Source organism: Spirillospora sp. CA-108201, from assembly GCF_050936235.1.
Taxonomy (GTDB): domain Bacteria; phylum Actinomycetota; class Actinomycetes; order Streptosporangiales; family Streptosporangiaceae; genus Spirillospora.
Window position 1 is genome coordinate 2,742,856 of record NZ_JBNJNE010000001.1, and the last position, 54,886, is coordinate 2,797,741.

The window sequence follows — 54,886 nt, forward strand, 5'->3', positions numbered from 1 at the left end:
GAACTCGCTGAGCACGAGCGCGCCCCGAAGGTCCTTGCGGCAGGCCACGTACTCCTTGGCGACCAGGTTCATGCCGTCGCGCAGCGGGGTCACCACCATCACGTCCGCCGCGAGGTACAGCGCGGCCAGCTCGGCGCGGTCGTAGGAGCTGTGCAGGTAGTGGATGACCGGAAACCCGATCTCGCCGTGCTCCCCGTTGATCCGCCCGACGAGCTGCTCGATCTCCTCCCGGAGCAGCTGGTACTGCTCGACGCGCTCGCGGCTCGGCGTCGCGATCTGCACGAACACCGCCTGCCCCGGCTTGATGTGGCCCTCGTGGACCAGCTCACCGAAGGCCTGGAGCCGCTGCGTGATGCCCTTGGTGTAGTCGAGCCGGTCGACGCCGAGGAGCACGGTGGCGTCGCCGAGGTCGGTGCGGATCTCCTGCGCCCGCTCCAGGACGTCCTCGCGCCCGATCAGGTCGTTGAGCTCTCCCACGTCCACCGAGATGGGGAAGGCGCGGGCCCGCACGACGCGGTCGTCCCAGAAGACGTCCTGCTTGGAGAAGCGGGCGTCCAGTAGCCGCCGGCAGAGCCGCACGAAGTTCGCCGCCGCCCCGGGCAGCTGGAAGCCGACCAGGTCGGCGCCGAGGAGGCCCTCCAGGATCCGGCGCCGCCACGGCAGCTGCCAGAACAGCTCCACCGGCGGGAAGGGGATGTGGAGGAAGAAGCCGATCCGCAGGTCGGGGCGCAGCTCGCGGAGCATCTGCGGGACGAGCTGGAGCTGGTAGTCCTGCACCCAGACGATGGCGTTCTTCGAGGCGACCTTCGCCGCCGCCTCGGCGAAGCGCCGGTTGACGCCGACGTAGGCGTCCCACATCGCCCGGTCGTAGACGGGCGTGGCGACGACGTCGTGGTAGAGCGGCCACAGCGTGGCGTTCGAGAAGCCCTCGTAGTAGAGCTCGACCTCCCGCGCGGACTGCTCGATGGGGTGCAGCGACATGCCGTCCTCCTCGAACGGCTCCAGCTGCTCGTCGGGCGCGCCCGTCCAGCCGATCCACGTGCCCTTCCTGCGCCTCATCACCGGGGCGATCGCGCTGACCAGTCCGCCCGGACTGCGCCGCCAGCGCGGCACGCCGTCGGCTCCGACGTTCCGGTCCACCGGCAACCGGTTGGCCACCACAACGAACTCACTACCGCGCGACACTCTGCGACCCGCCTCTCCAGGAACTCTCAGCGCTCACTCATGCCCACAAACGGCCAATAGGAACATCTTGTCATTTCGACGCAAAGTACCCGAGACCCGAAAAGGGGATGTCAGGCGCGCGGGGCGGTCCGGAGGCGGGATTGGATCGGGCCATATTCCTTTCCCGGCAGGTGACCCCTGTCGAACCGCGAGTCACGCGGCGCGAAGCGGCCGGAGAAAAAGTTACCCAGATCACACTCCGGGGCCCCGCGACCCGCGCGACGGCGGCGGGGTGCGGGGCGCCGTGCGCCCCTTCCGGTCGAAACTACAATCACCCGCATGGACGGAGCGGGAGGCCCTGACGGAGCGGAAGGCCCTCTCGGGCCGCGGGAGTTGCGCGCGTGGGCGGCGTTCCTGACGGCCGGCCACCTGATCGACCACGAGATCGAGCGCCGGCTCAAGCGGGACGGCGGGCCGGCGCACGGCGGGTTCGAGGTGCTGGTGCGGCTCCGGTCCGCCGACGGCAACCGGTTGCGGATGTCCGACCTCGCCCGCGAGGTGATGGTGTCGAAGAGCCGGCTCACCTACCAGGTCACGCAGCTGGAGCGGGCCGGGTTCGTGAAGCGTACGGCCTGCGAGTCCGACCGCCGGTCGGTGTGGGCGGAGCTGACCGGCGAGGGCGCCGCGGCGCTCGGCCGGGTCCGCCCGGGGCACCGCCGCGTCGTCCGCGAGGCCTTCGTCGAGGTGCTCACGCCGGAGGAGATCGAGCTGATCGGCGACGCCCTCGGCCGCGTCGCCGACCGCCTGCGCCACCGGTAGGCCCGCCGGGTTAACGTGACCGGAGGCGGAGACCACCGGCGGGGGGAGCATCGCGTTGCGCGACTTCGGGGGGATCATCGAACGCTCGCCCGCGCTGGTCGTCCGGCCGGCGTCGGCGCGGGAGGCCGCGGCGGCGGTCCGCGAGGCCGCCGCGCAGGGCCTGGAGGCGGTGCCGCGCGGCCTCGGGCACTCCACCTACGGGCAGTCGCTGACCTCGGGCGTCTCGCTCGACCTCGGCGGGCTGGCGGGCGTGCGCGAGGTCGGCCCGGACCGCGCGGTCGTCGGCGCGGGGACGAGCTGGCGCGCGGTCCTGGCCGCGACGCTGCCGCTCGGGCTGACGCCGCCCGTCCTGACCGACCACCTCGACGTCACGGTCGGCGGGACGATCTCCGCGGGCGGCGTCGGCGGGACGTCCCACCGGCACGGGACGCAGGCCGACAACGTGCTCGCGCTGGAGGTCGTCGCGGACGGGGAGCCGCTGACCTGCTCCCCCGACGTCCGCCCGGACGTGTTCGACGCGGTCCGCGGCGGGCTCGGCCGGCACGGCGTCATCACCGCGGCGACGCTGCGGCTCGTCCCGGCGCCGAGGCGGGTGCTGAGCTGCACGGTCCCGTGCCGGGACGCCGCGGACCTCCTGCGCGTCCAGCGCGAGACGCCGGCCGAGCACATCTCGGGCCAGGCCAAGCCCTCCGAGGCCGGCTGGGCGTACGAGGCCAAGGCCGTGCTGTACGGAGCGGGCGAGCCCCCTCCCGGCACGGCGGAGACCGAGGAGCTCCCCTTCGCCGACTTCGCCGACCGGCTGGGACCCGACGTGCGGGAGCTGATCGCGCTCGGCGAGTGGGCGCGCCCGCACCCGTGGGGCATCGTCCTGCTCCCCGGCCACGCCGCCGCCGCGGTGATCGGAGCGACGGTCGCCGGGATGACCCCGGCGGATCTCGGCCTCGGGGGCGCCATCGTGATCAAGGCGTTGCGGGTCGGCCGCGTCCCGATGCTCGCGGCGCCGGACGACCCCGTCCTGTTCGGCCTCCTGCGCACCGCCTCACCCGGGTGCGCGTCCGTCGCGGACATGCTGGCCGCCAACCGGGCCCTGCTCGACCGCGCCGAGGCGGTCGGCGGCGTCCGCTACGCGGTCGACTCGGTCCCGCCGGCCACGGGGTAGGCCGACTGGAAGGCGAGCCGCCCGTCGGCCCCCGCGGCGATCCGGTCGCAGACGTCGTCGAGGTCCATGAACTCCTCCCATTCCGCCCGGCCGGACGCGGCGGCGAGCACCTCCACGATCCGCTGTTCGAGGCCGGGGACGCGCTTGGCCTTCCAGATCTCGTCGGCGAGGCTGACGAGCAGGTCGTCGATGCCGATGCCGGGATCGTCCCAGGACGAGTGGGTGCGGGCGAAGCGCGCGAGCCGCTCCTCGACGCCCCGCTCCCGGAGCAGGGCGTGCCCGGCGCGCTCGTGCTCGGCGCCGGGGCCGGACAGCTCGGCCGGGTGGAGCGCCTTGCCGATGTCGTGGGTGGCCGCGCCGAAGAGCACGGCCTCCGCGTCCACGGCGAGGCCGGGGCGGCGCTCGCGCGCCCAGTCGACCAGCTCGGCGGCGACGTCGTGGACGGCGCGCAGGTGGGCGGCCAGGCGGGGCGGGGCGTCGAGGTCCTCCAGGAGGCGGGCGGCCCGCTCCGGCAGCGGCCGGAGCCCGGGTTCGGTCAGCGCGCGGCGCAGGATCGGGGAGGGCATCCGGGCACGGTAGCGCCTTCCGGCCCCGCCCTCACTGCGCCAGGGCGACGACCTCCGCCCCGGGGAGCCCCGCGAGGGCCTCGCCCGGAAGGAGGATCTTCGACCTGCGCAGGCCGCTGCCGATGACGACGTGCGGGGCGGCGGCGACGGCCTCGTCGACGAGGAGCGGCCAGCCCGCGGGGAGGCCGACCGGGGTGATGCCCCCGTACTCCATGCCGGTCAGGGACGTGGCGTCGGCCATCGGCGCGAAGGAGACCTTCCGGGCCCCCAGGTGCTTGCGGACCACGCCGTTGACGTCGGCGCGGCCGGTCGCGAGGACCATGCAGGCGGCGTGGGCGACCGCGCCGCCGCGCTTGGCGGCGACCACCACGCAGTTGGCGCTGACGTCGAGGGGGACGCCGTAGCGCTCGCAGAAGGCGGCCGTGTCGGCGAGGTCCGGGTCGATCTCGGCCGCCCGCGCGCCGGGAAGGCCCCCGATCGCCGCGGCCACCGGATCCGCCAGCAGGTCGGGCCGTTCGTTCGCCGGTCCCCAGTCGAGCGTGCCGACCATGTCTCGTCCCCCTCTCGTGATGCCCCCACCCTCCCACGGTCTTGACGCCGGGAACGCGGCTGTGGTCCAGTGGCTCATCCACTCATCCTCTGGAGGCCGCCGGTGCCGTCCACCCCGATCCCCCGCGACACGGTCGTCGACGCGCTCGTCGACCGGCTGCGCGACGACGTGCTCAGCGGGCGCCACCCGCCCGGCTCCTACCTGCCGCCGGAGCGGGACCTCGCCGCCGGCTACGCGGTCACCCGGACGTCGCTGAAGCACGCGATCGTCCGGCTGGCGCAGGCCGGGCTGCTGGAGACGCGGCACGGCGTGGGGACGCGGGTCCGCGACTACGAGCGGCTGGGCGGGCCCGAGCTGCTCCCGATGCTGGTCAGCACCGTCGGGACGGCCTGGATGGCGGAGATCTTCGAGGTGCGGCGCGAGGTCGGCGCGCAGGTCGCGGCCAAGGCGGCGGTCCACGCCACCGGCGAGCAGCGGGCCCGGCTGCGGGAGCTGGCCGCGCGGGTCGGGGACGCCGCCGAAGGCGACGAGGCGCAACTCGCCGAGTGCGAGGTCCACCGCGTCATCGCGGCGGCCACCGGCAACCGCGTCTACGGGTTCATGGTCAACGCCCTGCTGAACGCCTACCTCGCCGTCCGGGAGGGCTTCACGCACGCCTTCGCCGACCCCGCGGCGGCCGCGGACCGGCTCGCTCCGCTGGTCGAGGCCCTGTGCGACGGCGACGCCGCGCGGGCGCGCGAGGCGGCGGGCGCGTACTTCACCGAGACCGAGGCGATCATGCGGGGCTCGCGGTGAGCACGCGGCGCACGGTCTTCCGCGAGGTGATGAGGGGGTCGCTGCGGCTCGCCGGGGAGGACCGGGACCGCCCGATGCGGCTGGAGCTGACCGCCGACCTGCCGGGCGTGCCGCGCCCCTGGGGCGATGCGGAGGGGACGCTGACCGGCCGCGTCCGCGTACCGGACTGGGCGGACGACCCGGCGGCGTCGGGGCGGCTGCGGGTCGCGCCCGTCGCGGCGCGCCGGATCCGCTACACGCTGGGCTTCACCGCCGGCGACGGGCGGCGGCTGCGCCTGGACGGCTGGAAGACCGTCAGCCCGCGGCGCCCCGTCCGGTCGATGACGTTCCTCCCGCTCACGGTGACCGGCGAGGACGGGGCGGTGGTGGGCGAGGCGCGGCTGCGCTTCGACCTGCGCCGCGACCTCGCCCGCTTCCTCGGCGGCTTCCGCTTCCCCGGGCCCGATCCCCTGCGGTCGCGCTGGCGCGGGCAGGCGGGACGGCTGGAGGTCTGGTACACGACGCTCACCGATCCGGCGACCGGCACGGGCGTCTGGATCCACCACGAACTGGTCGCGCCGGGCAAGGCCGCGGCGGGCACCGGCGCGGCGCTGGCCCATGGCTGGGCCGCGGTCTTCCCGCCCGGCGAGGCGCCGGTGCTCGGGCGGTTCGGCCCGGAGGAGTGGAGCCCCCGGGAGGACGCCGCGTTCACCGCCGGGCCCGTCGAGCAGGCCGGCGGGCGGCTCACCGGGACGGCCGGGGCCGTCGCCTGGGACCTGCGCGAGTCGGGAGGCGGGCCGCCCCTCTACACGTTCCCGCGCTGGGCGTGGGAGTCGGAACTGCTGCCCGCCGCGCAGATCGTCCCGAGGCCCGCCGCGGTGTACGGCGGCGCGGTGCGGTTCGGCGACCGCGTCCTCGACCTGGACGCCGCGCCCGGCGCGTCCGCCCGCGTCTACGGGCACGGGAACGCGCGGCGCTGGGCGTGGCTGCACGCCGACCTCGGCGGCGGCGACGTGTGCGAGATCGTGGCGGCGGTCTCGACGCGTCCGGGCCTGAACCGGCTCCCCCCGCTCCCCCTCGTCCGGCTCCGGGTGGACGGCGCCGACCTGGCCTCCGGCGACCCGCTGCTCGCGTCCCTGCGGCTGCGCGCCCGCATCGGCCTTCCGGTGTGGACGGTCCACGGACGCATCGGCGACCGGCGCGTCCACGTGCGGGTGGCGCTGCCGCCCGGGGAGACCGTCGCGGTCGACTACGCCGACCCGGACGGCGCCCCGGCCGTCTGCCACAACTCCGAGCGCGCCGACGTCCGGATCGCGCTGGCCCGGCGGTCGGGGCGGGGCTGGGAGACCGAGCGCGAATGGCGGCTGGACGGCACCGGGCACGCGGAGGTGGGGCTGCGGTGAACGCGATGACCGGAGCCGCCGCGGCGCTGCTCGGCATCGAGGACGCCGACGACCTGGCGCGGGTGTCCGCCCGCGCGGAGGCCATCGGGCGGGCCCTCCCGGCGCCCGCGCGGCTCGGCCTGCGCGCCGGCGCGGGCACGCTGGACGCGCTGGCCCGGCTCGCCACCGGACGGCCGCTGGACGACCTGGACGCCGACCGGCGCGACGCGTTCTGCGCCCTGCTGACCTCCCGCGAGCCGGTGGCGCGGCTCGTGGAGACGCTGAAGATCCCCCTCCTGCTCGCCGCCGGAACCGAGCTGCTGCCGCTCCCCCGGGCCTCCGGCGACCCGCGCCCCGACGCGCCCCTGGACTGCACGCCGTCGAGCGGCTGGCCCGCGTGCTCGACGGCCGACGCCGTCGTGATCGGGTCGGGCGCGGGCGGCGCGACGGCGGCGCGGACCCTCGCCCGGCGGGGCATGTCGGTGGTGGTCCTGGAGGAGGGGCGCCGGTTCACCGTCGCCGAGTTCCGCGACCGCCCGCCGCTCGACCGGTTCCTGGACCTGTACCGGGACGGCGGCTCCACCGTCGCGCTCGGCCGCCCGCCCGTGCTGCTGCCCCAGGGCCGCGCGGTCGGCGGGACGACCGTCGTCAACAGCGGCACCTGCTACCGGACGCCGGACCGCGTCCTGCGGCGGTGGGCGGGGCTCGGCGTCCCGGTCGGAGACTTCGGCGACCGACTCGACGAGATCGAGGACATGCTGAGGGTCGCGCGCCAGCCGATCGAGCCCCTCGGCCGCAACGGGCTGCTCGCGCTGGAGGGCGCCGGGCGCCTCGGCTGGCGCGCGGGACCGCTGCGCCGCAACGCGCCCGGCTGCGTGGGCAGCGGGCAGTGCGCCGCCGGCTGCCCCCACAACGCCAAGTACGGCGTCCATCTGAACGCGCTCCCCCAGGCCTGCGAGGCGGGGGCGCAGATCGTCTCCCGGGCCCGGGTCGAACGCGTCCTCGTCGAGCGCGGAACCGCCACCGGCGTGCGCGCGCGCCGCCCGGACGGCACGGCCTTCGAGATCCTCTCGCCCCGCGTCGTCGTCGCGGCCGGCGCCCTGGAGACGCCACTGCTGCTGAGGCGGTCAGGGATCGGCGCGCACCCCGGTGTGGGACGCGGTATGGCCGTCCACCCGGCGACGAACATCGCCGGGCGGTTCGCCGAGCCGGTCGTGTCCTGGTCGGGGGTGATGCAGAGCGTCGGCGTCGAGGAGCTGCACGGCGACGGGATCCTCATCGAGGCGACGGCGAGCCCGCCCGGCATGAGCTCGTTCCCGCTGCCGGGCGCGGGACGGGCGCTGCGCCGCGAACTGGAGGGCGCCGACCGCCTCGCCGTGCTCGGCGCGATGATCGCCGACGCCCCGTCCGGCCGCGTGCACGGCGCCCGGCACCGCGCGCTCGTCCGCTACGACCTGGCCCGCGAGGACGCGGCCCGGCTGCGGCGGGCGCTCGTCGCGATGGGGCGGATCCTGTTCGCCGCCGGGGCCGAGGAGGTCCTCACCGGCCTGCCCCGCCACCCGGTCGCCCGCGACGAGGCCGAGCTCACGCACGCCGCGGCGCTGGCGTCCGCCGGCGACCTGCACCTGGCCGGGTTCCACCCGACCGGGACCGTGCGGCTGGGCGCCGACGCGGCGAGGGCTCCGGCGGACCCGTCCGGGCGGCTGCGCGGCGTGCGGGGCGTGCACGTGGCCGACGCGTCGGTCCTGCCGACCTGCCCCGAGGTGAACCCGCAGATCACGATCATGGCGATGGCGCTGCGGATCGCCGAGGGGATCGGGTAGGCGCCGTCAGGAGCCGAGGTAGCGCAGCACGGCCAGGACGCGGCGGCTGTACCCCGTCGCGTGCGACAGGTCGAGCTTGTCGAAGATCGCGTTGACGTGCTTCTCGACGGCGCTCTGCGAGATGTGGAGGTGGGCGGCGATCGAGGCGTTGGTGTGCCCCTGCGCCATCGTGTCGAGGACGTCGCGCTCGCGCGGGGTGAGGCGCGCCAGCGGGTCGCCCTGCGCGCCGTGCGCGGCCAGCAGCCGGCGCACCACCTCCGGGTCGAACGCGGCGCCGCCCGCGCCGACGCGCTCCAGCGCGTCGAGGAACTCGTCGACCTGGGCGACCCGGTCCTTCAGCAGGTAGCCGACGCCCGCGGTGTCCGCGGTGATCAGCTCGGCGGCGTAGCGCTTCTCCACGTACTGCGACAGGACGAGCACCCCGACGCCCGGCCAGCGCCGCCGGATCTCCAGGGCGGCGCGCAGGCCCTCGTCGGTGTGGCTGGGCGGCATCCGGACGTCGACGACCACGACGTCGGGCGGGCCGGCGGCCACGGCCGCGATCAGCGCGTCGCCGTCGCCGACCGCCGCCTCCACCCGGTGGCCCTCCTCGGCGAGCAGCCGCACCAGGCCCTCGCGCAGCAGCGTGGAGTCCTCGGCCAGCATCACCCGCACGGCAGCTCCGCGGTGATCACGGTCGGGCCGCCGCGCGGGCTGTCCACGGCGAACGCCCCGTCCAGCGCGGCGACCCGGCGGGCCAGCCCGGCCAGCCCGCCGCCGCCCGGGTCGGCTCCCCCGCCCCCGTCGTCCTCGATGCGCACGCCGATCATTGTCGCCGATCCCGCCACGGCCACCCGCACCGAGGCGGCGCCCGAGTGCTTCGCGGCGTTCGTGACGGCCTCGCAGACGACGAAGTACGCCGCGGTCTCGACCGCGTGCGGGGGCCGGCCGGGGACGTCGTACTCGATCGCCACCGGCAGCGCGGACCGCTCCGCCACGGTCTCCAGCGCCGCCCGCAGCCCCTCGCCGTCCAGCGCGGCCGGGTAGACCCGCCAGGTGACCTCCCGCAGGTCCGCCAGCGCCCGCTGGGACTCCTCGTGCGCCTGCCGCAGCAGCTCGGCCGCCCGCTCCCCGTCGCCCGCGCGGCGGGCCCGCCCGATCAGCATGCCGAGCGCCACGAGCCGCTGCTGGACGCCGTCGTGCAGGTCGCGCTCGATGCGGCGGCGCTCGTCGTCCACCGCGTCCACCACCTGCGCCCGCGTCACCGACAGCTGCGCGATGCGGCGCTCGTACTCCTCCAGCGGGCTCGGCCCGAGGCAGCGCCTGGCCACGCTCCGCTCCATCGCGGCGACCCCGACCAGGCCCTGCACGGCGAGGAAGAGCAGCACCACGCCCGCGACGGCCGTGTAGACGACGATCCACCAGGCCGGCGGGATGCCGTCCATGTAGTCGCCGGTGATCCACCAGCCCACCGCCAGCCGGACCGACGCCGCCGCCCCGTAGGCGAGCAGCAGCAGGATCACGCCGCCGAGCAGCCCCACCGGCACCCGCAGCACCAGGTAGGCGAGCGCCTTCAACGGGCCGTACCGGACGGCCCGGTCCTCGCCGAAGAACGCCCGGAGCCTCCACAGCTCCAGCTCGGCCAGGAGCTCGGCGCCTTCCGCGACCGCCCCGGGGACCTTCCGGCGCCCGCGCGAGAACGCCATCGAGTACGCCATCAGCAGCGCCGCCACCGCCAGCAGCACCAGTTCCGCTCCGGCGGTCACCGCGCCCAGCAGCAGGCCCGCGGCGGCCCGCGCCACCGCCCGCGGGCCGCCGCGCGGCACCTCAAAAGTTGCGATCACGTTCGAGCTCTCTCGCCTCCGCCCGACAACCCTCACCCGCCTCCGCTCGGCGCCCCTCACCCGCCTCCGCTCGGTGCGCCCCCGGCCGCCGACCCGACCGGCGCGACTTCACGATACGTACGGCGACGAACGCCAGCGCCGCCAGCGCGACCAGCGCGACCACGGCCCTGGAGTAGACGCCGACGAGCTCCTCCACCGTCCGCCAGTTGTCCCCGAGCCCGTACCCGGCCAGCACGAACACCGTGTTCCACAGCAGGCTGCCGAGGGCGGTGTAGAGCAGGAACGTCGTCATCCGCATCCGCTCCACCCCGGCCGGGACGGAGATCAGGCTGCGGAAGACGGGGATCATCCGGCCGAAGAACACGGCCTTGGCGCCGTGCCGGGCGAACCACGCCTCCGTCCGGTCCAGGTCGTCGAGCCTGACCAGCGGCAGCCGGGCCGCCATCGCGCGGATCCGGTCCCGCCCGATCAGGGCCCCGATCCCGTACAGGGCCAGCGCGCCGGCCACGCTGCCGGCCGTCGTCCACGCGAGCGCCGCCACGAGGCTCATCCGGCCCTGCGCGGAGGCGAACCCCGCCAGGGGGAGGATCACCTCGCTCGGCAGCGGCGGGAACAGGTTCTCCAGCGCGATCGCCAGCCCCGCCCCGGGGGCGCCCAGCTTGTCCATCAGGTCGGTCGCCCACCCCGCGACGCCTCCGGCGGGCGCGCTCCCCGACGCCGCGTACATCGTCTCGATCATGTCCACGACGCTAGGAACCGGGACGCCGGGCCACCATGGAGCGCGCCGCCGTTCCGTCCGGCCGCATCCCGCACCCGTCCCCTGCGGAAAACCACACCCGACCGGCAGAAAACGGGGACGGAGAAGGGGATCCGGCCTAATGTTGGATCATCGCCGCCACCCGCCCAGGGACCTGGGCGCACGAAAGAAGGAGCCGCGCGCGTGGCCGAAGACCACCCCGAGAACGCACCTCCGGGCATCGACCCCTCCACGCCCACCTTCGCGCGCGTGTACGACTACTTCCTCGGCGGCAAGGACAACTTCGCCGCCGACCGCGAGGTGGCCGACATGGTGATGCAGCTCGTGCCGGAGGCCCCCGTCGTGGCGCAGGGCAACCGGGTCGCGATCGAGCGGGCGGTGACCTACATGGCCCGCGATCTCGGGATCGACCAGTTCGTCGACATCGGGTCGGGGCTCCCCACGTCCTCCAACGTGCACCAGTTCGCCCGGGCGGCCAACCCGGAGGCGCGGGTGGTGTACGTCGACAACGACCCGATCGTGCTGGCGCACGGGCGGGCGCTGCTGACCGAGACCGGCGTCGCGACGTTCATCCAGGGCGACCTGTACGAGCCCGAGAAGATCTTCACCGACCCGGCGCTGACCGGGCTGCTCGACCTGTCGCGCCCGGTGGGCGTCGTGCTGGCCGCGATCATCCACCACGTGCCGGAGGAGCGCGATCCGGCCGGGGTCGTCCGGGCGCTGGTCCCCTTCCTGGCGTCCGGCAGCCACGTCGTGCTCACCCACCTCCACGACTCCGGGGACGACCCGCGCGTCGAGGAGGCCAAGCGCATCCTGCAGTCGGGGCTCGGCGGGTCCTACTTCCGGCACTCCTCCGAGGTCGAGCAGTTCATGGACGGCCTCACGATCCTGGAACCAGGGGTGGCCCACGTGACCGAATGGCGGCCCGCCGGGCCCGCCGGGCCGCTGGAGCACCCGCTGCACACCCAGATGGTCGCCGTGCTCGGCCGCAAGGACTGATCGACCGATTCAGCGGAGAGTGAAACCGGTTCCCCGGGCGACCGCCGGCGGTGGAGCCTCGGGGGCCCGATCCCCGCAGGCCGTGCGGTTACGGACGGCCTCGCCCCCCGGTTTCGGACCCCAGACCGACCATGATCCAGGTAAAAGATCTTTTTGATCGACTTTTCCGTTGTTGTGCATTTCTTGTAGCGTTCGCAGCGTTTTGTGAAGTGCATTCATGATCGGACTTTCCCGCCACAAGATCATCTGAGGACGCCGCGATGCCCCTGGCGACAGGCCTGGCCGCGGCCGCGCTCGTGGGCCTGCTGACGCTCCTGGCCACCGCGCGGCACGGCAGGCGCCCCGACCGTTCGGACGATCGGCACCCCGAGTCGCTGACGGCCGTCCTCGGCCCGGGGGACGAGGAGTACCTCGCATGGCTGGCCGACCACCACTGGCCGGCGGACGAGTACCTCGACCTTGAGCACGAGTGGCGGATCGAGCTGGAGTTCGGCGAGCCGGCGGGCCACTACGAGTCGCCGCTGTGCCCCCGGTGCGACCTGCGCCGCGAGGACGTCTGGCCGTGCCCCGCCTGCGGCAGGCTCCTGCACTCCTCCTGCGGCCACGGAATGCGGCGCCGCACCGTCGAGCGCCCCTACCGGACGCGCGGCACCAACTCCGAGGCGGTCGTCGCCGAGTGGATCTGCACGGGCTGCACGGCCGTCGTCGGCCTGGACGTGGACCACGGCGGCGAGCCGGACGAGGGCATCTTGCGGTGAATCGCCCCTGATTGCCCCAGCTGCGGCGGGTTCACACGTGGTCGACGGTAAAAAATTCGCCATCCACTTGCATATTTCGGACGCAGCGCGGCAGGCTGCAATATGTCCTTAATCACGTGGGACACCCGTGGAGGAACCCTGTGACCGCCGAACACGACATCTGCCAGCACCAGCCGCACTGCCCGCAGCCGGACGATCTCGACCGCGAGGCCGCGCGCATCATCGCCGCGCATCCCGAGCAGGGGTGGAACCTGCTCTGCAACGGGGTCGTCGTCTTCGACGACACCGGCGAGCTCCTTCCCGACGGCCGCGTCATCGCCCCGCACCGCCCCACCACGGCCGCCTGAGGCCGACGCCCCGTCCCGGCACGATCGTCCGATCGCGTGCCGGTCCTCACCGAAGCCGGACGAGCTCCCCGAAGGCCGCCCGGTCCATCGGGGGCACGCGCCTCCGCTCCTCCTCCAGCCCCGCTCCTCCTCCAGCCCCGCGGAGACGGCCGTCCGCCGCGGGTCCCCCATGTGAGCTCGATGAACCGGCGCTCGTCCCCGAACGCGCCGCCCCCGGTCCAGGGGCCGAGATCCTCCACTCGCCCCGGACCGACGCCGCCTCCTGACCGCGCGCCGTCCGCGGCTGCGCCGCGAGGCCCCCGCCGCGTCCGCATAGCCGCGACACTCCGGCGGCGGCCCGGAACGCCGCGGCCTTCTCCCGGGCCCGCCGATGCCGGGCCCGCGTCTCCGGGCCGTCATCAGGCGACCACCACCGGACTCCAAGCCGCATGCCAAACCCTGGCAGCGTGCGACGAAAGCCCGCGTGTCGTGGCGACCCCGCGCGAGGATCGCGCCCAGCCTTGGAGAGGAGACCGGGCAGGGGCGAGGGGATCCCGGGTGAATCTCGCCCGCTCGCGCACGTCCGCATGAGACGCCGCGTGCTGTCCGTCTCCAGAGATCCGCCTGTCGGGCTCCCATCCGGCGGGCGATCCCGGTAGCGTTCAACTGTTTTGCTACTTACGCAACAATCATGCGGAACTCGACCGCGAAAGGACGGTGTGGTGTGGTCACAGTCCTGGTCCTCGCGTCCCTGGTCGCCCTGTTCGGGCTCTTCCTGCCGAACCTCCTCCACTCCATGCCGCCGCGATCCGACCGGGAGCCGCCGCGGATCGCCCCGGAGCCGCGGCACCCCGTCCCGGAGGCGGCGCGCGCCGACCCCCCGGGCCACCCGGAGTCCATGACCGCCGAGCTGGACCCGGGCGACGAGGAGTACCTCGCCTTCGTGGCCGACGAACTCTGGCCCGACGACGAGTACCTGGAGCTGGAGCACACCACCGACGGCGAAGAGGAGACCGGCGGCAGCAGCATGCGCATGTGAGCGGGCGACCGGCGGTGGACCGTTCCGAGCGCGCGGCCGGCTACAGGGTGGGAAGAGGCGAGCCGGTCTCCAGAAGGGTCTTGAGGCCGGACAGGACGCGCGGCCAGCCGTGCCGGGACATGCCGAGCAGCACCTCGCCGCCTTCGTGGACGACGGTCAGCCTCACGGCCTCCCCGACGGGTTCGAGGTCGAAGGTCACTCGGGAGCGGGGTTCCCGCAGGAGCCGGGCGCGGGTCCCCTCGTCCACGCCGGTGGACCGCGCCCACTCCGGCGTGAAGGTGTGCCAGGTGTAGGAGAGGCGCCGGCCCGGCTCGGCTTCGAGGACGAGCTGCTCGGGGTCGGACGTCGTCGCGCCCTCCTCGTGCCAGGTCACGGCGGACCCGGGCCGCCAGTCGCTCTCGAAGGCCACGCCCCAGTAGCGGCGGGTGCAGGCAGGGTCGGTGAGCGCCGCCCAGAGCCGCTCCGGCGTGGCCCTGATGTAGGTCGTGTAGACGAACTCGTTTCCGGTCATCGCGTCCTGCTCCGGCGGTCTGGGGGACTCTCAGGGCTTGCGGCCGACGGCGCCGTAGGCGTCCACGGCCTCCGGCTCGCCCGCCGCCGTGTCCGGCCGCCAGTGCGTCACCGGGACGATGCCGGGCTCCACGAGTTCCAGCCCGTCGAAGAAGCGCTCGATCTCCTCCGGCGTCCGCAGGACGAGCCGCGCGTTGCCTGAGGCGTTCCAGACGTCCACGATGCGGTCGGACGCCTCGCCGTGCACGACGTTCGTCCCGTCGTACATGGCGAGGTAGCTGCCGGAGGGCACCGCGTCCATGAGCCGCCGCACGATCCCGTACGCCTGGTCGTCGTCGGGGACGAACTCCAGGATGCCCATGAGCGTGAACGCGACCGGACGGCCGAGGTCGAGCGTCTCGGCGGCGCCCTCCAAGATCGCTTCCGGGTCGCGCGCGTCCGCGTGGATGTAGGCGGTGCTCCCCTCGGGCGTGCTGGTGAGCAGGCCCTTCGCGTGCTCCAGGACCAGGGGGTCGTTGTCGACGTAGACGATCCTCGACTCGGGCACGGCGCGCTGGGCGACCTCGTGGGTGTTGTCCACCGTGGGGAGCCCCGTGCCGATGTCGACGAACTGGCGGATCCCCGCCTCGGCGGCCAGGTGCCACACCACCCGGTTCAGGAAGAGCCGCGAGGCCCGGGCCAGGCGCGCGACGTCCGGCAGCATCCCGAGGATCTGGTCCCCGACCTCGCGGTCCACCGGATGGTTGTCCTTGCCGCCAAGCCAGTAGTTCCAGATGCGCGCCACGTGCGGGACGCTCGTGTCGATGCCGGGCCCGGGCCTCTGGTCGCTCATGCGCCACCCCCTGGCCGGTCCCTTCCCGCTAGGGGGAGGCGTCAGTCATCGTCGTCCGCCTCCTCGGCGAGGACCTTGCCGGTGGCGGCGTCGACGGCGACCTCGTGCTCGGTCCCGTCGGCGCCGGTCACGTCGACCTCCCAGACCGCCCTGCCCCCGTCGCGGTCGAAGCCGGCGGACGTCGCGTGGCCGGGAACCGCCTTCAGGGCCGCGGCCTCCGCGGCCCCCACGGTCACCTTCGCGCCGCGCAGCGCGGCGGCCTCGTCCTTGTCGTCGCCTTCCTGCTTCTCCGGACGGTCGGACGTGACCTTGCCGCTGCTCGAATCGACGACCACCTTGTGCGCGGCGCCGTCGCCGGCGAGGACGTCGACCTCCCAGACGGTCGTGCCGTGCTCGTCCTCCAGCTCGACCTCCTGGACCTTTCCGGGGACGGCCTTCAGCGCCGCGTCCGCGGCCTGCGTCAGGGAGACCGCCGTGCGGGCGGGCCTCTCGCCGGACGGCGAACCGCCCTCGCCGCCGTCCGCGGCGGCGATCGCGGCCGTGGCTCCCCCCGCGGCCAGAGCGCCCGCGGCGACCACCGTGACCAGCAGGCCGCGGCCCGCGACCATGCGCCGTGCGTCGAACCCCATCGGATCTCCCATCTCCGGGTGTCGTCCGGCCCTTCCGGCCGGACCTTCGCCATGGACGATGCCGGTCGTTCCTGTAGCGCCGCTGAAGCAACCTGAAGCCGCCTTCAGGTGCGGTTTGGCAGGCTGTGGGGATGCGCCTGCTGATCGTCGAGGACGAGAGACGCCTGGCCGCCTCGCTCGCGCGGGGGCTGACGGCCGAGGGGTTCGTGGTCGAGGCCGTCCACGACGGCGCCGAGGGGCTTTACCGGGCCCTCGGCGGCGGGTACGACCTGATCCTCCTCGACATCATGCTGCCCGGGATGAACGGCTACCGGGTGTGCGCCGAGCTGCGCGCGGCGGGCGACGAGACGCCGATCCTCATGCTGACCGCCAAGGACGGCGAGTACGACGAGGCCGAGGGCCTGGACACCGGCGCGGACGACTACCTCACCAAGCCGTTCTCCTACGTGGTGCTGGTGGCCCGCGTCCGCGCGCTGCTGCGCCGCCGGACGCGGGGCGCGGCGCCCGCCATCGTGCTCGGCGACCTGACCGTCGACCCGGCCGCGCGGCGCGTGCACCGGGGCGAGGCGGAGGTGGAGCTGACCGCCAAGGAGTTCGCGGTGCTGGAGCACCTGGCGGAGAACGCCGGACGGGTCGTGTCGAAGGCGCAGATCATCGAGGCGGTCTGGGACCTCGCCTACGACGGGGACCCCAACATCGTCGAGGTGTACGTGAGCGCGCTGCGCCGCAAACTCGACGTCCCGTTCGGGCGCCGGTCGATCACGACGGTGCGCGGCGCCGGATACCGGCTGGCCCGGGACGGGGGCGCCCGACATGACCCGGGACGGGAGAGTTTGACATGACCCGCCGCCCGACATCCGTCCGCGCCAGGACGACCCTGGGCGCGACCGCCGTGGTGGCCGTCGCGCTCGTCGCCGCGGGTCTCGCGGTGGTGCTGCTGCTGCGCTCGAACCTCGGCGGGCAGGCCGACCTGAAGGCGGAGGTGGCGGCGCGCGAGGTGGCCTCCCAGCTCGCCGCCGGCACCCCGTTCGCGGCGCTCGACCTGCCGGACGGAGAGGACCATCCCGTGCAGGTCGTGGACGAGAAGGGCCGGGTGCGGGCGGCCAGCGAGGACCTGCGGGAGATCCACGGGACCGGCTCCCCCGGCGTGCGGCCCGGGCGCCCGCCGTCGGGAGGCGACGATGACGACCGCGGCGACGACGATCCGGCGCGCGGCGAGGTGTCGGGCGGCGACCCCGACCTCACCACCGGCCGCGCGACCGTCGACGACCGCACGGCCGACTACCGGTTCGCGGCGGTCGAGGTGACGACGCCGCGGGACGAGACCGTGACCGTCCACGCGGGCGCCGACCTGGCCGCCGCCCGGGACGCGGTGGGCACCGCCGTCCGGGCGATGCTCGCCGGGCTGCCGCCCCTGCTCGCCGTCGTCGCGGGGGTGACGTGGCTGGTCACGCGGCGGGCGCTGCGTCCGGTGGAGGCGGTCCGGGCGGAGCTGGCCGCGATCACCTCCTCCGGCGACCTGGCCCGGCGGGTGCCGGTGCCGGACGCGCGGGACGAGATCGCCGGGTTGGCCGCCACCACGAACGCGACCCTCGCCGCGCTGGAGGAGTCGGTGGCGCGGCAGCGCGGGTTCGTCGCGGACGCCTCGCACGAGCTGCGCAGCCCCATCGCCTCGCTGCGCACCCAGCTGGAGGTCGCCGCCGCGCATCCGGGGCTGCTGGACGTCGAGGGGCTGATCGAGGACGTGCTGCGGCTCCAGCGGCTGGCCGCCGATCTGCTGCTGCTCGCCCGCATCGACGCCGGGGACCGTCCACCGGCCGGGCCCGTCGCGCTCGGCGGGCTCGTCCTGGACGAGCTGGAGCACCGCGCGGCCGGCGACCGGATCGCCGTCCGGGCGTCGGTCGAGGCCGATCCGCGCGTCATGGGCGTGCCGGGGCGGCTGGCGCGGGTGGTCGGCAACCTGCTCGACAACGCCCAGCGGCACGCGCGCTCGGCGGTCCGCCTCTCGGTGGACGAGGAGGCGGGCACGGCGGTGGTGCGCGTCTGGGACGACGGGCCCGGCGTGCCGCCCGCCGACCGCGAGCGGATCTTCGAACGGTTCGTGCGGCTGGACGACGCCCGCAGCCGGGACGAGGGCGGCGCGGGCCTCGGGCTGGCCATCGCCCGCGACCTCGTGCTGGCGCACGGCGGAGACCTCGCGGTCCGCGAGGCCCCCGGAGGCGGTGCGCTGTTCGAGGTGCGGCTGCCTGCCGTCTGACCCGGCTGCCCCGGGGCCGGTTACTTGAGGAGCTGGCGGGCCATGACCATGCGCTGGATCTGGTTGGTCCCCTCGTAGATCTGGGTGATCTTGGCGTCGCGCATCATCCGCTCCACCGGGAACTCCCGCGTGTACCCGTACCCGCCCAGCAACTGCACCGCGTCGGTCGTCACGTCCATCGCCACATCCGAGGCCAGCGTCTTGCACGCCGACGACACGAACGTCAGATCCGGCACCCGCTCCCCGCCCATCGCCCGCTCGGACTTCACCGCCGCGTGATACGTCAGCTGCCGCGCCCCCTCCAACCGCATCGCCATATCGGCCAGCATGAACTGCACACCCTGGAAATCAGCGATCGCCTTGCCGAACTGCCGCCGCTGCTTGACATACCCCACCGCGAAATCCAGCGCCCCCTGCGCGATCCCCAGCGCCTGCGCCGCGATCGTGATCCGCGTATGGTCCAACGTCGCCAACGCCGTCTTGAACCCCGTCCCCTCCGCACCGATCATCCGATCCGCCGGAACCCGCACGCCCTCCAGCACCACCTGACGCGTCGGCGACCCCTTGATCCCCAACTTGCGCTCCTTGGCCCCGAACGACACCCCCGCATCCTGCCGCGCGTCCACCACGAACGCCGAGATCCCCCGCGCCCCCGCACCCGGCTCGGTCACCGCCATCACCGTGTAGAACCGCGACACCCCCGCATTGGTGATCCACATCTTCGCGCCGTCCAGCACCCAGTGATCCCCATCACGCACCGCACGCGTCCGCATCCCCGCCGCGTCCGACCCCGCATCCGCCTCCGACAACGCATAGGAGAACATCTCCTCCCCCCGCGCCACCGGCCCCAGAAACCGCTCCTTCAACCCCGGCGACCCCGCCAGCAGCACCGGAACCGTCCCCAGCTTGTTCACCGCCGGAATCAACGACGAGGACGCGCACACCCGCGCCACCTCCTCGATCACGATCACCGTCGCCAGCGCATCGGCCCCCGCACCCCCGTACGATTCCGGCACGTGCACCGCATGCAGATCACCCGCCACCAGCGCCTCCAGCGCCTCCTGCGGGAACCGCGACTCCTCGTCCACCTCCGCCGCGAAAGGAGCGATCTTGGCCTCGGCCAGCTCACGCACCGAACGCCGCAACAGCTCATGCTCCTCCGACGGCGCGTACGCGGGATAGTCGCTCATCGTTCCTCCAGGGTGCCGGCGGTGCGGGCCGATATTTTGACGGCCAATATTTGGACGCCAAATTAAGCGAGCGGGCGGGCGCCGTCAAGGCGGTCCCAAGCGGCGCAGCAGCAGCGCGAGCGCCCGGTTGTCGTTGCCGCGCCGCCAGGCCAGGCTCAGCTCCACGGGGGCCGGATCGGACAGGTCGACGCGCCGGAACTCCACGCCCGCGTAGCGCAGCCGGGCCGCCGCCGCGGGCACGAGCGCGAGCCCCCAGCCGCAGCTGACCAGGGCGAGGATGCTGTGCACCTGGCTGAGGTGCTGCGCGTACACGGGCGAGACACGCGCCTGCCGGGAACAGGCTCACCAGCTGTTCGTGGAAGTAGCGGGCCTCGACGGGCGAGTACATGAGGAACCGCCGCCCGTCGAAGTCGGCGAGGGAGACCGGGCCCTCCCCCTCCGCCAGAGGGTGGCCGCGCGGAACGGCGGCGAGCAGGGGCTCGCGGTCGGCGGGACGCTCCTCCAGGTCGGGGTCGCTCACCGGCGGCCGGACGAGCCCGAGGTCGAGCCCGCCCTCGGCGAGGGCGCGCACCAGGTCGCGGGTGACCATCTCCCGCAGCACGACGTCCACGTCGGGCAGCGCCCTGCGGGCGGCCTCCAGCACCCGGCCGAGCGCGACGTGGGCGCTCGCGGCGGTGAAGCCGAGCGTGATCGTCCCGGCCTCCCCCGCCGACACCTGCCGGACGGACATCGCGGCGTGGTCGGCCTGCTGGAGCAGCCGGCGGGCCTCCACCAGGAACGCGCGCCCGGCGGGGGTGAGGCGCACCGAGCGGTTCGTCCGGTCGAACAGCCGTACCTTCAGCTCGTTCTCCAGCAGCTGGATCTGGCGGCTGAGCGGCGGCTGCGTCATGCGCAGGCGCCGGGCCGCGCGGCCGAAGTGCAGTTCCTCGGCGACGGCCACGAAGTTCGCGAGCCGGGTGAGCGCGAACATCGATTCACTTCGGGTATCAGTGGATGCGTAATCTGTGTTGGACCTGGATCGATGGACCATCCTAGCCTCGGGGCATGACGCAGTCCGCGCCCGACGAGACCGCCCGCAGGCTCGGGTCAGGTCTCCTGTCGTTCCCCGTCACCCACTTCCGCGACGACCTGTCGTTCGACGAGGACGCCTACCGCGAGAACATCGCCCGCCTCGGCGGGTACGGCGTGGCGGGCCTGTTCGCGGCGGGCGGCACGGGCGAGTTCTTCTCGCTGACGCCGGACGAGGTCGCCCGGGTCATCCGCGCGGCGGTCGCGGAGGTCCCGGACGGGCTCCCGGTGGTCGCGCCCGCCGGGCACGGGACGGCGGCGGCCGTGCGGATGGCCGAGGACGCCGAGCGGGCGGGCGCCGGCGGAGTGCTGCTGTTCCCGCCCTACCTCGCCGAGGCGCCGCAGGAGGGCCTGGCCGCGCACGTCCGGGCGGTGTGCCGCGCCACCCGCCTCGGCGTGACGATCTACAGCCGCGCCAACGCCGTCTACCGGGACGCGACGGTCGCCGCGCTGGCCGACACGTGCCCGAACCTCGTCGGGTTCAAGGACGGCGTCGGCGATCTGGAACTGATGACGCGGATCCGGTCCCGCCTCGGCGACCGCCTCGTCTACGTCGGCGGGCTGCCGACCGCCGAGACGTTCGCCCTCCCCTACCGGGAGATGGGCGTCACGACGTACTCGTCGGCGATCTTCAACTTCGTCCCGGAGTTCGCGCTCGCCTTCCACGCCGCCGTCCGCGCGGGCGACCGGGAGGAGGTCCACCGGCGGCTCGCGGAGTTCGTCCTGCCGTACTGCGAGATCCGCGACCGCCGCAAGGGCTACGCGGTGAGCATCGTCAAGGCGGGCATGCGGGTCACCGGGCGGCCCGCCGGACCCGTCCGCCCTCCGCTGACGGACCTGACCCCGGACGAGACCGCACGGCTCGCGGAACTCGTCGAAGGGATGCGCTGACACGGCGGGCGCCCTCGCCCGCGAGGCGACGATCCACCTGCATCTGGAGGCCGCGTACCCGCCCGAGCCGCGGGTGGAGCACTTCGACCGGCTCGGCATCACGCTCATCGAGCGGGCCCGCGCCTGGACGACGCGGCGGACCCTCGTGGGCGCCCGCCCCTGAGGTCCCGCCGCCGGTCGCGCTGCTGGAGCAGGGGTCGAACCTGCATGACGTGATCCAGAATCACGCATCCTGCCCTTGGATGATCCAGCACGGGTGCCCGCCGGCGGGCGGTGGCGTCCGCCCGCCGCGGGCACGGGGAGGACCGGCCGGGGGTCGTTACTCCCGCCGGTCCAGTCCAGAGCCGCACCCGGGAATCGAACCCGGTTCTGCTGATTGGAAGTCAGCCGCCTCACCATTCAGGCCTGTGCGACGCGAGGAACCGGTGAAGGCTCCGCTCTGTGGCCGGTCAAAGCCGTGGATCGGGCCGGACTCGAACCGGCATCCTCCCGCTTGCAAGGCGGGCGCTCTTCCCATTGAGCTACTGACCCCTGGAGAACAGGAAAGGCCGCCGGGATTTCTCCCTGACGGCCTCCGGCGGAGCCTGGCGGCTCTATCCGGAGGCGATTTCGACAACGGCGGGAAACCGGCCCGCCCCGAACCCGAGAGGCTGCCGAGCCTGCCGGGCGATGGCCGTGACCATGGCCGCCCCTCCTTCCCGTTCGCTTCCGATCTCTTCCCTGCCCCTATGGTGCAATGGCCCGGGTGGGCGCGCAACGCCTTTTCCATGCGACCGCCCGGGCCGTTCGGGGAGAATCGGCCCGGGCGCGTCGTACAGGCGTCACGCCGCCCCGCGGCGGCTGCGGCCGCGGCCGGGGGTCAGCAACCGCCCCAGAACGCGGAACGGCAGGGTCACGACGCTGGTGATCGTCCGACAATGGCGCTGATCGCTGCGCTGATGCGGCGCATCCGGCTTCACTCCTTCGGCTCGGTCCTGACCGACCGATACCCGGCCGAGGAGTTTTACACCGGCTTTGCCCCGACGATGACGGTGGCATAGAAGTCGTCCGAGGTCGCGACCTCGGACGCGAGGCCGCCCGCCTCCACGGCGGCGACGGCGGCGGCGACCTGCCGCTCGCTCGTCTCGAACAGCAGCCGGCCGCCCGGGGCGAGCCAGAGCTCCGCCTCGGCGGTGACGCGGCGCAGCACGTCCAGGCCGTCCGGCCCGCCGTCGAGCGCCGAGCGCGGCTCGTGGTCGCGCGCCTCCGCCGGCATCAGCGCGACGTCCTCCGTCGGGACGTAGGGGACGTTGGCGAGGAGGACGTCGACGCGTCCGCGCAGCTCGTCCGGGACGGGATCGAAGAGGTCGCCCTCGTGGGCCGTGCCGCCGTACGGCGCGATGTTGCCGCGGGCGCAGCGCACCGCCGCGGGTTCGATGTCGGCGGCGTGCAGGACGCACCGGTCCGTCCCGGAGGCGAGCGCGGCCCCGAGCGCGCCCGACCCGCAGCACAGATCGAGAACGACCGGCCGGGGAGGCGCGAGGGCGCGGGCCCGGCGGACGAGGAACTCGGTGCGGGGCCGGGGCACGAACACCCCGGGCTCGACGGCGATGCGCAGTCCGCAGAACATCGCCCAGCCGAGGACGTGTTCGAGCGGCTCGCCGGCGGCGCGCCGCTCGACCATGGCGGCGACCTCGCCGGGGGTGCGGGCGGTGGAGACGATCAGCCGCGCCTCGTCCTCGGCGAACACGCAGCCCGCGGCGCGGAGCGTGGAGACGATGGCGGGCTCGGTGAGGGGTGCTGTCATAGGAGTCCGCAACCTTATCCCGGCACCGGCGTTCCGCGCGTTCGCGGCACGGGCGGCTCGGCGCGACAATGGAGGATCGTCCAGGGGCCGGGGGGCAGGGGTGTCGGACAGATCGGATCTGAAGGCCGACTGCGCCAGTTGTTCCGGGCTGTGCTGCGTCGCGCTGCCGTTCGCCAAGTCCGCCGACTTCGCGGTGGACAAGGACGCGGGCGAGCCGTGCCGCAACCTCCTGGCCGACTTCCGCTGCGGCGTCCACGCCGACCTCCGGCGGCGCGGCTTCCAGGGCTGCACCGTCTTCGACTGCTTCGGCGCCGGGCAGAAGGTGTCGCAGGAGACCTTCTCCGGCCGTGACTGGCGTGAGGATCCGGACGTCGCGCGCCGCATGTTCGCGGTGTTCCCCGTCATGCGGCAGCTCCACGAGCTGCTCTGGTACCTGGACGAGGCCGCGTCGATGCCGTCCTCCGGGCCGATCCGCAAAGAGCTCCGGCGGGTGTTCGAGGATGTCGAGCGCCTCACCGGGAGCGGTCCCGACGAACTCGCCGAGGTGGACGTCCGGGCCGTCCGGGACGGGGCGAGGGGCCTGCTGTCGCGGGCGGGAGAGCTCGCCAGGGCCGGTGCCCCGGGACGCGGCAGGAGCCGGCGGGGCGCGGATCTGATGGGGGCGAAGCTCAGGGGCGCCGACCTGCGCGGCGCCGATCTGCGCGGCGCGTACCTGATCGCCGCCGACCTGCGGGGCGCCGACCTGCGGGTCGCGGACGTGACCGGGGCGGATCTGCGGGACGCCGACCTGCGCGGCGCCGACCTCTCCGGATGCCTCTTCCTGACCCAGGCGCAGCTCGACTCGGCGCGCGGCGACGCCGCGACGCGCCTGCCGGCGGCGCTCACGCGGCCCGCGCACTGGACGGCCCCCGCGGCCTGACCTCGTTTAGCCGCCCGGCCAAGGGGCATTTCCGCCTGTCAAAGGGCATTTTCCGCAGCGCACGTCGTCGGGGGGTCGCGTGGTGCGGGTCACTTGGTGGGGCACGGGCGCCGTGGCGCTCGTCCTGGTCGTCCTCGGCGCCGGGCTTCCCCTGCTCGACCGGGCCCTGGGGCCCCGGGGGGAGTGGCTGGAGCCGGGCACGGTGGTGTCGGTCGGGACGGAGCGCGGGGGCGTCCGCCCGGTGACGTTCTCGGTCACCTCCCCCGGCTGGGTCCTGAACCGGGGCGCCACCTCCCTGTCGAGCAGCGCCGAGCTGCTCAGCGGCGAGGTGGTCTTCGACCTCAGCGTGGTGGTCCCGCTGGGCTCGGCGGACGCGCGGGCGCTGTGGGGCGGCCTCGGACGGATCGTCGCCGCGGGCGGGCGGACGCGGCTCGGGACGGGGCCGGTCCCGTTCACGACCGCGCAGGGGCTGACCGGGCTGACGGGGCGGCTCGCCGGGAACGAGCGCGTCGGCACGGCGACCGTCTTCGCCAGGGGCACGCTCGGCGCGGCGGTCACGGCGACGGGCCCGCCGCACGCGTTCGGGCAGGCCGCCCCGCAGGTCGAGGCGATGGTGCGGACGATCAGGATCGCGGCGCCATGGGGATGACCCGCGGCGGCCCGGCACGCCGTCCCGCGTTCTGGCTGTGGGCGGCGGCGTGCCTGCTCGGCGCCTGGATCGCGCTGCGCGGCATCGGCGCGCACGTCGCGGCGTTCCCCGGCGGCGCGATCGCCGGGGTCGTGCTGCTCGCCCCGGCGCTGGCCGGCGGAGTATGGCTGCTGCGGCGGCTGCACCCCGTCCGCTCGCCGCCGCTCGGCTACGCCCTGTTCGCGGTGGCGTGGGGCGGGCTGGCCGCGTTCGGGACGGCGCTGCCCGCGAACGCGGCGTTCCAGGCGATCGTCGGCAAGACGGCGGGGCCGGCCTTCAACGCGGCGTGGGGCGCGTCGATCGCCGCGCCGGTGGACGAGGAGATCCTGAAGCTGCTCGGCGTGGCGGTCCTCGCGCTGGCGGCGCCGTCCGCGGTCCGCGGGCCGCTGGACGGCTGGAGCTACGGCGCGCTGTCCGGGCTGGGCTTCCAGTTCGCGGAGAACTTCCTGTACGTCCTGAACACGATCGTCCTGACGGGCGCCACGCACGACGCGAACGCGGCGCTCTTCTCGTTCGGCACCCGGGTGGTCTGCGGGGCGTGGTGGAGCCACTGGGCGATGACCGCGGTCGGCGGCGCGGGCCTCGGCTGCCTGATCGGACGGGCCTCCAGAGCGCACCTGACCGCCGCGATGGGCGCGTTCGTCCTGGCGATGGCGCTGCACTCGTGGTGGGACGCCCCCGTCCTGTCCGGGCTGGCGCTGATGCCGGTGAAGGGCGCGCCGATCCTGCTGGCGGCGGTCGTCTCCTACCGCCTGGCCAGGCGCCGCTACCTCTCGCACTTCCGGCGCACGGTGCACGCCGAGACGAGGGACGGCGTCCTCGTGCCGGGCGAGGGCCACGTGCTCGCGTTCCGCAAGTGGCGCAGGAAGGAGGAGTGGGGCGTGCCGGCCGGGGAGTCGCGCCGGCTGCTCGCGCGGCTCAGAGCCGCCGAGCTCGCCCTCATCGAGGACGGTCTCGGCGGCCTGGAGCCGGACCCGCTGGCCGCCGAACGGCTGCGCACCGACATCCGCGCCCTGCGGGGCGACCTCAGGGCGTCGGGCGCGAACGTGCGCGTGGCGTGAGCAGCACGCAGGCGCAGACGGCCGCGCAGACCGCCGCGGCGACGAACGGCGCGTGCGCCGGGTCGCGGGAGCCGCCCGCGGCGCCGACCGGCGCGAACGCGCCCATGATCGCGACACCGAGGGTGGCGCCGAGCTGCCGGACGGCGTTCAGCAGGCCGCCCGCCGCGCCCGCCGCGCCTTCGGGGGCGGCGGCGACGACCATCGTCGCGAGGGCGGGCAGCGCGAACGACACGCCGAAGCCGGTGCACAGCAGGCCCGCGACGAGCGGCGGGTAGGACGCGCCGCCCAGCAGCGCGGCGCCGAAGAGCACTCCCCCGGCGGTCAGCAGGCCCAGCCCCGCGAGGACGGGACGGCGCGGGCCGGTCCGCGCGACGATGCGCCCGGTGAGCAGCGGGTTGAACGCGAACGGCAGGGTCATCGGCAGGAACGCCAGGCCGGTCTGGAGCGGCGCCAGCCCGAGGGCCTGCCGGAACACCAGCGGCAGCACGAACAGCACGCCGGTCATGGCGAAGTTGACCGCGGCGCCGGCGGCCAGCGCGGCGGGCATGCCGGGCGCCCGCAGCACCGCCGGGACCAGGACCGGCGCCTCGCTCCCCCGCTCGCGGACCGCGAACGCGATGCCGGTCGCGGCCGCGCCGGCCGCCGAGGCGGCCGCGTGGCCGCCCGATCCGCCTCCGAGGGCGATGAGGGCGTCGGTCAGCAGTCCGAGCGCGGCGCACGCGAGGAGCTGCGCCGCCGGGTCGAGGCGGCGGGTCCCGCGCGGGCAGCGCACGGACCGCCCCGCCGCGAGCGCGAGGACGGCGGCGGCGAGCGGGACGTTGACCAGGAAGATCGCGCGCCAGCCGGCGAGGCCGACCAGGGCGCCGCCCGCGACGGGCCCGGCGGCGAGGGCGGCGCCGCTCGTCGCCGCCCACGTCGCCACGGCCCGGGCGCGCTCGGCGGGCGCGGGGTACAGACGGACGATCATCGCCATGGACGCGGGCGCGCAGGCCGCCGCGGCGGGGCCGAGGACCGCGCGCAGCGCGACGAGCGTCCACAGGTCCGGCGCCGCGGCGCACAGCAGCGACCCGGCGCCGAAGGCCGCGACGCCCGCGCGGAAGACGCGGTGCGCGCCGTACCGGTCGGCGACGGCGCCCGCCGACGGCAGCAGCGCCCCGAACACGACGGTGTAGCCGGTGACCGCCCATTGCAGGCCCGCGACCGTCCCGTGCAGGGAGCCGGCCAGGTCGGGTTCGGCCACCGACAGGACGGTCGTGTCGAGCAGCACCATGAAGTAGCCGAGCGAGATGCCGAGGAGGGCCCGGCCGCGTCGCCCGGGGGCCGCGTCCGCCGGCGCGGATGAGAGAACCGAGGTCATGGCGCCCCAGTCTGGGAAGCCGCGCCGCCGGGCTCCACCGGCGCGGCCGCACGCCGCGTTCGGAATATCCGAACGCACGGGCCGGGTTGCCACCGGCGTGGAACTGCGCCAGCTGCGGACGTTCGAGGCCGTCCTCGCCCACCGGACCGTCACCGACGCCGCCAACGCGCTCGGCCTCGCGCCGTCGTCGGTGTCGGAGCAGATCCGCGCGCTGGAGGCGTCGCTGGGCGTCCCGCTGTTCCACCGCGGCCCGAAGGGCATGCGGCCGACCGAGGCGGGCGAGCGGATGCGCGGATGGGCGCGGCGCCTGCTGCGGGAGGCCGAGGAGGCCCGCCGCGAGGTGACCGGGGAGCGGACGGTGCTCCGGCTCGGCGCGCTGGAGTCGATCGCCGCCGCGCACGTCCCCGGCGTCCTGGCACGGCTGGCCGAGCGGCGGCCGGAGCTGCGGGTCGAGGTCCGGGCGGACGCGGCCCGCGACCGGCTCCTGGACGCGGTCGCCGCCGGGGACCTGGAGGCCGCACTGCTGCTGGACGCCGGCGAGGACGTGGGCGGGCTCGGTTTCACGCCGCCGCCGGCGTCGCTGGACTTCGTCGACGTGGAGCCGGTGCCGCTCGCCCTCGTCGCGGCGCCGGACCACCGGCTCGCCGGGGCCGCGCGCCCGGCCCCGGGCGACCTGCGCGGCGAGAGGCTGCTGGTCAACGTTCCGGCGTGCTCGTTCTGGATGGCCGGCGAGCGGCTCCTCGGCTCCGCCGTCGAGCGGGTCAGGGCGGGCAGCGTCACCGTGATGGCGTCCTGGGCCGAGCAGGGCCTCGGCATCGCGCTGCTCCCCGAGTTCGCCGTCCGGGGCCGGCTGGCCGCCGGAACCCTCGTCCGGCTCGCGTTCGACGCCCCCGACCTCGCCCTGCGCCTGGTCTGGCGGGCGGACCGGGAGGCCCTCCCCGGCATGCGAGAGGTCCTCTACGCCGCCGGCGCCTGACCGTCCCACGGCGATCACGCAGCGTTTGCCCCTACCCACCCCGGGTAGCCGCCCAGGGACACCACTGCTCGGCAGGGGAGAACGCCATGGGACGGGAAAACGGGAGCGGGACCGGCAAGGCCGAGCGGGTGCAGAAGCTCTTCTGGGGGGTCAACGACCGGCTCGGGTCCACCGGGTTCCTGGACAAGAACATCCGCAAGGCGTTCCCCAAGCACTGGTCGTTCCTGCTCGGCGAGATCGCGCTCTACTCGTTCGTCGTCCTCCTGCTCACCGGCGTCTACCTGACGCTGTTCTTCCACCCGAGCGGCAGGGAGATCGTCTACGACGGCTCGTACGGCCCGCTGAGGGGCGTCACGGTGAGCGAGGCGTACGCGTCGACCCTGCACGTGTCGTTCGACGTGCGGGGCGGGCTGCTGATGCGGCAGATCCACCACTGGGCGGCGAACGTCTTCGTCGCGGCGATCTGCGTCCACCTCCTGCGGGTCTTCTTCACCGGCGCGTTCCGCAAGCCGCGGGAGATCAACTGGGTGATCGGCACGACGCTGTTCACGCTGGCCGTCGCCGAGGGGTTCGCCGGGTACTCGCTGCCGGACGACCTGCTGTCGGGCACCGGCCTGCGGATCTTCCAGGGCATCCTGCTGTCGGTCCCGGTCGCCGGGACGTACGCGGCCCTGTGGGCCTTCGGCGGGGAGTTCCCCTCCGCCGAGGAGTTCCTCCCGCGGCTGTTCACCGTGCACATCCTGCTCATCCCCGGCATCCTGCTGGCCCTCATCACCGCGCACCTGATGATCCTCTGGCACCAGACCCACACCATCTTCCCGGGCCGGGGGCGGCGGGAGCGGGCGGTGACCGGGGAGCCGACCTTCCCGCACTTCGCCACGCAGAGCACGGCCTACTTCCTCTACACGTTCGGCGTCCTGGCCGCGCTGGCGGCGTTCTTCCAGATCAACCCGGTCTGGCTGTACGGGCCCTACGACCCGGACCAGGTGTCGTTCGGCTCCCAGCCCGACTGGTACGTCGGGTTCCTCGAAGGCTCGCTGCGCATCATGCCGCCCCTGTCCACGACCGTCGCCGGGCACACCGTCTCCTGGAACGTGCTCGTCCCGGCCGTGATCCTGCCCGGCGTGTTCTTCACGCTCATCGGCCTGTACCCGTTCGTGGAGCGCTGGGCCACGGGGGACGAGCGCCTGCACCACCTGCTGGACCGGCCGCGCAACGCCGCGACCAGGACCGCGATCGGCGCCGCCGCCGTCGCCTGGTACGCCAACATGCTGGCGGCGGGCGGCAACGACTACATCTCCTGGGCCTTCAAGATCCCGCTGTTCTGGACGACCTGGTTCTTCCGCGCCGGGTTCTTCGTCCTCCCGATCGTCGCCTTCGCCGTCACCCGGCGGGTCTGCCTGAGCCTGCAGCGGCGGGACCTGCGGACGCGTGAGGAGGGCGTGGAGAGCGGCCTGATCTCGCTGACGCCGGACGGGGGGTTCCGCGAGCGGCACGAGGCACCGTCGGAGGAGGCGAAGGCGCTGCTGGAGGCCCGGCAGCCGGGCGAACTGATCGCGCCCTACCCGCACCACATGATCCCGCTGCCGACGCCGGACCGTGCCCGCACGCAGGTCCGGACCCGCGTCAACCGCTTCTACCTGAACTACCAGGCCGAGTCGCGCGGAGGCGGCCAGGGCGACCTGCGGACGGGCCCCTCGGAGGACGGCCACGACGGCCAGGGCGGGTGACCTGCGCCCGTCAGCCGGGGGACCCCGGCGGCGGCAGCGCCGGCTCGGCCTCCCGCGGCGGCTCCCTCGGCGGGTAGTGCAGGTCGAACGCCGGGCGCGACGACCGGATGCGCGGCATCGACACGAAGTTGTGGCGGGGAGGCGGGCAGGAGGTCGCCCACTCCAGCGAGCCGCCCGCGCCCCACGGGTCGTCGGTCCCGACGCGCTCGGCGTGCCGCCAGGACCACACCACGTTCCACAGGAACGCGAACGTCGAGGCGCCCAGGACGAACGAGCCGATCGACGAGACGAAGTTCAGGGTCGCGAACTGGTCGGGGTAGTCGGCGTAGCGGCGCGGCATGCCCTCGGCGCCCAGCCAGTGCTGGACGAGGAAGGTGGTGTGGAAGCCGAAGAACAGGGTCCAGAAGTGGATCCTCCCCCAGGTCTCGTTCAGCTTCCGGCCGGTCATCTTCGGCCACCAGAAGTAGAACCCGCCGAACATCGCGAACACCACGGTCCCGAACAGGACGTAGTGCAGGTGGGCGACGACGAAGAAGGAGTCGGTGAGGTGGAAGTCCATGGGGGGCGAGGCGAGGATGACCCCCGTCAGGCCGCCGAACAGGAACGTCACCAGGAACCCGAGCGCGAACAGCATGGGGGTCTCGAAGGTCAGGTGCCCCTTCCAGAGCGTCCCGACCCAGTTGAAGAACTTCAGGCCCGTCGGGACGGCGATCATGAAGGAGGTGATGGAGAAGAACGGCAGCAGCACGCCGCCGGTGGCGAACATGTGGTGCGCCCAGACCGTCATCGACAGCCCGGTGATCGCGATGGTGGCGCCGACCATGCCGAGGTAGCCGAACAGCGGCTTGCGGCTGAACACCGGGATGATCTCGGTGATGATCCCGAAGAACGGCAGCGCCGCGATGTAGACCTCGGGATGGCCGAAGAACCAGAACAGGTGCTGCCAGAGCAGCGCGCCGCCGTTGGAGGGGTCGTAGATGTGGGCGCCCAGCCTGCGGTCGGCCTCCAGCGCGAACAGCGCCGCGGTCAGCACCGGGAAGGCGATGAGCACCATCAGGCTGGTCAGCAGCACGTTCCAGGTGAAGATCGGGAGCCGGAACATCACCATGCCCGGGGCGCGCATCGCGATGATCGTGGCGATCATGTTCACCGAGGTCAGGATCGTCCCGAGACCGGACACGATCAGTCCCATGGCCCACATGTCGCCGCCCTGGCCGGGCGTGTAGACCTGGGTGGACAGCGGGGCGTAGGCGAACCAGCCGAACGCGGGCGCGCCGCCCGGCATGACGAACGAGGCCAGCACCATGAGCGCGCCGAACAGGAACAGGTAGTAGGTGAGCGTGTTCATCCGCGGGAAGGCCACGTCCGGCGCCCCGATCTGCAGCGGGACGAGCACGTTCGCGAACCCGGCGAACAGCGGGGTGGCGAACAGCAGCATCATGATCGTGCCGTGGACGGTGAACATCTCGTTGTAGGTGTGGTTGCTCACCACCTGCCTGCCGGGCTCCAGCAGCTCGGTCCGCATCACCATGGCCATCAGCCCGGCGGCCAGGAACATCGCGAACGACGTCCCGAGATAGAGGTGGCCGACCTTCTTGTGGTCGGTCGTCGCCAGCACGTGGGCGACCCTCGTTCCCTTGCGGTGCCGCGCGAGCGCGTCGGCGACGCTGGTGTCCTCCCACCCCTGGACGGTCGTCATCCCGTCCCTCCCCTCCCCCGCGTCCGGCCCCATCCGGGCACTTGCCGCGCACGCCGGCTTTCAAACGCGGCGGGGAGGGGTCCGAGCAGCCCTCAAATTCGGCATTTCCCCTGAATGCACGACTCATCGCCGGACGAGCCGCGGGCGTCCGGCCCGCGGGCGGTGAGTACGATGAGCGCCATCGTTGGCGGACCGAGAAGACGGGCATGGCCGAGTACCGGATCGACGAACTGGCGCACGCCGCCGGCACCACCGTTCGGCACGTCCGCGGCTTCCAGGAACGCGGCCTGCTCCCCTCGCCCCGGATGCGCGGCAGGGCCGGCTTCTACGACGACGCGCACCTCGCCCGGATCCGTCTCGTCCTCCGGCACAAGGAGCGCGGCTACACCCTCGCCAGCATCGCCGAGATGCTGGCGGCGTGGGAGCGCGGCCGCGACCTCGGCGACCTGCTCGGCCTGGAGCGGGCCGTCCACGACCCCTGGTCGGACGAGGCGCCGGCGCGGATGTCCCGGGCCGAGGTGGTGCGCGGGTTCTCCCCGGAGGCCTCCGGGGAGCCGCCGGCCGGGAGCACGCCCGCCGGCCTCGCCTCGCTCGCCCGGGCCGAGGAACTCGGCTTCATCCGGTGGACGGGCGAGGACTACGAGGTGCCGAGCCCGCGCCTGCTGGAGGTCGGCGCCGCGCTCGTCGCCGCCGGGATGAGCCTGGACGCCGTCCTGGACATCACGGCCGAACTGCGAGGGGACCTCGACGCGATCGCGCGCCGGTTCGTGCGGCTGGTCGTGGAGCACGCGGGGCTGGACGATCCCGCGGGCATCTCCGCCCGGCAGGACGTCCCGGAGATCGCGGAGCTGATCCGGAGGCTGCGGCCGCTCGGCGTCCAGTCGGTCCAGGGGCTGCTGGCGCGCTCGCTGGACGCCGAGATCCAGGCCGAGTTCGCCCGGCAGATCGAGCGGATGGGGCCCGGCGGCGAGGCGGCACCGGGCCCGCCGGACGCGGGTCCCGGCTCCTAGTAGTCGAACCAGCCCGCGAGCTTCGCGCCGAACATCATGTCCCCGGACAGCTTGATCTTGCCGCTCATGAAGCCGGCGATCGGCTTGACGCCGCCCGCAGGCGAGCGGCGCGGGCGCGCCGCGAGACGGGCGCGGGTCCGCCGCCCGCGGACGAGCAGCGGATCGCGGAGGCCGCGCGCAACCTGGTGGAGGCCGCACGCGAACTCACCCGGCTGGTCCGCGACCACGGCCCGCGGACCGCCACCGGCGCGAAGGCCCCCGCCCCGGAGCGGGCGAGGCGCCCGGCCGGCGGCGGGCCGCTCGTGACACTCGACCTGGCCCGCCGCGTCGGGCCCGGCTGGCGGCTGTACCAGTTCACCACCGCCGACCGGGACGCCCACCGCTGGCATCTGCGGCACGACGGGCACGCCGCCGGAACGGTGACGCACGTCCTGAACCTGCGCGGCCGCAGGACCGGCTGGGAGGCCTACGACGCCCGCGGGTTCCGGCTGCGCCCGGAACCGGGGCCGGACGCGTACCCGTCCGCCGTGCCCCACCTGTGGTCGACCAGGACGGCCGCGGTGCGCGCCGTCGCGCGGGCCCACCGGTGCCCCGGGCGGCCGGCCGCGAACGCTTCGGCCCGGCCGCCCGGGTAGAGCGGCCGGGCACGTGATGCAGCCCGCGAGGTGATCGCGGACCGGGCGCCGCCCGCCCTAGGCTTTCCGGCACGTCTTCGGGCGTGCCGATGACCGAGGCTCTGGAGGTGGACCCATGCACCCGTTCCGCGCCGCCATCGAGAAGGGCGATCTGAACGCCCTTCCGGCGCTGCTGGCCGAGGACGTGACGTTCCTCAGCCCGGTGGCGTTCGCGCCGTACGAGGGACGCGCGACGGCCACCGCGATCCTGCGCGCGGTGACCCGCGTCTTCGCGGACTTCCGCTACGTCCGCGAGATCGGCGGCGGACGCGACCACGCGCTGGTCTTCAAGGCGCGCGTCGGCGACCGCGAGGTGCACGGCTGCGACCTCCTGCACCACGACGACGCCGGCCTCATCGACGAGTTCTGCGTCATGGTCCGCCCCCTCTCCGGCGCGCAGGCCCTCTCGGACGCGATGGCCGTCCAGTTCGAAACCGTCAGGCGCGAGATGGGCCTCACCTGACGGCCGGCCCCCGCCTGAGGCGTCCCTCACCCCGGCGAGGGCTCCCTCAGGCGGGGAGGGGGGTTCTCGCGTGGTGGCCGTCGCGTTCCAGGCGGGTCAGGCGGGCCGAGGTGAGGGCCGCGCGTGCGGCGGTGGATCCACAGCTCCCGCGCGGCGCGCTCGCGGTCGAGGTTGCAGGCCAGGAGCACCTCCAGCGTCCGCCGCAGGTCGGTGCCGGCGTCGAGCGGGGACAGCACGGCGGCGAGCCGGCCGCGGATGGCGGGCTGCCCGAGGATCGCCAGCTCGACGAGCAGCTCGTCGGCCCGGTAGGGGCGGTCCTCGGCGTCCGGGATGGCCTTGGCGATCGTCAGGACGCGGGAGGCCTCCTCCAGCGCGGCCGTCCAGCAGGTCCGCGCCGCGGCGGCGAGGGCCAGATCCCACGCGTCCGACGGCACCGGCAGCGGGATCGCCTGCCGGGCCGCGAGGACGCCGAGGTCGCGGAAGCGCCCGCGGTCGTCCTCGGGAAGGGGCGACCGGCGCAGGACGAGGCCGAGCAGCCGGGCGCAGGTCTCCCGGCGCCCGCCGAACATCGGGCCGGCCGCCCTCCTGATCGGCTGGTAGGCGGGGTGGCCGTGCAGGGCCTCCCGGATCGCCGTGGCGACCCGCGGGCAGTGCGCGGCGAGGACTCTTCCGGGAGGCCGCCGGAAACGTCGACGGTCCTCCCCTAGGCCGCGGCCAGCGGGAACCGGGGCAGGCGGGCGGCGGTCCCGTCCACCGCCCGGTGCAGTTCCAGGAGGCACCCCGGATCGCCGCCGAGCATGTCGAGCAGGCCGTGGGCGCGGCCGACCAGCGGCGCGACGGCGGCGGCGTAGGACTCGGCGACCTCGTCGTCGAGCATCCAGGAGGCCATCTCGGCCCGCGCGGACGCCGAGTGGCGGGCGGAGGCGTGCAGCGCGAGGGCCTCGCGGCGCCGCGCGGGAGGCAGCCCGGACAGCAGGTGGACGAGCGGGAACGTCGCGGTGCCGCGGGTGAGGTCCTCGTGCCGTCCGGAGGCGAGGTCGCGCTGGTCGTCGACCAGCCGGCGGAGCACGCCGAGGGCGCGGCCGTACGCCCGCCAGCCCGCGGCCCGGGGCCGTCCGCTCCGGCGAGGCGCGCCGCCGAGGCCGCGGCCATCGCGTAGGGCGCGCCGGTCCTGCCCTCGTAGCCGCGCAGCACCGACGCGGGAGTCGCGTTCGGCGCCCGCTCGGCGAGGGCGCGGAGCCTGCCGTCGACGGCGTCCACCCAGGAGCGTGACAGCTCGTCCGCGAGCGCGGCGCGCACGGCCGCGCCGACGGGCATGCCGGCGATGAGCCGGCCGGGCAGGTGGCCGCCGACGGCCAGCGCGGTGAGCGCCCTCGTCGCGGTGGCGTCGCCCGCTGACGGGGGCGCACCGCCGGTGCCGGCGAGGCCGTCGAGGCAGCGGGCCGACGCCCACCAGAGCAGGTGCAGTACGGCGACGGGCATGGCGGGGCCCGGCTCCCCGGTCTCCGCCCCGTGCACCAGCAGCGGCAACGTGATCATTTCCTCCGCGCCGGGACGCGCGCCCTCGGCCCGGACGAGGTCGGCGTACTCCACGAGGAACTCCGACATGGCGCCCCCGACCATCTCGCGGCCCTCGTCCACGCCCATCGCGAGGCCCTCGGCGAGCAGTTCGCACAGCCGCGCCATCTCCACCTCGACCTCGGAGATCGCCCGTTCCCGGGCGGCCCTGCCGAACACTCCTTCGTCCACGTGCCGACTCCTCTGCTGCGGGGGCGCCTCGGGCCGTGCGCGTTTCCTGATCCCTCTGGCACAACGCTCGCCGGACGTGTCGGAAACGGCGCCGGACGCCCTTCCCGGGAAGGGCGCATAATCCGACCGGACGGCCGTCATCCTGCTACAGAAATGCGGGCCGCTGAACTGCGCCCCCGGGCAGTCCGGGGCGCGCCGGGCTGCCCGGCCCGGCAACCGGCGCGGCGCGGCCGCCCTCCGCGCCGGGCGCGCCCGTCCCGGAAACCGCATGTCAGCGTCCGCTTGCAGGGGCGTCCTCGCGGTGGGCGCCAGGGATCGCGCACGTCACCCGCCCCCTCGGAGAGCGAACGCCGCGCGTTGCCGCCTCATCACCGCCGCGCATTATCGGAGCAGTCTGACAAGGTCTATTTTCAGATTAGAATTCAATTGCTCCGACCGGCGGAGCCACTGTGACGTTGCCCACAACCAATTGGCAGAATGCGGCCAATCAGGCGGGGCCCGGCGGGGGCGGCTCGCATGAGCGCCCGCCGCGCCGGGCCCCGTCCCCCGATCCCCTGCCCGCGGGCAGGAGGCCCCTGCCGCGGGTCAGGCCGGAACGTGCCCCTTCTTCCGCGTCCAGTGCCGGTGCGCCGCGACCGACGCGACCAGTTCGGCGGGGAAGTCGCCGCCCGCGCAGCGCCCGGTGACCACGCCGGCGTCGCTGACGGTCGCCCCGTCGGAGAACCGCACGCCGTCGATCCCGGCGCGCTCCAGCAGGCCGATGCCCGCGTCGAGCGCGCCGATCGCCTTGCAGTGCACGAACGCCTCGGCGACGAAGTGCACGGCGTGGCCGTCCTGCGCCAGCGTCCCCGCGCTCTGCTCGCCGCCCGGCACGAGCACCGCGTCGTAGAGGACGGACGCGACGGTCGGCATGGCGCGGGTCACCTCGATCCGGCCGCCGTCGGCCGCCTGCACGAAGCCGTCCTTCGCGGCGAGGACCTCGACCACCGCCCCCGCCTCGGTGAGCACGTCGCCCACCGCCGCGACGGCCCCCGGGTCTGCCCCGTCCGCCACCAGCACCGCGATCTTGCGGCCCCGCACGGAGTCCGCGCGCGCACCGGCCTGGCTCAGCGCGGGTGAACTGCGGCCATGGCTGGCCGTCGCCCCCTCCTGCGGCGGCTGCACCCCGACCCCCGCGGCGACCTGGACGGCGAGGTCGTGGTCGACGCGGCCGAGGTGCTCGATCACGCCCTCCCGGATGTGCCGGTGGTCGCACTTGCCGAACTCGAAGCGGAACGCGCCGACGATGTGCTCCTTCTCCCAGTCGGACATGCTGTTCCAGAAGAGCGTCGCCTGGGAGTAGTGGTCGGCGAAGCTCTCGGCGCGCTTGCGGATCTTGTTGCCGTCCACCCGCTCCGGGTAGTGGACGTAGGAGCCCTCGCCGCCGACCGCCGGGCGGCCCCCCCGACAGCGAGTTCTTGTGGTAGCTCGCCCGCCCTGGTGGATGTCCATCTGGTGGTAGCCGTCGCGGTGGTGGTTGCGGACCGGCGCGACGGGCCGGTTCACGGGGATCTGCGGGAAGTTCGGCCCGCCGAGCCGGATCAGCTGCGTGTCCAGGTAGGAGAACAGCCGGGCCTGCAGCAGCGGGTCGTCGGTGAAGTCGATGCCGGGCACGACGTTGGCGAGGTGGAAGGCGACCTGCTCGGTCTCGGCGAAGAAGTTGTCGGGGTTGCGGTCGAGCACCAGCGTGCCGACCGGCCGCACCGGCACCGGCTCCTCCGGAATGAGCTTGGTCGGATCGAGCAGGTCGAAGTCGAACGCGTGCTCGTCCTCCTCGGGGACGAGCTGGACGCCGAACTCGTACTCGGGAAAGGCGCCGGCCTCGATCCGCTCCCACAGGTCGGCCCGGTTGAAGTCGGGATTCTTCCCCGCGATCTTCTGGGTCTCGTCCCAGGCGAGCGAGTGGGTCCCGAGCCTGGGCTTCCAGTGGAACTTCACGAACGTCGCGCGCCCCCCGGCGTTCACGAGCCGGAAAGTGTGGACGCCGAAGCCCTCCATCATCGCGAAACTGCGCGGCAGCGCCCGGTCCGACATGAGCCACATCATCATGTGCATGGTCTCGGGCTGGAGTTGCACGAAGTCCCAGAGGGTGTCGTGCGCGGAGGAGTCCTGCGGGATCTCGCTCGCCGGCTCGGGCTTCACCGCGTGCACGAAGTCGGGGAACTTGATGCCGTCCTGGATGAAGAAGACCGGCATGTTGTTGCCGACGAGGTCGAAATTGCCCTGCCGCGTGTAGAACTTCGTCGCGAAGCCGCGGACGTCCCGGACCGTGTCGGCGGAGCCCCGGGAACCGCCGACGGTGGAGAACCGCACGAACACCGGCGTCGTCAGCGACGTGTCCGTCAGGAATTCGGCCGTGGTGTACTCGGCGAGGGACTCGTGCAGCGTGAAATGGCCGTAGGCGCCCGCCCCCCGCGCGTGCACGACCCGCTCGGGAATCCGCTCGTGGTCGAAGTGGGTGAGCTTCTCGCGCAGATGGAAGTCGTCCATCAGCGACGGTCCGCGCTCGCCCGCGGCGAGTGAGTCGTCGGTGTCGTCGACCCGGATCCCCTGGTCGGTGGTGAGCCTCGCCCCTTCCGGGCTCACCCTCCGCCGGTCCAGTTGCTCCTGCTTCCGGTCGTCACGGCCGGCGGGCTCACCCATGCTCTGGCTCCTCGTATGGTGACGCGTCGGTGGTGACTGCGCACGTGCTGTGGCGGGCTACCCCGGTATTTCCACGGCATGCGTTGTTTGACGGGAACTTGGTCGGTGTTGCGGACCGGCGGAGACGGGCCGGCGCGGCTTGTCAGGCGGCTGACAAAGGGCGCCGAGGACGGTGGAGCCGGGTGAGTGTCGCGCGTCACGCCGCGTGCCTAGGTTGGGACGACCGGGCCCCGCGCCCGCTCCAGCACGGGGATGGGAGGTGTCACCGTGGCGACGGCCTACGACGACGCGGACTCCGGGCCGCCGGTCCTCGACGGCCTGGCGGACGAGCCGTGGCGGGACGTCCCCGCGGAGGAGGCGCGCTGGATGCGCCCCCGCCTGCCCGGCCTCCTCGGCGTCATGGTCGAGGGGGTGCTGCGCCACGTCCCCGAGTACGACCGGCCGGGCGACGCGGCCTACTGGCGGGTGGCCGAGGCGGCCGTCGCCAAGGCGATGGAGCACTTCGTGCAGATGATCGCCGACCCGGACACCTCGTGGAAGGAGGTGTACCAGGTCTACTTCGACGTCGGCTACGGCGAGGCCATGGAGGGCCGCAGCCTGGAGCACCTGCAGAACGCGATGCGCGTCGGGTCCCGGCTCGCCTGGCGGCACCTGGCGGTCGAGGCCGAGCGGCTGGGCCGCCCTCCCGCGCTGGTGAGCCTGCTCGCCGAGGCGAACTTCGCCTACCTGGACGCGCTGGCCTCGGCGGCGGCGCACGGCTACGCCCGCGCCCGGGAGAAGACCGCGGGCGAACGCGAGCAGCGCCGCGGCCGGCTGCTGACCCTGCTGCTGTCGGACCCGCCGGCGCCTCCCGAGGTCGTCCGCGAGCAGTCGGTCCGGGCCGGCTGGCCGCTGCCCCGCCGGCTGGCGGTGATCGTGCTGCACGCGCGGCGGGGCAGCGGCGGCGAGGGGCCGGCCGGGCTGCCGCCGTCCCTGCTCACCGGGCTCGACCACGGCCGCCCCTGCCTGGTCATGCCGGACCCGGACGGCCCCGGGCGCCTCGACGAGCTGGCCGCGACGCTCGCGGGCTGGACGGGCGCGGTCGGCCCCTCCGTGCCGGCGGAGGAGGCCGGGACGTCGCTGCTGTGGGCGCGGCGCGCCCTCGACCTGGCGCCGCCCGCGCCGTCCGGCCCGGCAGGGCCCGCCCCCGGCCGGACCGGACGGCGGCCGCGGCGCGGCGGGCTGCTCGTGCGGGCCGAGGAGCACCTGGCCGGCCTGCTGCTGCGCGAGGGCGCCTCGCTCGCCGCGATCGTGGCCTCGCGGCGGCTCGCCCCGCTCGACGCCGCGGGGCCGCGGCAGGGCCTGCGGCTCGCGGTGACGCTGCTGGAGTGCATGAAGCACGGCTTCAACGCCACCGGGGCGGCCGAGGTCCTCTGCGTGCACCCCCAGACCGTCCGCTACCGCCTGGCGCAGCTCCACGAAATGTTCGGCTTCGACATCGAGGATCCGGAGATCCGGCTGGAGATGATGCTGCTCCTGCACACCTGGATCCAGCGCCGCGGCGGCTGACGCGCGTTCTTCTTTCCGGCTCCCCGCGCGTCCCGCCACCATGTCCGCCCCCGGAATCCGCTACGGTCAAGGTCGCCGCGTCGGCGAGGGGAAGGAAGACACAGAACACATGGCCGAGAAGGTCATTCGGGTGGACGACATCGACGGCTCCGAAGGGGCCGATGTCGCAAAGCGGGACTTCGAAGTCCTGGACCGGACGTTCACGATCGACTTGAACGATGACAACTACAAGCGGCTGAACGAGATGCTGGACGCCCTCGCGCCCTTCATCGAGAACGCCGCCGAGGTGAAGCCGGCCGGGAAGGGCCGCAAGTCCCGCACCGCGAAGATCAAGGGCTACACGAACGGCGATGTCCGCGCGTGGGCATTGCGTGAGGACATCGAAGTCTCCGAACGTGGCAAGATATCGGATGAGGTCTATGCTGCATTCATCGAGGCACATCCGGACGCCAAGCCGGACGCATAGCTAGAGGGAGTCCCCGCATGGCACAGAAGGTCGAAGTCCTTCTCGTGGACGACATCGACGGTGGAGAGGCCGACGAGACCGTCAGCTTTTCCATCGACGGCACGTCTTATGAGATCGACCTGAGCAAGAAGAACGCCGCCAAGCTCCGCGGCGGCCTGGAGCCGTTCGTGGCCGGCGCCCGCAAGGCGCGCAAGGCCGCCGGCCGGGGCGGGCGCGGTACGCGCACCGCGGGGAGCCGCGAGCGCTCCGCCGAGATTCGCGAGTGGGCGAAGAACCGCGGCATCAAGGTCAATGAGCGGGGCCGTATCCCCGCCAATGTGATCGAGCAGTACGAAGCCGCGCACTAGCGGCCGCCGCGCGGCCGGCGGTGTTCCGGCGCGCGGCGAGGGGCCGGGGCCGGATTTGTCTGCGCCCCGGCCCTCTTGCGTGCGCATCGGGCAAATCTTCCCCCCATTGCGGGAGAGAATGCCAGTAATGGTGCGAGACAACACAATAAGCTGTCGCCGGGGGCGACGGCGGAGGGGGCGGCCCGTTGACACGCGTGACGCGGCGGGACAGGGTCCGGTACTGGTTCGACCGGACGATGTCGAAGGGGACGCCCGCTCTCATCGGCTGGCTCGGGCTCGCGTCCGGAGCCCTGGTGCTCGTGGTCGCGACCGCGGCGGTCGTGGTCGCGCCCGGCGACAGCGAGTCCAACGGCCACTGGCCCGGCATGGTCTGGCGCAGCCTGCTGCGCACGCTCGATCCCGGGACGATGGGAGGCGACACCGGCACCGCGCCGTTCCTCGGTCTGATGCTCGTCTCGACCATCGGCGGGATCTTCATCGTCAGCTCGCTCATCGGCGTCCTCACCACCGGGCTGGAATCGAAGATCACTGAGTTGCGCAAGGGCCGGTCGCGGATCGTCGAGCACGACCACACGGTGCTGCTCGGCTGGTCCGAGCAGGTCTTCACCGTGGTGGCGGAACTGGTGGAGGCCAACCAGAGCCGGCGCAGGTCGTGCGTCGCCATCCTCGCCGACCGCGACAAGGTCGAGATGGAGGACGCCCTCCGCGCCCGGGTCGGCGACCTCGGCCGCACCCGGATCGTGTGCCGCACCGGCGACCCGCTGAAGGTCGCGGACGTGGAGCTGGTCAGCCCCGGCACCGCGCGGTCCATCATGGTGGTGACGCCCGAGGTCGAGGAGTCCGACGCCCGCGTCATCAAGGTGCTGCTGTCGCTCGGCGCCCGCCCCTGGGGGCGGCGCCGCCCGCACGTCGTCGCCGCCGTGCACGACTCGGCGAACCTGCCCGCCGCCCGGCTCGCGGGCGGCCCCGCCGCGCACGTCATCGACGCCGACGACGTGGCGATCCGGCTGATCGTCCAGTCGCACCGCCAGTCGGGCCTGTCGCAGGTCTGCACCGACCTGCTGGACTTCGCCGGGCACGAGTTCTACATGCGCGCCGAGCCGGCCCTGGCGGGCACGCCGTTCGGCGACTCGCTGTCGGCCTACGACCTCGGCGTCCCGGCCGGGCTGCGGCGCGCCGACGGGGCCGTGCTGCTGAACCCGCCGATGGACACCGTGATCCGCGCCGACGACGAGATCATCGTCCTGGCGGAGGACGACCTGCTGATCCGGCTGGCCACCGGGCCCGCGCCGCCGGTCCGGGAAGAGGCGATCACCACGGCGACCCCGCGGCTGCCGGCGGCCGAGCGCACGCTGATGCTCGGCTGGAACCACCGCGCCCCGAAGATCATCGAGCTGCTGGACGGGTTCCTCGCCCCGGGCTCGGCGCTGGTCGTGGCCGCGCCGCGCGAGGACCCGACGGGGGCGCTGCCCCCGTCGGTCAACCTCAAGATCTCCTTCGTCCGGGCGGAACCGACCGAGCGGCCGGCCCTGGAGTCCCTCGACCTCGGGTCCTTCCAGCGCGTCATCGTGCTGTCGGACGCCCGGCACGAGCGGGAGCACGCCGACGCCCGCACCCTCGTCACGCTGCTGCACCTGCGCGACATCGAGGACGGCCTCGGCGACCCCTTCGCCATCGTCAGCGAGATCAACGACGACGCCAACCGGGAGATCGCCCAGGTGACCAAGGCCGACGACTTCGTGGTCAGCGAGAAGCTGATCAGCCTGATGCTGACCCAGCTGAGCGAGAACCGGCACCTGTACGAGGTGTTCGCGGACCTGCTCGACCCGGCCGGCTCGGAGCTCTACCTCAAGCCGGCCTGCGACTACCTGGCCCCGGGCGCCGAGGCCGACTTCGCCACGCTCATCGAGTCGGCGCGGCGGCGCGGCGAGGTCGCGCTCGGCTACCGGCTGACGGAGCGGTTCCACGAGCCGCCCGGCTACGGGGTGGTGCTGAACCCGGACAAGACGGCGCCGCTGACGCTGTCGGCCGACGACCGCGTCATCGTGCTCGCCGAGAACTGAGCGGGGCTCACCCGGGCGGCGGGCCCAGCTCGTGCCCGGCCCGCACGGCGCCGGCGACGCGCTCGCGCAGCGCCCGCTCGGCCCGGCGGGCGTCCTCGGCCATCCCGCGGATCTCCTCGCCCGCCATCGCGTCCCCGACGGTGCTCGCCAGCAGGTCCCGGTAGCGGGCGTTCTGCTCGGGCAGCGCCCGCAGGACGCCGGACTCGTGGTAGGCGTCGTCGGCGTCGCCCGCCCGGCGCGCGTAGGACTCCAGCGCCTCGATCCGCCCGGCGACCGAGCGGACCGACAGCTCCAGGGCGCGGTCCTGCGGCTCCAGCAGGGCCCGGACGCGCGGCGAGAGGCGTTCGGGCCGCTGGGCGCGGCGCTCCCGGCGCAGCCGCGTGTGCTCGGCGAGGGCGCCCGCGATCGCCCACTCCTGCCGCGGCAGGACGACCGCGTTGTTGATGTCGTCGAGCAGCCCGGCGCGGTGCGCCTGCGACCCGAGCACGCCGTCCACGGCGCGCTGGGCGCGGACGAGGAGCTCCGAGGCGGGCTGGTCGAAGTCGGCCGGCAGCAGGTAGCGGCCGTGGTGCTCGCGCGCGGCGCGGGCGGCGGCGGGCTCCCGGACGTACCGCAGCGCCCCGGCGACCCAGCCGGCGAAGCTCGCGGCCGCGAGGGCGACGGCGGCCTCCACCTGGCCGAGCAGCAGCAGGAGGACCTGGAGGGCCGGGGTGAGCATCATCGCGAGCACGGGCAGCCTCCCCCAGCGCACCGCGCCGCCCACCAGCTCGTCGTCGTCCAGCGAGGCGACGAAGCACACGCGCAGCCACCCTCCGGGCAGCACGCCGTGGAACAGCGCGAACGCCGGGATCCACACCATCCGCGCCGCCACCGTGGCGGTGCGCAGCCGCGGGGACGCCGGAGCGGGCAGGCGGGCCGGGACGAGCCGTTCGGGCGCGGCGGCCAGCAGGGCGCGCTCCTCGCCGCCGATGCCGGGATCGAACACCGGGCGGGGACGGTATCGCTCGCTCATCGCCACTCCCCTCCGCGTCGGGAACCTCGTGCCGGGCGGTTCCGAGCCTTCCACGCGGAACCCGGCTCCCTCCGGGTTGTCACGAGATCCGGACATTCGTGCCGTCGCTGGGCCTCCCTCCTCCGGTGCCGGCTAGTCCTGCAGCTCCGCCCAGACCTCCCGGTCGCGCTCGGCCGTCCAGATCCGGGGGCGCTCGACGCCGTCCAGCTCGTCCCAGAGGCGGGAGACGTCGAACGGCAGGCAGTGCTCGAAGATCGGCCAGCCGCCGTAGGCGGGGGCGAGCGCCGCGTGCACGGCGGCGAACGCGTCCCTGAGCCCTCCGCCCTCCCGCCGGACCCGCTCCACCTCGCCGATCATCGTGGTGAGGAAGTCGCGGGTCTGCCCGACGGCGGCCTGGGCGGCGTCGCGGCCGTGCGCGACGGCGCCGCGCCCGCCGACGAGGATCTCGGCTCCGAAGGAGTGGACGTGGTCGAGCGTTCCGGCCGCCCACTCGCGGTGGAACGCGTCGCCGGTGTAGAGGGCGGCCTGCGTCTCCACGAGGTCGCCGGCGAACAGGATCCGGTGCCGGGGCAGCCACGCCACGATGTCGCCCTCGGTGTGGCCGCGCCCGCAGTAGGCCAGGTCGAGGTCGCCGCGGTCGCCGCCGAGGTCGATGGTGAGGGTGCCGGAGAACGTCGTGGTCGGCCGGGTGAGTCCCGGGATGCCGTCCGGGTCCTTGAACAGCCGGGGCATCCGGCCGTACTCCGACTCCCAGTCCTGCCGGCCCCGCTCGGCGATCAGTGCGCGCGTCAGGTCGTGCGCGACGACCACCGTGGCGCCGAACGCGCTCGCGCCCAGCGTCCGGACGGCGTGGTAGTGCGAGAGCACCAGGTAGCGGATGGGCTTGTCGGTGTGCTCGCGCAGGACGGCGAGCCAGTCGCGCGCGGCTGCGGGGGTGGCGAGGGCCTCGAAGCAGACGAGGAAGTCCTCGCCCTCCACCGCCCCGACGTTCGGGTCGCCTTCCGCCGTGAGCGCGTACACGCCGTCGGCGAGGATCTCCAGCGTCTGCGTCTTGTCGCCCAGGTCCGCGGACGACGCGAACGGTCTCGGCATGGGCGCCCCCTCGCGGTCGTGGCCCCGGCCTCTTCGCCTGCACAGTGGTTCATTCCACGCACAGCGGTCGATAACCGTCTCACCTCCCGGGGAGGGACGGCCCGGGCGGGGGTAGGAGGGATCTCGAAGACGCCGCGCGTGAGGAGGTCGCCCGGGTGAACGCCGCGCTCGGACTGCTGGCCGTCCTCGTGCTGACCGCAGCGACCGGCTACTTCGTGGCGCAGGAGTTCGCGTTCGTCACCGCGGACCGCCCTGCGCTCGACCAGCGGGCGGCGGAGGGCGACCGGGCCGCGGGGCGCGCGGTGCGGGTGATGGGCCGGCTGTCGTTCATGCTGTCGGGCGCGCAGCTCGGCATCACGGTCACCGCGCTGGTCGTGGGCTTCATCGCCAAGCCGGCCCTGGCCGACCTGATCGCCCCGGCGCTGCGCGCGGGCGGGGTCCCGGACGCGGCGGCGGGCGCGGCGGCGGTCGCGCTCGGGTTCGTCCTGGCCACCGTGGTCCAGATGCTGCTGGGCGAGCTGTTCCCCAAGAACCTGGCGCTGGCGAGGGCGGAGGGGATGGCCCGCGCGCTGGCCGGGCCCACCCTGGTCTACCTGGCCGCGGCCGGCCCCCTGATCAGGCTGTTCGACGCGTCCGCGAACCGGCTCGTCCGCGCGGTGGGCATCGAGCCCGTGGAGGAGCTGCGGCACGGTGCGACGCTGGAGGAGCTCGGGCACATGATCGGCGAGTCCGGGGAGCAGTTCCAGGCGGGCCACGCCGACCTGCTGGAGCGGGCCCTGGCGTTCTCCGAGCGGGACGCCGAGGAGGTCATGGTGCCCCGCGTCGACGTGGTGACCGTGCCGGCCACGGCGCTCGCCGCCGAGGTCAGCGACGTGATCGCGGCGAGCGGGCACACCCGCTACCCCGTCCTCGGCGAGGGCGTCGACGACGTGGTCGGGGTCGTCGGGCTGGAGGAGCTCGTCGCGCTCGGCACGGACGCCGCCGCGCGCACCGAGGTCCGCGCGCTCGCCCGGCCGCCGCTGCTGCTGCCGTCGTCGCTGCCGCTGCCGGAGGTGGTGCTGCGGCTGCAGGGCGCCCGCGAGGCCCTCGCCTGCGTGGTCGACGAGTACGGCGGCTTCGCCGGCATCCTCACCTGGGAGGACGTCGCCGAGGAGCTGGTCGGGGAGATCGCCGACGAGAACGAGCCGGGCGAGGACCTCGCGATCCGCAGCGGCGAGTGGTGGACGACGGACGCGGGCCTGCGGATGGACGAGGTCGCCCACGAGACCGGCATCGCGCTGCCGGAGGGCGACTACGAGACCGTCGCGGGGCTGCTGATGAAGCGGCTCGGCCGGGTCGCGCGGCCGGGCGACGTCGTCCGGGTGGAGCTGGCCCCGACCCGGCTGGACGAGCCGGCCCGCACCGCCGTCGTGGAGGTGCTCACCATCCGCCGGCACGTGCCGGAGCTGATCCGCATCCGCACCGTGGAGGACACCGTGGAGGAGGGCCGGTGAACCTCGGGCTGGGCGCCCTGGTCACGCTGGCGCTGCTGGCGGGCAACGGGTTCTTCGTGGCCGCCGAGTTCGCGCTGGTGGCGGCGCGGCGGCCGCGGCTGGAGCGGTCCGCCGCGCACGGCGGGCGGGGGGCGGGCGCGGCCGTCGCGGGGATCGACGAGCTGTCGCTGACCCTCGCGGGCGCGCAGCTCGGCATCACGATGTGCTCGCTCGGCCTCGGCCTGGTGTCCGAGCCGGTGTTCGCGGAGACCCTCGCGCCGCTGTTCCACGCCGCCGGGCTGCCGGGGGGCGCGGCGCACGCCGTCGCGTTCGTGCTGGCCCTGGCGCTCGTGACGTTCCTGCACATGGTCGTCGGCGAGATGGCGCCGAAGTCGTGGGCGATCGCCGACCCGGAGCGCTCGGCGAGCGTGCTGGGCCTGCCCTTCCGCGCGTTCGCCACCCTCGTGCGCCCGCTGCTGACGGCGCTGAACGGCGCGACGAACCTGCTGCTGCGGCTGGTGGGCGTCCATCCGGCCGACTCGCGGGAGGTGTCGCGCACGCCCGAGCAGCTGCGCAGCATCGCCCAGGAGTCGCGGCGGCTGGGGCTGATCGGGCAGAGCGAGCTGACGCTGCTCACCGCCGCTCTGGACGCGCCGCGCGCCCCGCTGGCCGGCCTCGTCGTGCCGGTCGCCGACATCGCGTCGGTCCCCCCGTCGGCGACGCCGCAGGAGGTCATCGACGCCGCCGCCCGCACCGGGCGCATCCGGCTCATGGTGCGGGGCTCCGCGGGGCCGGGGCAGGCCCGGATGGTGCACGTCCGGGACGCCTTCGTGGCCCGCGCGCGGGGCCGCGCCACCCCCGCCGGGGACCTGGCGCATCCCGTCCCGGCGATGCCGGTCGGCACGCCCGTCGGCGAGGCGGTCGCCACCCTGAAGGCGGGCCACAGCACCCTCGGCCTCGCCGTCGCGCCGGACGGCCGCGTCGCCGGCCTGGTCAGCCTGGACGACCTGCTCACCACGCTGCTGGCCGTGCGCTGACCCTTCCGGGGCTGTCAACGTTGGTTGACATAGGATCGATGTCAACTTACATTGACACCCATGAGCGATGGAGTGACGCTCGCCCAGGAGGCGGGCAGCCGGGATCCCGCGGTGGGCCTGCGGGCCGTGCGCGCGCTGCGCGAGCTGGCCGAGAGGCTGGAGGCGCTGCAGGTCGCCAGCGCCCGCGACCAGGGCTGGTCCTGGCAGGAGATCGCGGTCTGCCTCGGCGTGAGCCGGCAGGCCGTCCACAAGAAGCACGGCTCCGGCCGCCGCCTACTCAAGAAGGAGCAGTAGAGGATGTTCGAGCGTTTCACCGCGGACGCGCGCCAGGCGGTCACCGGGGCCCAGGCCGAGGCGCGGGCGCTGCGCGACCGCCACATCGGCACCGAGCACGTGCTGCTCGCCCTGGCCGGCGCCGAGGACGCCACGGGGCGCGCGTTGCGCGAGCACGGGATCCGCCCGGACGACCTGCGGGCCCGGATCGTCCGCGTCAACCGCGCGGGCGGCGACGTCCTCGACTCCGACGCCCTGCGCAGCATCGGGATCGACCTCGACGCCGTCCGCGAGGCCACCGAGCAGAGCTTCGGCGAGGGCGCCCTCGACGTGCCCGCCGGGAAGCTGGACCGGTTCCGGCGGGGCCACATCCCCTTCACCCCCAAGGCCAAGAAGGCGTTGGAGCTGAGCCTGCGGCACGCGCTCCGCCTCGGGCAGAAGGAGATCCGCAGCGGCCACATCCTGCTCGGCGTCCTGCACGACGGCGACTTCCTGTCGGCGCGGCTGGTCGCCGAGGCCGGGGCGGACGTGGAGGCGCTGCGCGCCGAAATGCGCCGGCTGCTGGCCGCCAAGGCGGCCTGACCGCCCGGTCAGCCGAAGGCGCCGGTGAGGGCGCCCACGCAGGCGGCGCCCCGGGCGGGATCGTAGGGGAAGCGCCGCTTGCACTCCCCCGAGACCCACGGCTGGGGCGCGTGGCGGCCCCGCGGCTTGCGCTTCGCGGGCCTGTGGTGCCGCCGCACGGGGCGGTGGTGCCGGCGCGGCGAGGCGGCGTGCCCGCCGCGATGCGCCCGCTTCCTGTGCCCGGCGTGGCGGCGGGGCGGGTTCGCGCGGGGCTCGGCCACGTCCCGCCCCGGCGGCGGCGACGAGGCGGACGAGGGCCTGGCCGGCGGCGCCGGCGTGGTGACGCCGTCCGCGGGGCGGGCCGGCGCGACCCGCGTCGTCCCGTAGGCGATGACGAGGATCAGACCCGCGGCGAGGGCGAACGCCGCGACGATCACCGACAGGCGGCTCGCGCGGCGGATGGGCGGCCGGGGCTCGCCGCGGGTGAACCCGGCCGGCGGAAGGCTGGAGGAAAGGCGCACCCCACGATGGTCACGCTACGCACCCGCCCGGACACGCAGACGCGCCGCAACCGTTGCCACCTCGATACATTCGCGGGGGCCGATGCCGTGTGAGCTGGGCGAATACCTCGACGAACGCGGAGGAGGCCGACACCTGCGGCCAGCCCGGCCCCGTCCCGTACGCGTCGCGACAACGCCGGACTTCGGGGCCGGGGCCCGTTAGCGGCCGGTCGGGGCGACGGTGAAGCGGCGCAGGTCGAGCGCCGGGTTCTTCGCGCGGACGGCCTTGACGCGCTCGGGCGAGACGTCCCCGGACACGACCCCGGTCCCCTCCCCCAGCGCGGCCACGACGACGCCCATCGGGTCGACGACCATGCTGTTGCCGGCGCCGGCCGGGGCGCACTGGTCGGCGGCCGCCACGTAGATGGTGTTCTCGATCGCGCGGGCCCGCACCAGCGTCCGCCAGTGGTCCTCCTTGAGCGGCCCCGGCACCCATTCGGCGGGCAGCGCCAGGACGTCGGCGCCGGCGTCCACGATCCGCCGCGTCACCTCGGGGAACCGGACGTCGTAGCAGGTCTGCATGCCGAAGGTGACGCCGTCGACGGCGAAGGTCTCCGGCTCGCCGATCTCGCCGGGCCGCACCAGCGCCGACTCCTCGTACCCGAACGCGTCGTACAGGTGGATCTTGCGGTACTCGGCGACGACGCCGCGGCCGGGCGCGAGGGCGACGAGAGTGTTGGAGATGCGGTCCGGGTCGTCCAGCCGCTCGTTCACGCCCGCGACGACGTGGACGCCGTCGCGCCGGGCCAGGTCGCCGAGCGCGGCCACGAACGGGCCGTCCAGCGGCTCGGCCGAGTCGACGAACCGCCGGTCCATCTTCGGCGCGGTGAACATGGCGAACTCGGGCAGCACCACGACCCGCGCGCCCTGCCCGGCCGCCTCGGCGACCAGACCGCCGATCGCCGCCAGGTTCTCGTCCTTGTCGGTTCCGGGCGCGAACTGCGCCACCGCGACCCGCACCATGCGCGCCTCCTACATCCGGTCGACGCCGGTCACCCGGACGACGGCCTCGCCCTCCTGGTCGGAACCCGCGAGGTCGACCTCGGCGCTGACGCCCCAGTCGTGATGCCCCTCGGGGTCGTCGAACACCTGCCGGACGCGCCACAGCGCGTCCTCCGGGACCTCCTCGATCTGCAGCAGCTTCGGCCCCCGCGCGTCGGCGCCGGTGAGCAGCTCGTCGTGCTCCTCGAAGTAGCGGTCCATGGCGTCCGCCCACGCGTCGGCGCCGAAGTCGGGGTCCAGCCCGCCGAGCTCGCCGTAGCGCTCCAGCGCCGCCAGCTCCACCCGGCGGAACATCGCGTTGCGCACCAGCACCCGGAACGCCCGCGTGTTCGCGGTGACCTTGGTGACGCGCTCCTCGATCGGCTCGTCCAGGTCCTCGGCGGCGGGGTTGGCGAGCTGCTCCCACTCGTCCAGCAGGCTGGAGTCGACCTGCCGGACCAGCTCGCCCAGCCACTCGATCAGGTCGATCAGATCGTCGGTCTTGATCGACTCCGGGACGGTCTGCTGCAGCGCCTTGTAGGCCCCCGACAGGTACCGCAGCACGAGCCCCTCGCCCCGCGCCAGCTCGTAGAAGCCGATGTACTCGGTGAACGTCATCGCCCGCTCGTACATGTCGCGCACGACCGACTTCGGGCGCAGCGGGTGGTCGCCGACCCACGGGTGCCCGGCCCGGTACACCTCGTAGGCGGCGCCGAGCTCGTCCTCCAGCGGCTTCGGGTGGTCGACGTCCTGAAGCAGCTCCATCCGCTCCTCGTACTCGATGCCCTCGGCCTTCATCTCCTGGACGGCCTCGCCCCGCGCCCGGTTGACCTGCGCGGCCAGGATCTGCCGCGGGTCCTCCAGCGTCGCCTCGATCACCGACAGCACGTCCAGCGCGTAGGACGGCGACGCCGGGTCGAGGATCTCGAAGGCCGCGAGCGCGAACGTCGACAGCGCCTGGTTGAGGGCGAAGTCCTCCTGGAGGTCGACGGTGATGCGCGCGTACCGGCCGGCGTCGTCCGGCTCCGGCAGCGCCTCCACGACGCCGCCCGCGAGCAGCGAACGGTAGATCGCGATGGCGCGGGAGATGTGCCGGCGCCGCGCCGCGGGCTCCTCGTGGTTGTCGGTCAGCAGCCGCTTCATGGCCTGGAACGCGTTGCCCGGCCGCGCGATCACCGACAGCAGCATCGCGTGGCTGACCTGGAACCGGGACCGGAGCATCTCCGGCTCGGCCTCCTGGAGCTTCGCGAAGACCTCCTCGTCCCAGCCGACGAACCCCTCCGGCGGCTTCTTGCGCTGGACCTTCCGCCGCTTCTTCGGGTCGTCGCCGGCCTTGGCCAGCGCCTTCTCGTTCTCCACCACGTGCTCGGGCGCCTGCGCGACGACGAACCCGACCGTGTCGAACCCGGCCCGTCCCGCCCGCCCCGCGATCTGGTGGAACTCCCGCGCCCTGAGCCGCCGCACCCGGTGCCCGTCGTACTTGCTGAGCGCGGTGAACACGACGGTCCTGATGGGGACGTTCACCCCCACCCCGAGGGTGTCGGTCCCGCAGATGACCTTCAGCAGCCCGGCCTGCGCGAGCCGCTCCACCAGCCGCCGGTACTTGGGCAGCATCCCGGCGTGGTGGACGCCGATGCCGTGCCGGACGAACCGCGACAGGTTGCGCCCGAACTTCGTCGTGAACCGGAAGTTGCCGATCAGCTCGGCGATCCGCGCCTTCTCCTCCTTGGTGCACACGTTGATGCTCATCAGCGCCTGCGCCCGCTCGATCGCCGCCGCCTGCGTGAAGTGCACCAGGTACACCGGCGCCTTCTGCTCGGCCAGCAGCTCCTCGATCGTCTCGTGCAGCGGCGTCACGCGGTAGTCGTAGATGAGCGGCACCGGCCGCTCCGCCGACGTCACCAGGGCCGTCGGCCGTCCCGTCCGCCGCGTCAGGTCCTTCTGGAAGAACGCGACGTCGCCGAGGGTGGCCGACATGAGCAGGAACTGGGTCTGCGGCAGCTCCAGCAGCGGTATCTGCCACGCCCAGCCCCGCTCGGGCTCGGCGTAGAAGTGGAACTCGTCCATCACCACCACGCCGATGTCGGCGTCCGCGCCGTCCCGGAGCGCGATGTTCGCCAGCACCTCCGCCGTGCAGCAGATGATCGGCGCGTCCGCGTTCACGCTGGCGTCGCCGGTCATCATCCCGACGTTGTCGCGCCCGAACATCTCGCACAGGTCGAAGAACTTCTCCGACACCAGCGCCTTGATCGGCGCGGTGTAGAAGCCGACCTGGTCGTGGGCGAGCCCCGCGAACAGCGCCCCCGCCGCCACCAGGCTCTTGCCCGACCCGGTCGGCGTGGACAGGATCACGTTCGCGCCGGAGACCACCTCGATGAGCGCCTCCTCCTGGGCGGGGTACAGCGTGATCCCGCGCCCCGACACCCACCGTTCGAACGCCTCGAACAGCGAGTCGGCGTCGGTGTCGTTTCCGGAGGGAAGTTCATCGATAAGGCTCACCCCTCCATCCTGCCCCCGATCGCCCACTGCCCGCGCCGGAGGCCGCCCCGCGCCTAGACCAGCCCGTGGCCGTACTTCTCCAGGAGGGGCCCGAGGTCGGGCTCTCCGAAGGACTCCCGCATCGCCTCGAACAAGCGGACCTTCTCTTCCCCGTACCTGCGGACGCGGGCGGCATAGGTGGCGGCGGACACGAAGGTCGGCGGGTCGGTCTTGCTGTGGAACTTGTCGGCGTACATGACGAGCCGCTCCTCGGCGGTCACGGCCACGTAGTCGCCGGCCGGGACGGGGAGCCGCTGCCGCACGATGTCGTCCCTGGTCAGCCCCACCCCGGTGTGGCACGAGCAGAACCGGCAGATCTCCTCGGGGAACCCCTCGTCCCGGAGGATCGCATGCCCCAGTACGCCGTGCCGGACGTAGCCGCCGTAGTCGATCGTCCCGGACGGGCCGTACAGCCGGTAGACGCCGAGGTCGTGCAGCAGGCACCCGGCCCGCACGAGGTCCGCGTCGACCGCGAGCCCCGCCCCGTCCATGATCCGCTCGGCGATCTCGCACACGACGACGCAGTGCGTCCACACGAGTTCGAACGCCGCGGCCCCGGGCGCGTGCCGCTCGTGCAGGGCCCGGATCTCGTCGTCCCCCGGAATCTCCACCCCACGACCTTAGGGCCGGCCGCCGGACTCAGGGGCCTTCCGTCAGGCGCGCACCTCCGTGCGGTCGCCGCCCCAGAGGGTGTGGAAGGAGCCCTCGCGGTCGGTGCGGCGGTAGGTGTGGGCGCCGAAGAAGTCGCGCTGCCCCTGCGTGAGCGCGGCCGGCAGGCGGTCGGCGCGCAGGGAGTCGTAGTAGGCCAGGGCGGTGGAGAAGCCGGGCGCCGGGACGCCGAGGCGCGCGGCGGTGGCGACCACGTCGCGCCAGGCGTCCTGCGCGTCGCCCACGGCCTCGGCGAAGTGGTCGTCGGTCAGCAGCGTCGGCGTGTCCGGGTCGGCCTCGTAGGCGGCGCGGATGCGGTCCAGGAAGCGGGCCCGGATGATGCAGCCGCCGCGCCAGATGGTGGCCATCGCCCCGAGGTCGATGTTCCAGCCGTACTCGGCGCTGCCCGCCTGGATCTCGTGGAACCCCTGCGCGTACGCCACGATCTTGGACGCGTACAGGGCCTTCTCCACGGCGTCGGCGAAGCCGGAGTCCGCGACGGCCCTGCGGGAGGGCCCGGGAAGGCCCCGCGCGGCCTCGCGCAGCGCGGCGTGGCCGGACACGGACCGGGCGAACACCGCCTCGGCGATGCCGCCGACGGGGACGCCGAGGTCGAGGGCCGTCTGCACGGTCCAGCGGCCGGTGCCCTTCTGCTCGGCCTGGTCCAGGACGACGTCCACGAACGGCCCGCCGGTCGCGGCGTCGGTGTGCGCGAGGACCTCGGCGGTGATCTCGATCAGGTAGGACTCCAGGCGGCCGGTGTTCCAGGTGCGGAACACCTCGGCGATCTCGGCGGGCGCGAGGCCGGCGGCGTGCCGGAGCAGGTCGTAGGACTCGGCGATCAGCTGCATGTCGGCGTACTCGATGCCGTTGTGCACCATCTTCACGAAGTGCCCGGCGCCGTCGGGGCCGACGTGCGCGCAGCAGGGCGTCCCGTCGACCTTGGCGGAGATGTCCTCCAGCAGCGGGCCGAGCGCCTCGTAGGACTCGGCGGAGCCGCCCGGCATGATGCTCGGGCCGTGCAGCGCCCCCTCCTCGCCGCCGGAGACGCCGGTGCCGACGAAGTGGATCCCGCGCTCGCGCAGCGCGGCCTCGCGGCGGCGGGTGTCGGCGAAGTTGGCGTTGCCGCCGTCGACGATCATGTCGCCGGGCTCCAGCAGCGGGGCGAACTCGTCGATGACCGCGTCGGTCGGGCCGCCCGCCTTCACCATGACGACCAGCCGCCGGGGCCGCTCCAGGGACTCCACGAACCGCTCCGGCGTTTCGGCCGGAAGGAACGTTCCCTCGCCGCCGAACTCCTCCACCAGGGCCTTGGTCTTGGCGGAAGTGCGGTTGTGCACGGCCACGGGATGCCCGTGCCGGGCCAGGTTGCGGGCGAGGTTGCGCCCCATCACCGCCAGACCCGTGACACCGATTCGCGCCTTCTGCATTGGCTCTCTCCTCCTCGTGTGCGACCCTGACCAAGGGGTTGTACGCGGCTCGTGATCCCCCCGTTCGAGCGCCCGGGCCCGCATGCCCGCGCTCGGCGCGGGAACGGGTCGCGCGTTGAGGACCACTTTCGATGGTGCCATCTACCAGGGGGTGCGATGCTGGGACTGCCGGACGAGGCCGCCGCGTGTCTTTTCGATCTCGACGGGGTGCTGACCCGGACCGCGGCCGTCCACGCGGCCGCGTGGAAGGAGATGTTCGACGGCTACCTGCGCGAGCGGGCGGAGCGGAGCGGTGAGCCGTTCACCGAGTTCGACCCCGTGCGCGACTACGGCCGGTACGTCGACGGCAAGAGACGCGAGGACGGGACGCGCTCGTTCCTGGAGTCGCGCGGCATCTCCCTGCCCGAGGGCGATCCTGACGACCCGCCCGAGAAGGAGACCGTCCGGGGTCTCGGGAACCGCAAGAACGCCCTCGTCCTGGATCTCATCGAGAAGAAGGGCGTCGAGACGTTCGACGGGTCGATCGACTTCGTCCGCAAGGCGCGCGAGGCCGGGCTGAAGACGGCCGTGGTCTCCTCCAGCGCCAACACCGTCCAGGTCCTGCGGACGGCCGGCATCACCGACCTGTTCGACGCGCGCGTGGACGGCGTCGTCGCGGCGGAGCGGAACCTGCCCGGCAAGCCCGCCCCCGACACGTTCCTCGCGGGGGCCGAGGAGCTGGGCGTCCCCGCGGACAAGGCGGTCGTCT

At 74.1% G+C, this 54,886-nt stretch carries 56 protein-coding genes and 3 tRNA genes (2 of these 59 running past the window's edge); 30 read left to right on the top strand and 29 right to left on the bottom strand.

The genetic code is table 11. The annotated features are described in order from the left end of the window. Positions 1-1,158, bottom strand: partial view of an alpha,alpha-trehalose-phosphate synthase (UDP-forming) gene (locus ACQEU6_RS13385; protein WP_499331889.1) — the 5' portion only. Its footprint begins 249 nt before the window's first position; only the first 1,158 of its 1,407 coding nucleotides appear in the window; the start codon lies at positions 1,156-1,158; its stop codon lies off the left edge, out of view. 345 nt (positions 1,159-1,503) lie between these two features. Between ACQEU6_RS13385 and ACQEU6_RS13390 the strand changes: the two genes are divergently transcribed. Next, the gene (locus ACQEU6_RS13390) at positions 1,504-1,983 is read left to right on the top strand and encodes a MarR family winged helix-turn-helix transcriptional regulator (RefSeq protein WP_499331892.1); all 480 of its coding nucleotides are present in this window, start codon (positions 1,504-1,506) and stop codon (positions 1,981-1,983) included. Positions 1,984-2,038: 55 nt separating this feature from the next. Continuing rightward, on the top strand, positions 2,039-3,142 hold the full coding sequence (locus ACQEU6_RS13395) for an FAD-binding protein (RefSeq protein ID WP_499331894.1): 1,104 nt from the start codon (positions 2,039-2,041) through the stop codon (positions 3,140-3,142). On the opposite strand, the gene ACQEU6_RS13400 is transcribed toward ACQEU6_RS13395, so the two are convergent. After that, positions 3,106-3,708 carry an HDIG domain-containing metalloprotein gene (locus ACQEU6_RS13400; protein ID WP_499331896.1) on the bottom strand — a complete coding sequence of 201 codons (603 nt, stop codon included), beginning with the start codon at positions 3,706-3,708 and terminating at the stop codon, positions 3,106-3,108. The two genes, ACQEU6_RS13395 and ACQEU6_RS13400, sit on opposite strands and share 37 nt — an antisense overlap. Before the next feature lie 31 nt (positions 3,709-3,739). Then, on the bottom strand, positions 3,740-4,258 hold the full coding sequence (locus tag ACQEU6_RS13405) for a YbaK/EbsC family protein (protein WP_499331898.1): 519 nt from the start codon (positions 4,256-4,258) through the stop codon (positions 3,740-3,742). Positions 4,259-4,360: 102 nt separating this feature from the next. Between ACQEU6_RS13405 and ACQEU6_RS13410 the strand changes: the two genes are divergently transcribed. Genes ACQEU6_RS13410 through ACQEU6_RS13420 form a run of 3 tightly spaced genes read left to right on the top strand, consistent with a single transcriptional unit; the run spans position 4,361 to position 8,237 of the window. After that, positions 4,361-5,053 carry a FadR/GntR family transcriptional regulator gene (locus ACQEU6_RS13410; protein WP_499331901.1) on the top strand — a complete coding sequence of 231 codons (693 nt, stop codon included), beginning with the start codon at positions 4,361-4,363 and terminating at the stop codon, positions 5,051-5,053. Beyond that, positions 5,050-6,435, top strand: coding sequence for a tocopherol cyclase family protein (locus ACQEU6_RS13415; RefSeq protein WP_499331903.1), 1,386 nt, complete (start codon positions 5,050-5,052; stop codon positions 6,433-6,435). The genes ACQEU6_RS13410 and ACQEU6_RS13415 overlap by 4 nt, the downstream gene beginning before the upstream one ends. A 5-nt stretch (positions 6,436-6,440) precedes the next feature. Next, a complete protein-coding gene (locus ACQEU6_RS13420) occupies positions 6,441-8,237 on the top strand; it encodes a GMC family oxidoreductase (RefSeq protein WP_499340175.1) in 1,797 nt (598 codons plus the stop codon). Positions 8,238-8,243: 6 nt separating this feature from the next. Here ACQEU6_RS13420 and ACQEU6_RS13425 read toward each other — a convergent pair whose 3' ends face one another. The 3 genes from ACQEU6_RS13425 to ACQEU6_RS13435 are packed head-to-tail and all read right to left on the bottom strand — an operon-like array spanning position 8,244 to position 10,799. After that, entirely contained in the window at positions 8,244-8,891 is a 648-nt protein-coding gene (locus tag ACQEU6_RS13425; RefSeq protein ID WP_185023742.1) for a response regulator, read from the bottom strand. After that, positions 8,882-10,060: a sensor histidine kinase gene (locus ACQEU6_RS13430; protein ID WP_499331904.1), complete on the bottom strand. Its 1,179-nt coding sequence runs from the start codon at positions 10,058-10,060 to the stop codon at positions 8,882-8,884. Before ACQEU6_RS13430 ends, ACQEU6_RS13425 begins: the two co-directional genes overlap by 10 nt. Then, positions 10,044-10,799 carry a DedA family protein gene (locus ACQEU6_RS13435; RefSeq protein WP_499331906.1) on the bottom strand — a complete coding sequence of 252 codons (756 nt, stop codon included), beginning with the start codon at positions 10,797-10,799 and terminating at the stop codon, positions 10,044-10,046. Before ACQEU6_RS13435 ends, ACQEU6_RS13430 begins: the two co-directional genes overlap by 17 nt. A 201-nt stretch (positions 10,800-11,000) precedes the next feature. Here ACQEU6_RS13435 and ACQEU6_RS13440 point away from each other — a divergent pair, with 201 nt between their 5' ends. From ACQEU6_RS13440 to ACQEU6_RS13455, 4 genes are all read left to right on the top strand, one after another. Beyond that, the gene (locus ACQEU6_RS13440; protein ID WP_499331908.1) at positions 11,001-11,816 is read left to right on the top strand and encodes an SAM-dependent methyltransferase; all 816 of its coding nucleotides are present in this window, start codon (positions 11,001-11,003) and stop codon (positions 11,814-11,816) included. 260 nt (positions 11,817-12,076) lie between these two features. Further along, positions 12,077-12,574, top strand: coding sequence for a hypothetical protein (locus ACQEU6_RS13445; protein ID WP_499331910.1), 498 nt, complete (start codon positions 12,077-12,079; stop codon positions 12,572-12,574). A gap of 158 nt (positions 12,575-12,732) precedes the next feature. Then, positions 12,733-12,921, top strand: a complete 189-nt coding sequence (locus tag ACQEU6_RS13450; protein WP_499340177.1) for a DUF5999 family protein — start codon at positions 12,733-12,735, stop codon at positions 12,919-12,921. 703 nt (positions 12,922-13,624) lie between these two features. Further along, complete coding sequence (locus tag ACQEU6_RS13455; protein WP_499331912.1) at positions 13,625-13,939, top strand: hypothetical protein; 315 nt, start codon at positions 13,625-13,627, stop codon at positions 13,937-13,939. A gap of 40 nt (positions 13,940-13,979) precedes the next feature. Here the strand turns inward: ACQEU6_RS13455 and ACQEU6_RS13460 are convergent, their stop codons facing one another. The 3 genes from ACQEU6_RS13460 to ACQEU6_RS13470 are packed head-to-tail and all read right to left on the bottom strand — an operon-like array spanning position 13,980 to position 15,910. Beyond that, positions 13,980-14,450, bottom strand: coding sequence for an SRPBCC family protein (locus ACQEU6_RS13460; RefSeq protein WP_499331914.1), 471 nt, complete (start codon positions 14,448-14,450; stop codon positions 13,980-13,982). Between the two features lie 30 nt (positions 14,451-14,480). Continuing rightward, positions 14,481-15,281 (bottom strand): SAM-dependent methyltransferase, encoded by an 801-nt coding sequence (locus ACQEU6_RS13465; protein WP_499331915.1) that lies wholly within the window; start codon positions 15,279-15,281, stop codon positions 14,481-14,483. A 41-nt stretch (positions 15,282-15,322) separates the two neighbouring features. Continuing rightward, the gene (locus ACQEU6_RS13470; protein ID WP_499331917.1) at positions 15,323-15,910 is read right to left on the bottom strand and encodes a PepSY domain-containing protein; all 588 of its coding nucleotides are present in this window, start codon (positions 15,908-15,910) and stop codon (positions 15,323-15,325) included. Positions 15,911-16,041: 131 nt separating this feature from the next. Here ACQEU6_RS13470 and ACQEU6_RS13475 point away from each other — a divergent pair, with 131 nt between their 5' ends. Together ACQEU6_RS13475 and ACQEU6_RS13480 are read left to right on the top strand one after the other, a co-directional pair. Beyond that, positions 16,042-16,752 carry a response regulator transcription factor gene (locus ACQEU6_RS13475; RefSeq protein WP_499331919.1) on the top strand — a complete coding sequence of 237 codons (711 nt, stop codon included), beginning with the start codon at positions 16,042-16,044 and terminating at the stop codon, positions 16,750-16,752. Beyond that, positions 16,749-18,167, top strand: a complete 1,419-nt coding sequence (locus tag ACQEU6_RS13480; protein WP_499331921.1) for an ATP-binding protein — start codon at positions 16,749-16,751, stop codon at positions 18,165-18,167. The genes ACQEU6_RS13475 and ACQEU6_RS13480 overlap by 4 nt, the downstream gene beginning before the upstream one ends. 20 nt (positions 18,168-18,187) lie before the next feature. Here ACQEU6_RS13480 and ACQEU6_RS13485 read toward each other — a convergent pair whose 3' ends face one another. Both ACQEU6_RS13485 and ACQEU6_RS13490 read right to left on the bottom strand, forming a co-directional pair. Beyond that, on the bottom strand, positions 18,188-19,357 hold the full coding sequence (locus ACQEU6_RS13485; RefSeq protein ID WP_499331923.1) for an acyl-CoA dehydrogenase family protein: 1,170 nt from the start codon (positions 19,355-19,357) through the stop codon (positions 18,188-18,190). After that, entirely contained in the window at positions 19,317-20,327 is a 1,011-nt protein-coding gene (locus tag ACQEU6_RS13490; protein ID WP_499331925.1) for a LysR family transcriptional regulator, read from the bottom strand. The genes ACQEU6_RS13485 and ACQEU6_RS13490 overlap by 41 nt, the downstream gene beginning before the upstream one ends. 74 nt (positions 20,328-20,401) lie before the next feature. Between ACQEU6_RS13490 and kdgD the strand changes: the two genes are divergently transcribed. Beyond that, positions 20,402-21,316 (top strand): 5-dehydro-4-deoxyglucarate dehydratase, encoded by a 915-nt coding sequence (gene kdgD / locus ACQEU6_RS13495; RefSeq protein WP_499331927.1) that lies wholly within the window; start codon positions 20,402-20,404, stop codon positions 21,314-21,316. A 182-nt stretch (positions 21,317-21,498) separates the two neighbouring features. Here the strand turns inward: kdgD and ACQEU6_RS13500 are convergent. The 4 genes from ACQEU6_RS13500 to ACQEU6_RS13515 form a co-directional block, all read right to left on the bottom strand. Next, positions 21,499-21,569: transfer RNA gene (locus ACQEU6_RS13500), tRNA-Gln, on the bottom strand. A gap of 89 nt (positions 21,570-21,658) precedes the next feature. Further along, positions 21,659-21,730, bottom strand: a tRNA-Gly gene (locus ACQEU6_RS13505). Positions 21,731-21,774: 44 nt separating this feature from the next. After that, positions 21,775-21,847: transfer RNA gene (locus ACQEU6_RS13510), tRNA-Ala, on the bottom strand. A gap of 290 nt (positions 21,848-22,137) precedes the next feature. Continuing rightward, positions 22,138-22,275: a hypothetical protein gene (locus tag ACQEU6_RS13515; RefSeq protein WP_499331928.1), complete on the bottom strand. Its 138-nt coding sequence runs from the start codon at positions 22,273-22,275 to the stop codon at positions 22,138-22,140. Here ACQEU6_RS13515 and ACQEU6_RS13520 point away from each other — a divergent pair. Next, the gene (locus tag ACQEU6_RS13520) at positions 22,234-22,356 is read left to right on the top strand and encodes a hypothetical protein (protein WP_499340593.1); all 123 of its coding nucleotides are present in this window, start codon (positions 22,234-22,236) and stop codon (positions 22,354-22,356) included. The genes ACQEU6_RS13515 and ACQEU6_RS13520 overlap by 42 nt on opposite strands. Here the strand turns inward: ACQEU6_RS13520 and ACQEU6_RS13525 are convergent. Then, complete coding sequence (locus ACQEU6_RS13525; protein WP_499331929.1) at positions 22,320-23,102, bottom strand: putative protein N(5)-glutamine methyltransferase; 783 nt, start codon at positions 23,100-23,102, stop codon at positions 22,320-22,322. The two genes, ACQEU6_RS13520 and ACQEU6_RS13525, sit on opposite strands and share 37 nt — an antisense overlap. Positions 23,103-23,202: 100 nt before the next feature. Here ACQEU6_RS13525 and ACQEU6_RS13530 point away from each other — a divergent pair, with 100 nt between their 5' ends. The 3 genes from ACQEU6_RS13530 to ACQEU6_RS13540 all read left to right on the top strand — a co-directional run bounded on the left by ACQEU6_RS13530 (position 23,203) and on the right by ACQEU6_RS13540 (position 25,770). Then, positions 23,203-24,021, top strand: a complete 819-nt coding sequence (locus tag ACQEU6_RS13530; RefSeq protein WP_499331930.1) for a pentapeptide repeat-containing protein — start codon at positions 23,203-23,205, stop codon at positions 24,019-24,021. A 79-nt stretch (positions 24,022-24,100) separates the two neighbouring features. Then, positions 24,101-24,670, top strand: a complete 570-nt coding sequence (locus ACQEU6_RS13535) for a hypothetical protein (RefSeq protein WP_499331932.1) — start codon at positions 24,101-24,103, stop codon at positions 24,668-24,670. Further along, complete coding sequence (locus ACQEU6_RS13540; RefSeq protein ID WP_499331933.1) at positions 24,661-25,770, top strand: PrsW family intramembrane metalloprotease; 1,110 nt, start codon at positions 24,661-24,663, stop codon at positions 25,768-25,770. Before ACQEU6_RS13535 ends, ACQEU6_RS13540 begins: the two co-directional genes overlap by 10 nt. On the opposite strand, the gene ACQEU6_RS13545 is transcribed toward ACQEU6_RS13540, so the two are convergent. Then, positions 25,736-27,127, bottom strand: coding sequence for an MFS transporter (locus ACQEU6_RS13545; protein WP_499331935.1), 1,392 nt, complete (start codon positions 27,125-27,127; stop codon positions 25,736-25,738). The two genes, ACQEU6_RS13540 and ACQEU6_RS13545, sit on opposite strands and share 35 nt — an antisense overlap. Before the next feature lie 97 nt (positions 27,128-27,224). On the opposite strand from ACQEU6_RS13545, the gene ACQEU6_RS13550 reads away from it, so the two are divergent. Then, positions 27,225-28,103 (top strand): LysR family transcriptional regulator, encoded by an 879-nt coding sequence (locus ACQEU6_RS13550; RefSeq protein ID WP_499331936.1) that lies wholly within the window; start codon positions 27,225-27,227, stop codon positions 28,101-28,103. An 86-nt stretch (positions 28,104-28,189) separates the two neighbouring features. Then, positions 28,190-29,833 carry a cytochrome bc1 complex cytochrome b subunit gene (qcrB, locus tag ACQEU6_RS13555; RefSeq protein WP_499331937.1) on the top strand — a complete coding sequence of 548 codons (1,644 nt, stop codon included), beginning with the start codon at positions 28,190-28,192 and terminating at the stop codon, positions 29,831-29,833. A gap of 10 nt (positions 29,834-29,843) precedes the next feature. On the opposite strand, the gene ctaD is transcribed toward qcrB, so the two are convergent. Further along, positions 29,844-31,532 (bottom strand): aa3-type cytochrome oxidase subunit I, encoded by a 1,689-nt coding sequence (gene ctaD / locus ACQEU6_RS13560; protein ID WP_499331939.1) that lies wholly within the window; start codon positions 31,530-31,532, stop codon positions 29,844-29,846. A gap of 206 nt (positions 31,533-31,738) precedes the next feature. Between ctaD and ACQEU6_RS13565 the strand changes: the two genes are divergently transcribed. Further along, entirely contained in the window at positions 31,739-32,542 is an 804-nt protein-coding gene (locus ACQEU6_RS13565) for a MerR family transcriptional regulator (RefSeq protein WP_499331941.1), read from the top strand. Here the strand turns inward: ACQEU6_RS13565 and ACQEU6_RS13570 are convergent. Continuing rightward, on the bottom strand, positions 32,539-32,769 hold the full coding sequence (locus tag ACQEU6_RS13570) for an SCP2 sterol-binding domain-containing protein (RefSeq protein ID WP_499331943.1): 231 nt from the start codon (positions 32,767-32,769) through the stop codon (positions 32,539-32,541). The genes ACQEU6_RS13565 and ACQEU6_RS13570 overlap by 4 nt on opposite strands. Positions 32,770-32,844: 75 nt before the next feature. Between ACQEU6_RS13570 and ACQEU6_RS13575 the strand changes: the two genes are divergently transcribed. Then, positions 32,845-33,177, top strand: coding sequence for a hypothetical protein (locus ACQEU6_RS13575; RefSeq protein WP_499331944.1), 333 nt, complete (start codon positions 32,845-32,847; stop codon positions 33,175-33,177). Positions 33,178-33,292: 115 nt separating this feature from the next. Beyond that, positions 33,293-33,679 carry a nuclear transport factor 2 family protein gene (locus ACQEU6_RS13580; protein ID WP_499331946.1) on the top strand — a complete coding sequence of 129 codons (387 nt, stop codon included), beginning with the start codon at positions 33,293-33,295 and terminating at the stop codon, positions 33,677-33,679. 26 nt (positions 33,680-33,705) lie between these two features. Here ACQEU6_RS13580 and ACQEU6_RS13585 read toward each other — a convergent pair whose 3' ends face one another. The 3 genes from ACQEU6_RS13585 to ACQEU6_RS13595 form a co-directional block, all read right to left on the bottom strand. Continuing rightward, positions 33,706-34,248, bottom strand: a complete 543-nt coding sequence (locus ACQEU6_RS13585; protein WP_499331947.1) for a hypothetical protein — start codon at positions 34,246-34,248, stop codon at positions 33,706-33,708. Between the two features lie 134 nt (positions 34,249-34,382). Continuing rightward, on the bottom strand, positions 34,383-34,748 hold the full coding sequence (locus tag ACQEU6_RS13590) for a hypothetical protein (protein WP_499331949.1): 366 nt from the start codon (positions 34,746-34,748) through the stop codon (positions 34,383-34,385). Between the two features lie 1,265 nt (positions 34,749-36,013). Further along, positions 36,014-38,110, bottom strand: coding sequence for a catalase (locus ACQEU6_RS13595; protein WP_499331951.1), 2,097 nt, complete (start codon positions 38,108-38,110; stop codon positions 36,014-36,016). A 267-nt stretch (positions 38,111-38,377) separates the two neighbouring features. Between ACQEU6_RS13595 and ACQEU6_RS13600 the strand changes: the two genes are divergently transcribed. The 4 genes from ACQEU6_RS13600 to ACQEU6_RS13615 all read left to right on the top strand — a co-directional run bounded on the left by ACQEU6_RS13600 (position 38,378) and on the right by ACQEU6_RS13615 (position 42,534). Next, complete coding sequence (locus ACQEU6_RS13600; protein WP_499331953.1) at positions 38,378-39,658, top strand: PucR family transcriptional regulator; 1,281 nt, start codon at positions 38,378-38,380, stop codon at positions 39,656-39,658. A gap of 109 nt (positions 39,659-39,767) precedes the next feature. Further along, positions 39,768-40,124, top strand: coding sequence for a histone-like nucleoid-structuring protein Lsr2 (locus ACQEU6_RS13605; RefSeq protein WP_089312171.1), 357 nt, complete (start codon positions 39,768-39,770; stop codon positions 40,122-40,124). A gap of 17 nt (positions 40,125-40,141) precedes the next feature. Continuing rightward, complete coding sequence (locus tag ACQEU6_RS13610) at positions 40,142-40,471, top strand: histone-like nucleoid-structuring protein Lsr2 (protein ID WP_499331956.1); 330 nt, start codon at positions 40,142-40,144, stop codon at positions 40,469-40,471. Positions 40,472-40,656: 185 nt separating this feature from the next. Then, on the top strand, positions 40,657-42,534 hold the full coding sequence (locus ACQEU6_RS13615) for a CASTOR/POLLUX-related putative ion channel (protein WP_499331957.1): 1,878 nt from the start codon (positions 40,657-40,659) through the stop codon (positions 42,532-42,534). Between the two features lie 7 nt (positions 42,535-42,541). Here ACQEU6_RS13615 and ACQEU6_RS13620 read toward each other — a convergent pair whose 3' ends face one another. Further along, positions 42,542-43,546 carry a hypothetical protein gene (locus tag ACQEU6_RS13620; RefSeq protein ID WP_499331959.1) on the bottom strand — a complete coding sequence of 335 codons (1,005 nt, stop codon included), beginning with the start codon at positions 43,544-43,546 and terminating at the stop codon, positions 42,542-42,544. A gap of 132 nt (positions 43,547-43,678) precedes the next feature. Then, on the bottom strand, positions 43,679-44,638 hold the full coding sequence (locus ACQEU6_RS13625) for an MBL fold metallo-hydrolase (protein WP_499331961.1): 960 nt from the start codon (positions 44,636-44,638) through the stop codon (positions 43,679-43,681). 155 nt (positions 44,639-44,793) lie between these two features. Between ACQEU6_RS13625 and ACQEU6_RS13630 the strand changes: the two genes are divergently transcribed. Genes ACQEU6_RS13630 through ACQEU6_RS13645 form a run of 4 tightly spaced genes read left to right on the top strand, consistent with a single transcriptional unit; the run spans position 44,794 to position 48,002 of the window. Beyond that, entirely contained in the window at positions 44,794-46,131 is a 1,338-nt protein-coding gene (locus tag ACQEU6_RS13630) for a hemolysin family protein (RefSeq protein ID WP_499331962.1), read from the top strand. Then, on the top strand, positions 46,128-47,147 hold the full coding sequence (locus ACQEU6_RS13635) for a hemolysin family protein (RefSeq protein WP_499331964.1): 1,020 nt from the start codon (positions 46,128-46,130) through the stop codon (positions 47,145-47,147). Before ACQEU6_RS13630 ends, ACQEU6_RS13635 begins: the two co-directional genes overlap by 4 nt. 60 nt (positions 47,148-47,207) lie before the next feature. Then, positions 47,208-47,441 (top strand): helix-turn-helix domain-containing protein, encoded by a 234-nt coding sequence (locus tag ACQEU6_RS13640; RefSeq protein ID WP_499331966.1) that lies wholly within the window; start codon positions 47,208-47,210, stop codon positions 47,439-47,441. Between the two features lie 3 nt (positions 47,442-47,444). Further along, positions 47,445-48,002, top strand: a complete 558-nt coding sequence (locus ACQEU6_RS13645; protein WP_499331967.1) for a Clp protease N-terminal domain-containing protein — start codon at positions 47,445-47,447, stop codon at positions 48,000-48,002. Positions 48,003-48,010: 8 nt separating this feature from the next. On the opposite strand, the gene ACQEU6_RS13650 is transcribed toward ACQEU6_RS13645, so the two are convergent. From ACQEU6_RS13650 to gnd, 5 genes are all read right to left on the bottom strand, one after another. Continuing rightward, complete coding sequence (locus tag ACQEU6_RS13650; protein ID WP_499331968.1) at positions 48,011-48,502, bottom strand: hypothetical protein; 492 nt, start codon at positions 48,500-48,502, stop codon at positions 48,011-48,013. A 198-nt stretch (positions 48,503-48,700) separates the two neighbouring features. Beyond that, the gene (locus ACQEU6_RS13655) at positions 48,701-49,504 is read right to left on the bottom strand and encodes a carbon-nitrogen hydrolase family protein (protein ID WP_499331970.1); all 804 of its coding nucleotides are present in this window, start codon (positions 49,502-49,504) and stop codon (positions 48,701-48,703) included. 9 nt (positions 49,505-49,513) lie between these two features. Continuing rightward, entirely contained in the window at positions 49,514-52,021 is a 2,508-nt protein-coding gene (locus ACQEU6_RS13660; protein ID WP_499331971.1) for a DEAD/DEAH box helicase, read from the bottom strand. Between the two features lie 53 nt (positions 52,022-52,074). After that, positions 52,075-52,671 (bottom strand): HD domain-containing protein, encoded by a 597-nt coding sequence (locus ACQEU6_RS13665; RefSeq protein ID WP_499331974.1) that lies wholly within the window; start codon positions 52,669-52,671, stop codon positions 52,075-52,077. 42 nt (positions 52,672-52,713) lie between these two features. Continuing rightward, positions 52,714-54,138 carry an NADP-dependent phosphogluconate dehydrogenase gene (gene gnd / locus ACQEU6_RS13670; protein WP_499331975.1) on the bottom strand — a complete coding sequence of 475 codons (1,425 nt, stop codon included), beginning with the start codon at positions 54,136-54,138 and terminating at the stop codon, positions 52,714-52,716. Between the two features lie 156 nt (positions 54,139-54,294). Between gnd and ACQEU6_RS13675 the strand changes: the two genes are divergently transcribed. After that, positions 54,295-54,886: the 5' portion of an HAD family hydrolase gene (locus ACQEU6_RS13675; RefSeq protein ID WP_499331976.1), read on the top strand. The gene runs 158 nt beyond the window's last position; only the first 592 of its 750 coding nucleotides appear in the window; the start codon lies at positions 54,295-54,297; the stop codon falls past the right edge of the window.

Excerpts from the sequence above, each read along its gene's own strand:
- qcrB (WP_499331937.1), top strand. The coding sequence starts at position 28,190 with ATGGGACGGGAAAACGGGAGCGGGACCGGCAAGGCCGAGCGGGTGCAG.
- ACQEU6_RS13445 (WP_499331910.1), top strand. The coding sequence starts at position 12,077 with ATGCCCCTGGCGACAGGCCTGGCCGCGGCCGCGCTCGTGGGCCTGCTG.
- ACQEU6_RS13540 (WP_499331933.1), top strand. The coding sequence starts at position 24,661 with ATGGGGATGACCCGCGGCGGCCCGGCACGCCGTCCCGCGTTCTGGCTG.
- ACQEU6_RS13400 (WP_499331896.1), bottom strand. The coding sequence starts at position 3,708 with ATGCCCTCCCCGATCCTGCGCCGCGCGCTGACCGAACCCGGGCTCCGG.
- ACQEU6_RS13565 (WP_499331941.1), top strand. The coding sequence starts at position 31,739 with ATGGCCGAGTACCGGATCGACGAACTGGCGCACGCCGCCGGCACCACC.
- ACQEU6_RS13610 (WP_499331956.1), top strand. The coding sequence starts at position 40,142 with ATGGCACAGAAGGTCGAAGTCCTTCTCGTGGACGACATCGACGGTGGA.
- ctaD (WP_499331939.1), bottom strand. The coding sequence starts at position 31,532 with ATGACGACCGTCCAGGGGTGGGAGGACACCAGCGTCGCCGACGCGCTC.
- ACQEU6_RS13465 (WP_499331915.1), bottom strand. The coding sequence starts at position 15,281 with ATGAGCGACCAGAGGCCCGGGCCCGGCATCGACACGAGCGTCCCGCAC.
- ACQEU6_RS13490 (WP_499331925.1), bottom strand. The coding sequence starts at position 20,327 with ATGTTCGCGCTCACCCGGCTCGCGAACTTCGTGGCCGTCGCCGAGGAA.
- ACQEU6_RS13475 (WP_499331919.1), top strand. The coding sequence starts at position 16,042 with ATGCGCCTGCTGATCGTCGAGGACGAGAGACGCCTGGCCGCCTCGCTC.
- ACQEU6_RS13520 (WP_499340593.1), top strand. The coding sequence starts at position 22,234 with ATGGCGCTGATCGCTGCGCTGATGCGGCGCATCCGGCTTCACTCCTTC.
- ACQEU6_RS13470 (WP_499331917.1), bottom strand. The coding sequence starts at position 15,910 with ATGGGGTTCGACGCACGGCGCATGGTCGCGGGCCGCGGCCTGCTGGTC.
- ACQEU6_RS13605 (WP_089312171.1), top strand. The coding sequence starts at position 39,768 with ATGGCCGAGAAGGTCATTCGGGTGGACGACATCGACGGCTCCGAAGGG.
- ACQEU6_RS13580 (WP_499331946.1), top strand. The coding sequence starts at position 33,293 with ATGCACCCGTTCCGCGCCGCCATCGAGAAGGGCGATCTGAACGCCCTT.
- ACQEU6_RS13485 (WP_499331923.1), bottom strand. The coding sequence starts at position 19,357 with ATGAGCGACTATCCCGCGTACGCGCCGTCGGAGGAGCATGAGCTGTTG.
- ACQEU6_RS13645 (WP_499331967.1), top strand. The coding sequence starts at position 47,445 with ATGTTCGAGCGTTTCACCGCGGACGCGCGCCAGGCGGTCACCGGGGCC.
- kdgD (WP_499331927.1), top strand. The coding sequence starts at position 20,402 with ATGACGCAGTCCGCGCCCGACGAGACCGCCCGCAGGCTCGGGTCAGGT.
- ACQEU6_RS13620 (WP_499331959.1), bottom strand. The coding sequence starts at position 43,546 with ATGAGCGAGCGATACCGTCCCCGCCCGGTGTTCGATCCCGGCATCGGC.
- ACQEU6_RS13640 (WP_499331966.1), top strand. The coding sequence starts at position 47,208 with ATGAGCGATGGAGTGACGCTCGCCCAGGAGGCGGGCAGCCGGGATCCC.
- ACQEU6_RS13585 (WP_499331947.1), bottom strand. The coding sequence starts at position 34,248 with ATGTTCGGCGGGCGCCGGGAGACCTGCGCCCGGCTGCTCGGCCTCGTC.
- ACQEU6_RS13595 (WP_499331951.1), bottom strand. The coding sequence starts at position 38,110 with ATGGGTGAGCCCGCCGGCCGTGACGACCGGAAGCAGGAGCAACTGGAC.
- ACQEU6_RS13390 (WP_499331892.1), top strand. The coding sequence starts at position 1,504 with ATGGACGGAGCGGGAGGCCCTGACGGAGCGGAAGGCCCTCTCGGGCCG.
- ACQEU6_RS13480 (WP_499331921.1), top strand. The coding sequence starts at position 16,749 with ATGACCCGCCGCCCGACATCCGTCCGCGCCAGGACGACCCTGGGCGCG.
- ACQEU6_RS13460 (WP_499331914.1), bottom strand. The coding sequence starts at position 14,450 with ATGACCGGAAACGAGTTCGTCTACACGACCTACATCAGGGCCACGCCG.
- ACQEU6_RS13435 (WP_499331906.1), bottom strand. The coding sequence starts at position 10,799 with ATGATCGAGACGATGTACGCGGCGTCGGGGAGCGCGCCCGCCGGAGGC.
- ACQEU6_RS13525 (WP_499331929.1), bottom strand. The coding sequence starts at position 23,102 with ATGACAGCACCCCTCACCGAGCCCGCCATCGTCTCCACGCTCCGCGCC.
- gnd (WP_499331975.1), bottom strand. The coding sequence starts at position 54,138 with ATGCAGAAGGCGCGAATCGGTGTCACGGGTCTGGCGGTGATGGGGCGC.
- ACQEU6_RS13655 (WP_499331970.1), bottom strand. The coding sequence starts at position 49,504 with ATGGTGCGGGTCGCGGTGGCGCAGTTCGCGCCCGGAACCGACAAGGAC.
- ACQEU6_RS13545 (WP_499331935.1), bottom strand. The coding sequence starts at position 27,127 with ATGACCTCGGTTCTCTCATCCGCGCCGGCGGACGCGGCCCCCGGGCGA.
- ACQEU6_RS13420 (WP_499340175.1), top strand. The coding sequence starts at position 6,441 with ATGACCGGAGCCGCCGCGGCGCTGCTCGGCATCGAGGACGCCGACGAC.
- ACQEU6_RS13625 (WP_499331961.1), bottom strand. The coding sequence starts at position 44,638 with ATGCCGAGACCGTTCGCGTCGTCCGCGGACCTGGGCGACAAGACGCAG.
- ACQEU6_RS13405 (WP_499331898.1), bottom strand. The coding sequence starts at position 4,258 with ATGGTCGGCACGCTCGACTGGGGACCGGCGAACGAACGGCCCGACCTG.